General features: G+C 64.9%; 55 protein-coding genes, 1 pseudogene and 1 riboswitch (2 of these 57 running past the window's edge). Of the genes and pseudogenes, 30 read left to right on the top strand and 26 right to left on the bottom strand.

The genetic code is table 11. From position 1 onward, the window contains the following. From hflC to rpiA, 4 genes are all read right to left on the bottom strand, one after another. Positions 1-759, bottom strand: partial view of a protease modulator HflC gene (gene hflC, locus ATI53_RS04735; protein WP_111549828.1) — the 5' portion only. The gene continues 306 nt to the left of window position 1, outside the view; only the first 759 of its 1,065 coding nucleotides appear in the window; the start codon lies at positions 757-759; its stop codon lies off the left edge, out of view. A gap of 3 nt (positions 760-762) precedes the next feature. After that, entirely contained in the window at positions 763-1,905 is a 1,143-nt protein-coding gene (gene hflK / locus ATI53_RS04730) for an FtsH protease activity modulator HflK (protein ID WP_009505187.1), read from the bottom strand. Positions 1,906-1,973: 68 nt separating this feature from the next. Next, positions 1,974-3,425, bottom strand: a complete 1,452-nt coding sequence (locus tag ATI53_RS04725) for an FAD-dependent oxidoreductase (protein ID WP_009505188.1) — start codon at positions 3,423-3,425, stop codon at positions 1,974-1,976. A 90-nt stretch (positions 3,426-3,515) separates the two neighbouring features. Next, the gene (gene rpiA, locus ATI53_RS04720; RefSeq protein ID WP_009505189.1) at positions 3,516-4,298 is read right to left on the bottom strand and encodes a ribose-5-phosphate isomerase RpiA; all 783 of its coding nucleotides are present in this window, start codon (positions 4,296-4,298) and stop codon (positions 3,516-3,518) included. A gap of 153 nt (positions 4,299-4,451) precedes the next feature. On the opposite strand from rpiA, the gene ATI53_RS04715 reads away from it, so the two are divergent. Further along, the gene (locus ATI53_RS04715) at positions 4,452-5,099 is read left to right on the top strand and encodes a pseudouridine synthase (RefSeq protein ID WP_034452807.1); all 648 of its coding nucleotides are present in this window, start codon (positions 4,452-4,454) and stop codon (positions 5,097-5,099) included. A 160-nt stretch (positions 5,100-5,259) separates the two neighbouring features. Here the strand turns inward: ATI53_RS04715 and ATI53_RS04710 are convergent, their stop codons facing one another. Beyond that, positions 5,260-6,699: an aldehyde dehydrogenase family protein gene (locus ATI53_RS04710; protein ID WP_111549827.1), complete on the bottom strand. Its 1,440-nt coding sequence runs from the start codon at positions 6,697-6,699 to the stop codon at positions 5,260-5,262. A gap of 175 nt (positions 6,700-6,874) precedes the next feature. On the opposite strand from ATI53_RS04710, the gene ATI53_RS04705 reads away from it, so the two are divergent. Continuing rightward, positions 6,875-7,528, top strand: coding sequence for a redoxin domain-containing protein (locus ATI53_RS04705; protein WP_009505192.1), 654 nt, complete (start codon positions 6,875-6,877; stop codon positions 7,526-7,528). Positions 7,529-7,857: 329 nt separating this feature from the next. Here the strand turns inward: ATI53_RS04705 and ATI53_RS04700 are convergent, their stop codons facing one another. After that, on the bottom strand, positions 7,858-9,480 hold the full coding sequence (locus ATI53_RS04700) for an MFS transporter (RefSeq protein WP_111549826.1): 1,623 nt from the start codon (positions 9,478-9,480) through the stop codon (positions 7,858-7,860). Between the two features lie 312 nt (positions 9,481-9,792). Then, positions 9,793-11,088 (bottom strand): serine hydroxymethyltransferase, encoded by a 1,296-nt coding sequence (gene glyA, locus ATI53_RS04695; protein WP_009505194.1) that lies wholly within the window; start codon positions 11,086-11,088, stop codon positions 9,793-9,795. 170 nt (positions 11,089-11,258) lie between these two features. Between glyA and ATI53_RS04690 the strand changes: the two genes are divergently transcribed. The 4 genes from ATI53_RS04690 to ATI53_RS04675 all read left to right on the top strand — a co-directional run bounded on the left by ATI53_RS04690 (position 11,259) and on the right by ATI53_RS04675 (position 13,802). Further along, positions 11,259-12,020: an NAD kinase gene (locus ATI53_RS04690; RefSeq protein ID WP_009505195.1), complete on the top strand. Its 762-nt coding sequence runs from the start codon at positions 11,259-11,261 to the stop codon at positions 12,018-12,020. 88 nt (positions 12,021-12,108) lie between these two features. Beyond that, positions 12,109-12,312 carry a CsbD family protein gene (locus ATI53_RS04685; protein ID WP_009505196.1) on the top strand — a complete coding sequence of 68 codons (204 nt, stop codon included), beginning with the start codon at positions 12,109-12,111 and terminating at the stop codon, positions 12,310-12,312. A 175-nt stretch (positions 12,313-12,487) separates the two neighbouring features. After that, positions 12,488-12,871, top strand: coding sequence for an SMU1112c/YaeR family gloxylase I-like metalloprotein (gloA2, locus tag ATI53_RS04680; RefSeq protein WP_009505197.1), 384 nt, complete (start codon positions 12,488-12,490; stop codon positions 12,869-12,871). 58 nt (positions 12,872-12,929) lie between these two features. Further along, entirely contained in the window at positions 12,930-13,802 is an 873-nt protein-coding gene (locus ATI53_RS04675; protein WP_009505198.1) for a 2-keto-4-pentenoate hydratase, read from the top strand. Positions 13,803-13,888: 86 nt separating this feature from the next. Here the strand turns inward: ATI53_RS04675 and ATI53_RS04670 are convergent, their stop codons facing one another. The 3 genes from ATI53_RS04670 to ATI53_RS04660 all read right to left on the bottom strand — a co-directional run bounded on the left by ATI53_RS04670 (position 13,889) and on the right by ATI53_RS04660 (position 18,693). Further along, positions 13,889-15,790: a propionyl-CoA synthetase gene (locus ATI53_RS04670; RefSeq protein WP_009505199.1), complete on the bottom strand. Its 1,902-nt coding sequence runs from the start codon at positions 15,788-15,790 to the stop codon at positions 13,889-13,891. Between the two features lie 327 nt (positions 15,791-16,117). Next, on the bottom strand, positions 16,118-18,397 hold the full coding sequence (locus ATI53_RS04665; RefSeq protein WP_111549825.1) for an NADP-dependent malic enzyme: 2,280 nt from the start codon (positions 18,395-18,397) through the stop codon (positions 16,118-16,120). Between the two features lie 92 nt (positions 18,398-18,489). After that, complete coding sequence (locus tag ATI53_RS04660) at positions 18,490-18,693, bottom strand: DUF3072 domain-containing protein (RefSeq protein ID WP_009505201.1); 204 nt, start codon at positions 18,691-18,693, stop codon at positions 18,490-18,492. A 169-nt stretch (positions 18,694-18,862) separates the two neighbouring features. Here ATI53_RS04660 and ATI53_RS04655 point away from each other — a divergent pair, with 169 nt between their 5' ends. From ATI53_RS04655 to ATI53_RS04640, 4 genes are all read left to right on the top strand, one after another. Further along, complete coding sequence (locus ATI53_RS04655; protein WP_111549824.1) at positions 18,863-19,783, top strand: manganese-dependent inorganic pyrophosphatase; 921 nt, start codon at positions 18,863-18,865, stop codon at positions 19,781-19,783. Positions 19,784-19,972: 189 nt separating this feature from the next. Beyond that, the gene (locus tag ATI53_RS04650; protein ID WP_111549823.1) at positions 19,973-20,836 is read left to right on the top strand and encodes an aldose 1-epimerase family protein; all 864 of its coding nucleotides are present in this window, start codon (positions 19,973-19,975) and stop codon (positions 20,834-20,836) included. Between the two features lie 110 nt (positions 20,837-20,946). Further along, a complete protein-coding gene (locus tag ATI53_RS04645; RefSeq protein ID WP_009505204.1) occupies positions 20,947-21,819 on the top strand; it encodes a TIGR01459 family HAD-type hydrolase in 873 nt (290 codons plus the stop codon). A 191-nt stretch (positions 21,820-22,010) separates the two neighbouring features. Continuing rightward, positions 22,011-22,454, top strand: a complete 444-nt coding sequence (locus ATI53_RS04640) for a MaoC family dehydratase (RefSeq protein ID WP_009505205.1) — start codon at positions 22,011-22,013, stop codon at positions 22,452-22,454. Between the two features lie 104 nt (positions 22,455-22,558). Here the strand turns inward: ATI53_RS04640 and ATI53_RS04635 are convergent, their stop codons facing one another. Continuing rightward, positions 22,559-23,599, bottom strand: coding sequence for an NAD(P)/FAD-dependent oxidoreductase (locus ATI53_RS04635; protein ID WP_009505206.1), 1,041 nt, complete (start codon positions 23,597-23,599; stop codon positions 22,559-22,561). Positions 23,600-23,646: 47 nt separating this feature from the next. Between ATI53_RS04635 and mnmC2 the strand changes: the two genes are divergently transcribed. Together mnmC2 and ATI53_RS04625 are read left to right on the top strand one after the other, a co-directional pair. Further along, positions 23,647-24,321 carry a tRNA (5-methylaminomethyl-2-thiouridine)(34)-methyltransferase MnmC2 gene (gene mnmC2, locus ATI53_RS04630; RefSeq protein WP_009505207.1) on the top strand — a complete coding sequence of 225 codons (675 nt, stop codon included), beginning with the start codon at positions 23,647-23,649 and terminating at the stop codon, positions 24,319-24,321. Next, positions 24,318-25,193, top strand: a complete 876-nt coding sequence (locus tag ATI53_RS04625) for a DMT family transporter (RefSeq protein ID WP_111549822.1) — start codon at positions 24,318-24,320, stop codon at positions 25,191-25,193. Before mnmC2 ends, ATI53_RS04625 begins: the two co-directional genes overlap by 4 nt. Here ATI53_RS04625 and ATI53_RS04620 read toward each other — a convergent pair. The 4 genes from ATI53_RS04620 to ATI53_RS04605 all read right to left on the bottom strand — a co-directional run bounded on the left by ATI53_RS04620 (position 25,190) and on the right by ATI53_RS04605 (position 29,469). Continuing rightward, positions 25,190-26,638, bottom strand: a complete 1,449-nt coding sequence (locus ATI53_RS04620) for a TrkH family potassium uptake protein (protein WP_009505209.1) — start codon at positions 26,636-26,638, stop codon at positions 25,190-25,192. The genes ATI53_RS04625 and ATI53_RS04620 overlap by 4 nt on opposite strands. An 89-nt stretch (positions 26,639-26,727) precedes the next feature. After that, a complete protein-coding gene (locus ATI53_RS04615; protein WP_111549821.1) occupies positions 26,728-26,955 on the bottom strand; it encodes a hypothetical protein in 228 nt (75 codons plus the stop codon). Positions 26,956-27,099: 144 nt separating this feature from the next. Next, positions 27,100-28,191, bottom strand: coding sequence for a GTP cyclohydrolase FolE2 (folE2, locus tag ATI53_RS04610; RefSeq protein ID WP_111549820.1), 1,092 nt, complete (start codon positions 28,189-28,191; stop codon positions 27,100-27,102). Between the two features lie 99 nt (positions 28,192-28,290). Then, a complete protein-coding gene (locus ATI53_RS04605; protein WP_205912130.1) occupies positions 28,291-29,469 on the bottom strand; it encodes an aminotransferase class I/II-fold pyridoxal phosphate-dependent enzyme in 1,179 nt (392 codons plus the stop codon). A 61-nt stretch (positions 29,470-29,530) separates the two neighbouring features. Further along, positions 29,531-29,608: riboswitch (SAM riboswitch) on the bottom strand. 146 nt (positions 29,609-29,754) lie between these two features. On the opposite strand from ATI53_RS04605, the gene ATI53_RS04600 reads away from it, so the two are divergent. The 6 genes and pseudogenes from ATI53_RS04600 (at position 29,755) to ATI53_RS24330 (ending at position 33,804) form a co-directional block, all read left to right on the top strand. After that, positions 29,755-31,626, top strand: a complete 1,872-nt coding sequence (locus ATI53_RS04600) for a cation:proton antiporter domain-containing protein (protein ID WP_009505218.1) — start codon at positions 29,755-29,757, stop codon at positions 31,624-31,626. Positions 31,627-31,734: 108 nt separating this feature from the next. Beyond that, positions 31,735-32,079: a YbaB/EbfC family nucleoid-associated protein gene (locus ATI53_RS04595; RefSeq protein WP_009505219.1), complete on the top strand. Its 345-nt coding sequence runs from the start codon at positions 31,735-31,737 to the stop codon at positions 32,077-32,079. Between the two features lie 39 nt (positions 32,080-32,118). Then, the gene (gene recR / locus ATI53_RS04590; protein ID WP_009505220.1) at positions 32,119-32,712 is read left to right on the top strand and encodes a recombination mediator RecR; all 594 of its coding nucleotides are present in this window, start codon (positions 32,119-32,121) and stop codon (positions 32,710-32,712) included. Beyond that, positions 32,709-33,053, top strand: a pseudogene (locus tag ATI53_RS24335) (DUF2252 family protein); the annotation flags it as partial. The gene recR and the pseudogene ATI53_RS24335, both read left to right, overlap by 4 nt. 32 nt (positions 33,054-33,085) lie before the next feature. Next, positions 33,086-33,544: a DUF2252 family protein gene (locus ATI53_RS23800; RefSeq protein ID WP_240778545.1), complete on the top strand. Its 459-nt coding sequence runs from the start codon at positions 33,086-33,088 to the stop codon at positions 33,542-33,544. After that, positions 33,499-33,804 (top strand): DUF2252 family protein, encoded by a 306-nt coding sequence (locus tag ATI53_RS24330; protein ID WP_375342728.1) that lies wholly within the window; start codon positions 33,499-33,501, stop codon positions 33,802-33,804. Before ATI53_RS23800 ends, ATI53_RS24330 begins: the two co-directional genes overlap by 46 nt. 69 nt (positions 33,805-33,873) lie before the next feature. Here ATI53_RS24330 and ATI53_RS04580 read toward each other — a convergent pair whose 3' ends face one another. Next, positions 33,874-34,650, bottom strand: coding sequence for a DUF1013 domain-containing protein (locus ATI53_RS04580; protein WP_009505222.1), 777 nt, complete (start codon positions 34,648-34,650; stop codon positions 33,874-33,876). A 142-nt stretch (positions 34,651-34,792) separates the two neighbouring features. Here ATI53_RS04580 and ATI53_RS04575 point away from each other — a divergent pair, with 142 nt between their 5' ends. After that, on the top strand, positions 34,793-35,416 hold the full coding sequence (locus tag ATI53_RS04575; RefSeq protein WP_009505223.1) for a ribonuclease T2 family protein: 624 nt from the start codon (positions 34,793-34,795) through the stop codon (positions 35,414-35,416). A 568-nt stretch (positions 35,417-35,984) separates the two neighbouring features. Further along, positions 35,985-37,814, top strand: coding sequence for a dihydroxy-acid dehydratase (gene ilvD / locus ATI53_RS04570; protein WP_009505224.1), 1,830 nt, complete (start codon positions 35,985-35,987; stop codon positions 37,812-37,814). A 39-nt stretch (positions 37,815-37,853) separates the two neighbouring features. On the opposite strand, the gene ATI53_RS04565 is transcribed toward ilvD, so the two are convergent. From ATI53_RS04565 to ATI53_RS04555, 3 genes are all read right to left on the bottom strand, one after another. Next, positions 37,854-38,549, bottom strand: coding sequence for an SDR family NAD(P)-dependent oxidoreductase (locus ATI53_RS04565; RefSeq protein ID WP_111549818.1), 696 nt, complete (start codon positions 38,547-38,549; stop codon positions 37,854-37,856). An 80-nt stretch (positions 38,550-38,629) separates the two neighbouring features. Continuing rightward, the gene (gene rpoH, locus ATI53_RS04560) at positions 38,630-39,526 is read right to left on the bottom strand and encodes an RNA polymerase sigma factor RpoH (RefSeq protein ID WP_009505226.1); all 897 of its coding nucleotides are present in this window, start codon (positions 39,524-39,526) and stop codon (positions 38,630-38,632) included. Positions 39,527-39,781: 255 nt separating this feature from the next. Next, positions 39,782-40,807, bottom strand: coding sequence for an RluA family pseudouridine synthase (locus ATI53_RS04555; RefSeq protein ID WP_111549817.1), 1,026 nt, complete (start codon positions 40,805-40,807; stop codon positions 39,782-39,784). Between ATI53_RS04555 and ATI53_RS04550 the strand changes: the two genes are divergently transcribed. Then, positions 40,806-41,120 carry a DUF6476 family protein gene (locus tag ATI53_RS04550; protein WP_111549816.1) on the top strand — a complete coding sequence of 105 codons (315 nt, stop codon included), beginning with the start codon at positions 40,806-40,808 and terminating at the stop codon, positions 41,118-41,120. The genes ATI53_RS04555 and ATI53_RS04550 overlap by 2 nt on opposite strands. Positions 41,121-41,139: 19 nt before the next feature. On the opposite strand, the gene ATI53_RS04545 is transcribed toward ATI53_RS04550, so the two are convergent. The 4 genes from ATI53_RS04545 to ATI53_RS04530 are packed head-to-tail and all read right to left on the bottom strand — an operon-like array spanning position 41,140 to position 44,559. Further along, the gene (locus ATI53_RS04545) at positions 41,140-41,970 is read right to left on the bottom strand and encodes a metal ABC transporter permease (protein WP_009505229.1); all 831 of its coding nucleotides are present in this window, start codon (positions 41,968-41,970) and stop codon (positions 41,140-41,142) included. Then, complete coding sequence (locus ATI53_RS04540) at positions 41,970-42,824, bottom strand: metal ABC transporter permease (protein WP_009505230.1); 855 nt, start codon at positions 42,822-42,824, stop codon at positions 41,970-41,972. The genes ATI53_RS04545 and ATI53_RS04540 overlap by 1 nt, the downstream gene beginning before the upstream one ends. Beyond that, positions 42,821-43,672 carry a manganese/iron ABC transporter ATP-binding protein gene (locus ATI53_RS04535; RefSeq protein ID WP_009505231.1) on the bottom strand — a complete coding sequence of 284 codons (852 nt, stop codon included), beginning with the start codon at positions 43,670-43,672 and terminating at the stop codon, positions 42,821-42,823. The genes ATI53_RS04540 and ATI53_RS04535 overlap by 4 nt, the downstream gene beginning before the upstream one ends. Continuing rightward, positions 43,669-44,559, bottom strand: coding sequence for a metal ABC transporter substrate-binding protein (locus ATI53_RS04530; protein ID WP_111549815.1), 891 nt, complete (start codon positions 44,557-44,559; stop codon positions 43,669-43,671). Before ATI53_RS04530 ends, ATI53_RS04535 begins: the two co-directional genes overlap by 4 nt. Positions 44,560-44,680: 121 nt before the next feature. On the opposite strand from ATI53_RS04530, the gene ATI53_RS04525 reads away from it, so the two are divergent. The 8 genes from ATI53_RS04525 to ptsP all read left to right on the top strand — a co-directional run bounded on the left by ATI53_RS04525 (position 44,681) and on the right by ptsP (position 52,432). After that, positions 44,681-45,115, top strand: coding sequence for a Fur family transcriptional regulator (locus ATI53_RS04525; protein ID WP_085953230.1), 435 nt, complete (start codon positions 44,681-44,683; stop codon positions 45,113-45,115). Between the two features lie 115 nt (positions 45,116-45,230). Then, positions 45,231-45,482, top strand: coding sequence for a hypothetical protein (locus ATI53_RS04520; protein ID WP_111549814.1), 252 nt, complete (start codon positions 45,231-45,233; stop codon positions 45,480-45,482). Positions 45,483-45,700: 218 nt separating this feature from the next. Further along, complete coding sequence (locus ATI53_RS04515) at positions 45,701-46,285, top strand: HNH endonuclease (protein WP_009505235.1); 585 nt, start codon at positions 45,701-45,703, stop codon at positions 46,283-46,285. Positions 46,286-46,356: 71 nt separating this feature from the next. After that, the gene (locus tag ATI53_RS04510; RefSeq protein WP_009505236.1) at positions 46,357-47,562 is read left to right on the top strand and encodes a 3-deoxy-D-manno-octulosonic acid transferase; all 1,206 of its coding nucleotides are present in this window, start codon (positions 46,357-46,359) and stop codon (positions 47,560-47,562) included. Between the two features lie 51 nt (positions 47,563-47,613). Next, a complete protein-coding gene (locus tag ATI53_RS04505; protein ID WP_009505237.1) occupies positions 47,614-48,039 on the top strand; it encodes a DUF1178 family protein in 426 nt (141 codons plus the stop codon). Continuing rightward, positions 48,039-48,677: an SDR family oxidoreductase gene (locus ATI53_RS04500; RefSeq protein WP_009505238.1), complete on the top strand. Its 639-nt coding sequence runs from the start codon at positions 48,039-48,041 to the stop codon at positions 48,675-48,677. Before ATI53_RS04505 ends, ATI53_RS04500 begins: the two co-directional genes overlap by 1 nt. A 126-nt stretch (positions 48,678-48,803) precedes the next feature. Beyond that, positions 48,804-50,042: an aspartate kinase gene (locus ATI53_RS04495; protein WP_009505239.1), complete on the top strand. Its 1,239-nt coding sequence runs from the start codon at positions 48,804-48,806 to the stop codon at positions 50,040-50,042. Between the two features lie 155 nt (positions 50,043-50,197). After that, a complete protein-coding gene (gene ptsP, locus ATI53_RS04490; RefSeq protein ID WP_009505240.1) occupies positions 50,198-52,432 on the top strand; it encodes a phosphoenolpyruvate--protein phosphotransferase in 2,235 nt (744 codons plus the stop codon). Between the two features lie 240 nt (positions 52,433-52,672). On the opposite strand, the gene ATI53_RS04485 is transcribed toward ptsP, so the two are convergent. Then, entirely contained in the window at positions 52,673-53,425 is a 753-nt protein-coding gene (locus ATI53_RS04485; protein WP_009505241.1) for an EcsC family protein, read from the bottom strand. 48 nt (positions 53,426-53,473) lie between these two features. After that, on the bottom strand, positions 53,474-53,959 hold the full coding sequence (locus ATI53_RS04480; RefSeq protein WP_034452816.1) for a GNAT family N-acetyltransferase: 486 nt from the start codon (positions 53,957-53,959) through the stop codon (positions 53,474-53,476). A gap of 79 nt (positions 53,960-54,038) precedes the next feature. On the opposite strand from ATI53_RS04480, the gene ATI53_RS04475 reads away from it, so the two are divergent. Then, positions 54,039-54,641 (top strand): flavin reductase family protein, encoded by a 603-nt coding sequence (locus ATI53_RS04475; RefSeq protein ID WP_009505243.1) that lies wholly within the window; start codon positions 54,039-54,041, stop codon positions 54,639-54,641. Positions 54,642-54,817: 176 nt separating this feature from the next. Here ATI53_RS04475 and ATI53_RS04470 read toward each other — a convergent pair whose 3' ends face one another. Beyond that, positions 54,818-55,307: the 3' portion of a SulP family inorganic anion transporter gene (locus ATI53_RS04470; protein WP_111549813.1), read on the bottom strand. The gene runs 1,139 nt beyond the window's last position; the window shows 490 of its 1,629 coding nt (coding positions 1,140-1,629); its start codon lies beyond the right edge, outside the window; it ends in the stop codon at positions 54,818-54,820.

The raw sequence follows: 55,307 nt of genomic DNA, 5'->3' as shown, positions 1-55,307 counted from the left end.
AAAGAACTCGGGATCGGACCCAAAGGCTTCGGCAAAGATGCCGTTGCGTTCCGCATCGGCCTCGCCGCGCGTCACGTCCGCATCACGCTGCGCCGCAGAGCGGGTTTCCACCACGGTCCGGTCGGCCAGCGCCCGGACCCGTTGCGCGGCTTCGTTACCGCGCGCGATCTCGTCAGCGGCTTCGCGTTCGCGTTCGGCGCGCATCCGGGCAAACGTCGCCTCAAGGTTCTGCGACGGCAGGTTGGTCTGCTTGAGCCGCACGTCCACCACATCAAGCCCCAGCGAGCGTGCCGAAACCCGCGCCGCATCGCGGATACGGTTGGAAAACTGGCGGCGGTCGGCGGACAGGATCACATCGGACGTTACCTGATCGGCGCCCAGCACTTCGCGGATCTGCGCGTTGAGGATACCCGAAAGGCGATCTTCGGCGGTACGCAGTCCGCCCACGCCAACGGCCTGCCGGAACTGCACCACATCGGCGATCCGATAACGCGCGAAGGCATCGACCACGAGGCGGCGGTCGTCCGAGGGCGTCACCTCGATGGTGTCGGTGTCAAGCGACAGGATGCGGTCATCGTAATACACGACCTCCTGGATAAACGGAATCTTGAACGCCAGGCCGGGTTCTTCCTTGACGGCGCGGATCTGGCCGAACTGAAGCACCAGCGCCTTTTCGCGTTCGTCCACCACAAAGATCGACGACAGGAAAAGCACCAGAACAACCACCACAGCGGGCAGAATGTAAGCTGTCTTGCGCATGGATCAGTTCCCCCCTGCCGGACGACGGTTGAGTTCGTTGAGCGGCAAATAGGGCACCACGCCGCTGTCGCCGGTCACCCCCTGGTCGAGGATGGTCTTGTCGACATCGCCCAGCACCCGTTCCATCGTCTCCAGGTAAAGACGGCGGCGGGTGACTTCGGGCGCCTTGGCGTATTCCTCGCGCACCGCAAGGAAGCGCGAGGCCTCACCGACGGCCTGGTTGACCTGCTGCGCGCGATAGCCTTCGGCCTCTTCGCGAATCTGCGCCGCGTCACCGCGCGCCTCGGCGACAACGCGGTTGGCATAGGCATCCGCCTGACGTTCCAGCCGGTCGCGTTCCTGTTCGGCCGCCTGCACTTCGCGGAAGGCGTCGATCACTTCCCGCGGTGGGTCAGCGGTGTCGAGGTTCACCCGCACCACGTTGATTCCGCTTTCGTATTCGTCAAGCGTTGCCTGGATCTGTTCCATGGCGGTGTCTGCGATCAGGCCCCGGTCACGGTTGAGGATCGGCGCAAGGTTCGACGCGGCGATGATCTCGCGCATGACGGCCTCGGACACTGCCTGAACGGTCAGCTGCGGGTCACTGATGTTGAACAGCAAACGCGAGGGATCCGAAATGTTCCAGACCACCTGAAATTCGATATCGACGATATTGGCGTCGGTGGTCAGCATCAGCCCGTTGGAATCCCCCCCGCGCGCGCCACCGATGGTTTCGGTGCGTTCCGACGTCACGTTCACCACCTCGGCGGTGACGAACGGCCAAGGTGCGAAATTCAGGCCCGGCTCTCCGGTCGAGCTGTACTTGCCCAGGAACAGTTCAACCGACTGCTCTTCGGGGCGCACGGTATAAAAGCTCATGTACGCCCAGATGGCCAATGCCCCGAGCGCGGCAATCGCCACGGTTCCCTTGCCGAAGCCAGGGCCGCCCGACCCGCCCGAGGGCGCGCCGGATCCGTTGCCGCCACCGCGCCCGCCCATAAGCACGCGCAGCCGTTCCTGACCCTTTTTCATCAGCTCGTCGATCTCGGGGATCTGCGGATCATCGGGCCTGCGCCCGCCGCGATTGCCGCCGCCGCCGTTTTCCGGCGGGCGGGAACCGCCCTGATTGCCACCGCTGCCCCAAGGGCCGCCGCTGTTTCCTGCCATGAACTCCTGTCCCTCTTTCCCTCTGGATACCCTGGTCCAGCGATAACCTGTGCATTCGTTGCGCGGATTCAAGCCGTCCGGGTCGGATTGCGCATTGTCACGATTTCTTCGGACATGGTCGGATGTACGGCCACGGTCCTGTCAAAGTCTTCCTTGGTCGCGCCCATCCCGATCGCGATGCCCGCCAGCTGGATCATTTCGCCCGCACCGGGGGCCACGATGTGGCAGCCCAGAACCCGGCGCGTGTCCTTGCAGACGATCAGTTTCATCAGCACCCGGTCGGGGCGCCCGGCAAAGGCGGTCATCATCGGGCGGAACGAGGTGGCGTACACCTCGATCGGGCCACGGTCGCGGGCCTCTTCCTCGGACAGGCCCACGGTGCCGAACTCCGGCTGGGTGAACACCGCCGACGGGATCAGGTCGTGGTCGACCCTGGTGGGGTTGTTCTTGAACGCCGTTTCCACGAACGCCATGCCTTCGCGAATCGCGACCGGGGTCAGGTTGACGCGGTCGGTGGCGTCGCCGATGGCCCAGATCGACGGCACGGCGGTGCGGCTGTAGGCGTCCACGATGACCTCGCCCTTGCGCCCCAGTTCCACCCCGGCCTCTTGCAGACCGATGCCGTCGGTGTTGGGTTTGCGCCCGGTGGCAAAGAACACAAGGTCGAACACCCGTGTTTCGCTATTGGTGGCCTTGACCCAGATCGGGCCGTCCGCGCCCTGTGGCGCGTCGGGCGCCGCCTCGTGCATCGGTGTGCCCATGGACACCGCGCCCTGGCTGTCGCCGGACATATCGTCATCGGTCGCACAGCGCATTTCCACGATGTCGGTGCCCAGGTGCAGCTTGATGCCGCGCTCCTGCATGGCGTCGGCAATCAGGCCGCGCGCTTCTTCGTCGAAGCCGCGCAGGATCTGGGCGCCGCGATAAAACTGCGTCACTTCGACGCCAAGGCCATGCAGGATGCAGGCGAACTCGCAGGCGATATAGCCGCCGCCGACAATCAGGATGCTTTTGGGCAGCGTCGGCAGGGTGAAGATGTCGTCGCTGACGATGCCAAGATGCGCGTTGGGCACTTCGGGGCGAACCGGGTGACCACCGGTGGCGACAAGAATATGCTTTGCGGTAAAGCGTTCGCCGGTGGACAGGCTCACGGTATGGGCATCGACCAGGCTGGCGCGCGCATCGTAGCTGTCGACCCCGGCGTTCTTCAGCAGGGTGCGATAGACCCCTTCCAGCCGGTCAAGTTCAGCCGAAAGCCTGCCCTGAAAGCCGGACCAGTCAAAGCCGCCTTCGGCCAGATCCCAGCCGTAACCGCGCGCATCCTCGACCACCGATCCGTATTCGCTGGCGAACACCATCAGCTTCTTGGGAACGCAGCCCCGGATGACGCAGGTGCCGCCATAGCGATCCGCCTCGGCCAGCGCCACCTTGGCCCCGGCTTCACCGGCGGCGACACGCGCCGCGCGAACACCGCCAGAGCCGCCGCCGATGACAAACAGATCATAGTCGAAATCGCTCATTGGGTCACCCCATCCTTGGCCGTGTTCCTGCCCCGGCAACGGTATTCCACAGCCGCGCCCCGATGGCCATAGCAACGGGGGACGAGCACCTCAGACGTCGCGGAAAAGATTGTCGCTTTCGACAAAATCAAGCCGGTGCTCTTCGACTGTCCCGGCGTTGATGTCGCGCGTTTCCACCCGTCCGTCACCGTAGCCGATCACCACCTGGTCGCAGATGTCAATGAACAAGCCGTTTTCCACGATGCCCGGAATCTGGTTCAGGATCATCGCCATCTGACGCGGATTCCCGATGCGCATCAGGTGCAGGTCCAGAATGTAATTGCCCTCGTCGGTGAAATAGGGCTTGTCGCCGTTCATCCGCAGCGTGCTGTCGCGGCCCATCACGTCCATCGACACCAGCGCCTCTTCCAGCAGCGCCTGCGAGGCGGTCCAGCCAAAGGGAATGACCTCGACCGGCAGCGGAAAGGCCCCCAGCGTCTCGACTTCCTTGGCGGCATCCGCGATGACGATCATCTGGTCGCTTGCGGTGGCGACGATCTTTTCCTGCAACAGCGCCCCGCCACCGCCCTTTATCAGGTTCAACTCGCCGTCGAATTCATCCGCGCCGTCGATGGTCAGGTCCAGCCAGCGCGCCTCCTCCAGTGTGATGACCTCGATCCCCACCTCGCGCGCAAGGTCCGCCGTGCGGGTCGATGTCGGCACGCCCTTGAAGAACAGCCCCTCCTCGCGCACTCGTTCGCCCAGGCAGCGCACCAGCCAGGCCGCGGTCGACCCGGTGCCCAGTCCGACCCTCATGCCGTCCTCGACAAATGCCGCGGCGCGCTTGGCGGCGACGAACTTGGCCTTGTCGATGGGCGAAAGCTCTCCGGTCATGACAGTCTCCTCGATTCCTCGTGTGCTGCGGTCTTATACGGCCCGCCCCGCCCCCGCGCGATAGCGGATTCGCCGCCCGAGGGCGGAAAATCCCGGCCGCGCGGCGCCGCCACACCCTTGCGCCCCGCGCGCATCCTTGCCACACCGCCCCGCATGACCAGCCAATACGCGCCGCCCGCAGACGACATCCCCGTGCTGCATCACGACCACGAACTGCTCGTGGTGAACAAGCCCGCCGGGCTGCTGTCGGTGCCCGGCAAAGGCCCCGATCTTGCCGATTGCCTGCTGACCCGGATGGAACGTGCCTTTCCCACGGCGCGGCTGGTGCATCGGCTCGACAGGGACACGTCCGGCGTGATGGTCTTCGGCCTGACCGAGCACGCCCAACGCCATCTGGGGCGACAATTCGAGGAGCGGCGCACGAAAAAGACCTATGTCGCCCGGCTGCAAGGCCGTCTGGTCCCAAAGACCGGCACCGTCGATCTGCCGTTGATCGTGGACTGGCCCAACCGGCCCCGGCAAATGGTGTGCCACGACACCGGCAAGGTCGCGATCACCGACTGGCGCGTGATGAAGGTCTCTGACAGCGAAACCCGCGTCAAACTCTACCCATTGACCGGGCGCAGCCATCAGCTGCGGGTGCACACCTTGTCGCTGGGTCACCCGATCCTGGGCGACACGCTTTACGCCCCAGACTCCGCCGTCGGTTTCCCACGCATGATGTTGCACGCCGAAGAACTGCGCCTGCACCACCCCGATGGCGGCGCGGGCGTAAAATTCCGCGCGAAAGCCCCGTTCTGACCCCCCAGGCAGGGGCGCGGCGCCGGCCCCTTCATCTTGCCCGATAAACTCCGGGGGGCCGAAGGCGGGGGCAGCGCCCCCTCCCCGCTCTCCAGCCGCGCGAACCGCCAGTCTTGCCCGCGCAAACGGCGAGAGGCGCGCAGACGCGCCTCCCGCCACCTCACTCGGCGGCCCAGCCGCTGACAGCCTTGATTTCAAGGAAATCGTGAATGCCGGCAATACCGCCCTCGCGACCATTGCCCGACTGCTTCATACCGCCGAACGGCGCACCCGGCGCACGGCTCTTGCCGTTCATCTCGACCATGCCCGAGCGCAGCTGGCGCGCAAGCCGCCGACGGCGATCGGTATCGGTGGATTGCACATAGTTTGTCAGCCCGTAGGGGGTGTCATTGGCCAGGTCGACGGCCTCGGCTTCGGTGTCGAACTTCATGATCGACAGCACCGGGCCAAAGATTTCCTCGCGCGCGATGGTCATGTCGGGCGTGACATCCGCAAACACCGTGGGGCGCACATAGAACCCCTTGTTGAACCCCTCGGGGCGGCCGGGGCCGCCGGCCACAAGCCGCGCACCTTCCTTGATACCCGTCTCGATCAGCGCCTGGATCTTGTCGTATTGCGTCGCGTTGACCACCGGGCCGATGTGCTTGCCCTCCTCGGACGGCGCACCCACGGTCACGGACTTCGCCACGGTGGCGGCGGTGTCGACGGCACGATCATAGACGCCCGCCTCGACCATCATGCGCGACGGCGCGTTACAGCTTTGCCCCGAGTTCTGCATCATGTGCAGCACGCCGCGCTTGACCGCCGCATCTTCGGCATCGGCAAAGATCAGGTTGGCGCCCTTGCCGCCAAGCTCCAGATGCACGCGCTTCAGCGTCTCGGCCGCCGTCCTGGAAATGGCGCGCCCGGCGCGGGTCGATCCGGTAAAGCTGACCATGTCCACATCCGGGTGCCCCGACAGCTGCGTGCCGACCCCGGCGCCATCGCCGTTCACCAGGTTGAACACGCCGTTGGGAAAGCCCGCCTCGTCCATCATCTCGGCAAACAGAAGCGCCGACAGCGGCGATTCCTCGGACGGTTTCAACACCATGGTGCAGCCCGCCACAGCCGCCGCCCCGACCTTGAGCGTGATCTGGTTCATCGGCCAGTTCCACGGCGTGATCAGCGCGCAGACGCCGACCGCCTCGTGAATCATCCGGGTATCGGGGAAAGCGTCGGAGAACGGCTTTTCGAAGTCGAACCGCTTTGCCGCGTCGATGAAATTCTTCAGATGATAGCTGCCCGCCCCGACCTGGCCGCTGCGCGACAGCGCGATCGGCGCGCCCATTTCCAGCGTCATCGCCTGCGCCATTTCTTCGGCGCGCGCCGTGTAGACCTCCAGCAGTTTTTCAACCAGCGCGATACGCTGCGCCGCCGGGGTTGCCATCCAGCCGGGCAGCGCGCGCTTGGCGGCAGCCACGGCGGCATCGGTATCGGCCCGGTCCCCAAGCGAGATCACCGCGCAGGGGTCTTCGGTGGCCGGGTCGATCACCTGGTGGTCGCGCGCCGTTGCCGCATCCACCCAGGCCCCGTCGATGTAGAACTGGCGTTTCTCGATCATGTCATGTCTCCGTTCATCTGATCTGTGGGCCGAATTTGATCAAATTCTTCCGCTCAGCGACACACTGTCACTGCGTCCCGCCAACCGCAAGCCGGGGTCTTGCACTCGTGATTTTGGAATGTATCTAATCCTGCAAGACCAAAGCCGACCTATTTCCACAGGAAAGGAAGACACCATGGCTCTGCGCATCAATGACGAGATCCCGAACCTTCATGTTACCACCGACCTTGGCGAGTACGATCTGCACGACTGGATCGGCGACTCCTGGGCGATCTTCTTTTCGCACCCCAAGGATTTCACCCCCGTGTGCACCACGGAATTCGGGGCCGTGGCGCAGCTGTCAGACGACTGGGCCAAGCGCGGCACCAAAGTGATGGGCATTTCCGTTGACGGCGTGGCCGAACACAAGTCCTGGAAGGGCGACATCGAGAAAACCGCGGGGGCGTCCGCAGGCTTTCCGATCATCGCGGACGAAGACCTGACCGTGGCCAAGGCGCTCGACATGCTGCCCGCCGACGCCTATCTGCCCGACGGGCGCACCCCGGCCCACAGCGCCACCGTGCGATCCGTGTTCATCGTCGCGCCGAACAAGAAGGTGCAGTTGATGATGACCTATCCGATGTCCGTGGGCCGCAATTTCGCCGAGGTACTGCGCGCTCTGGACGCGCTGCAAAAGACCTACGACGCGCCTCTGGCGACTCCTGCCAACTGGGAAACCGGCCAGGACGTGATCGTCGCCCTGTCGCTGGACGACGCCGCCGCCGCCGAGAAATACGGCGCGCTGGACATCAAGCTGCCGTACCTGAGGTTTGCCAAAGACCCGGCCTGAGTTTTCGGGATTGGTTATGACGTCGAAGGCCCGCCGGAAACGGCGGGCTTTCCTTATGCCCGCACGATCATCTTTATCGACGCATGACATTACCCGTTCCGTCGCTCTGACTTTGGCTTGGGCGGCCTGGATGGTTCCGCAGGCTAGGGTTGCAACGACCGTATGGACGACACGCGCACCGCCGACTGCCGCTCCTCAGTATCAGACCTCATGAGGCTGTTCCGGTGGGGGGTTGCAAACAGCGATCGCCGTTGCCCGCAACTTACCGCGACATGCGGTTACGAAACGACAGACTGGCGCGATCGGCCACTCGGAATTTCATCGCGCGCTCAGACATCGAACCGATACACGCCCCCGCGTCCCCGCGCGATGGCGTGGCGTTCGATCATCCGCCGAGTGTGCGGCTTGTCCTTGCCCCGGTGCAGCGACATCAGCTGCTCATAGGTGCCGTGATCGGCCACGGTGCGGCGGGTATTGTGGCGGATGTATTCGATCCAGGTTGGCACATGATATGTCTCCTGCCAGAGTCTGGGGTCTTCGAGATCGCGCATCAGGACCCAGTTCTGGGCCCCGTCGCGGATGCGCACCCGGCGACGTTCGGCCATAACGGCAAGGAATTGCGGCACATCCGCGGGGGCGATCTCGAATTCGGTCACGGCCACCACGGGTCCGCTGCGGGGCTGCACGTCCAGCTGCAACATCGGCTCGCGGAACAGCCCCATCGGAGACAGGTCAAGGTTGCCGTATTCGGGCAGAGCCCGCCGCAGCCCCACCAGCGCCGCGACCGCCATCGTCATTGCCGCCCCGACCAGCGCGATCCGCAACGACTGCCCGTCCGACACCGCGCCCCACAGCCAGCTGCCCAGCGCCATACCGCCAAAGCTGGCCGACTGGTACAGCGCGATGGCGCGCCCCACGACCCAGCGCGGCGTCGACAGTTGCACCGTCACGTTGAACAGCGACAGCGCGATGACCCAGGCCGCCCCGCTTGCCATCAACGCCGGCAGGCAGACCCAGATCACCGGCGCAAGGGCCAGCACCAGCGTCGACGCTGCCCCGGCCCCCGCCGCAAGCCGGCAGATATGTTCATTGTCCATCACCGCGCGCAGCCGGGCATTGAAGAACGCCCCGCCAATCGCCCCCACTCCGAACGAGCCAAGCAGAATGCCATAGGTCGTGGCGTCGCCCGCCAGCCGTTCATGCGCCACCACCGGCAACAGCGACAGCACCGCCACCGCCCCCAGCCCGAACACAAAGGCCCGTCCCATCACGTTCACCAGGTTCGGAGACATCGCGACGTAGCGCAGCCCCGACTGGATCGCGAGGCGCAGCGGTTCGCGCGGCAATGCGTTGTCCGGAACCGGCGCCTTCCACAGCCAAAGCGCCGCGATCATGGCGACATAGCTCACCGCGTTCAGGGCAAAGGCCGCCGCTGCCCCCGCCGTCGCGACGATGATCCCGCCGATGGCCGGCCCGACAGAGCGCATCGCGTTGAACGCCATGGAATTCAGAGCCACCGCCGCCGGCAGGTCTTCGCGCGGGACGATGTCGCCCATCGACGCCTGCCAGGACGGGTTGAAAAACGTCGATCCGGTGCCGATCATGAATGTCAGCCCCACCAGCAGCCAAGGGGTCATCAGCCCCCACCACGCGAGGGCAGTCAGCAGCGCCGCCGAGCCCATCATGAAAAACTGCGCCCCGATCATCACCTTGCGGCGGTCGTGACTGTCGGCGAGCGTGCCCGCAAACACCGCGAACAGCATCGTCGGCACCGTCACCGCCGCCTGCACCAGCCCGACCATCGCGTCGGACGAACTGATCTGCGTCATCATCCAGCCCGCCCCGACCGACTGCACCAGCGTCCCCAGGTTCGACACAAGCGACGCCCCCCAGCGGTTGCGAAACGCAGGGATGCGCAGGACGGAAAGCGGGCTGGAGACAGGCTGGGGCATGCAGGCTCGGAGATCCGGAAAACGGCAACCGCCGAAGCGCGGGCCTTGGACAAAGACTGGCACAGCCCCCCCCGAGGTCAAGGCCCCCGTGGGCACTCATCTGTCATCGGGCCGGAAATACCCGGACCGGGGGCTGCGCGCCCCCGCGAACCGGGCAGGTGACGGGTGTGTCGCGGAACCGGCGGCGCCTCGCAGCGGTTGGCCCGGCGCGCGACCTTTGCGTTGGTCCGCGCGCGATGCAGTTGGTCCGCGCGCGATGCAAAAGGGGCCGGCGTTCTGCACACCGGCCCCTGGTCACGAATGTATGTCCGATCAGAGCGTCGGGTAGATCGGGAACCGCTTGAGGAACGCCTGCACTTCGCCGCTGACCTTGGCTTCGACCCCGGCGTTGCCGTCTTCGCCATTCGCGGCAAGCCCGTCGACCACCTCGATGATCCAGTCAGCGATCTGGCGGAAGGCGTCTTCGTCAAAACCGCGCGTGGTGCCTGCGGGCGAGCCAAGGCGGATGCCCGACGTCACCGTCGGCTTTTCTGGGTCGAAGGGCACTCCGTTCTTGTTGCAGGTGATGTGCGCCCGGCCCAGCGCCTTTTCGGTGGCGTTGCCCTTGACGCCCTTGGGGCGCAGATCGACCAGCACCACATGGGTGTCGGTGCCATGCGTCACCGTATCCAGACCGCCCTTGATCAGCTGATCCGACAGCGCCTGCGCGTTCCTGACGACCTGCGCGGCATAGGTCTTGAACGACGGCTGCAACGCCTCGCCGAATGCCACGGCCTTGCCGGCGATGACATGCATCAGCGGGCCGCCCTGAATGCCGGGAAAGATCGCCGAGTTCACTTTCTTGGCGATGGTCTCGTCATTGGTCAGGATCATGCCGCCGCGCGGGCCGCGCAGGGTCTTATGGGTTGTCGTGGTCGCCACATGCGCGTGGGGGAAGGGCGACGGATGTTCGCCACCGGCGACAAGCCCCGCGAAATGCGCCATATCGACCATCAGGTAGGCCCCGACGCTGTCGGCAATCTCGCGCATCCTGGCAAAGTCGATCTGGCGCGGAATGGCCGAGCCGCCGGCGATGATCAGCTTGGGCTTGTGCTCGGTCGCAAGCTCTTGCACCTGATCGTAATCAAGGCGGTTGTCCTGCTGGCGCACGCCGTACTGGACGGCGTTGAACCACTTGCCCGACTGGTTGGGCCTGGCGCCATGGGTCAGGTGGCCGCCCGCATCGAGGCTCATGCCAAGGATGGTGTCGCCCGGCTGGATCAGCGCCTGATACACGCCCTGGTTCGCCTGGCTGCCCGAATTGGGCTGCACATTGGCAAATTCACAGCCGAACAGCTGCCTGGCGCGGTCGATGGCAAGGTTTTCCGCCACGTCCACCCAATCGCAGCCGCCGTAATAGCGTTTGCCCGGATAGCCTTCGGCGTATTTGTTCGTCATCACCGACCCCTGCGCCTGCATCACGGCGCGGGAGACGATGTTTTCCGACGCGATCAGTTCGATCTCGTCGCGCTGGCGACCCAGTTCGCCGGTGATCGACGCGAAAAGCTCGGGGTCACGATCGGACAGGTCCTGGGTAAAGAAGCCGTCATCGCGGTGCGGGGCGTTCATGGGCGTGGTCTCCCGGTGTCAAGGATTCGTCATATGGCGCCTAGGTACTGGAAAGCGCGCCCCGCGCAAAGGGATCAAAGCGCCATTCCGGCGGTAGATGAACGACGTCACTGGCAGCTTGGGGAAACTTGTGGTTGTTTCGGAACACCGACCGCGCAAAGGGGAAACACATGCCGCTGAAGATCGCCTTTTGCGCGTCCAACGCACCCATCGCCCAGGCGGCGCTGGCGGGGCTGACGCGCCGCTACGGCGACCATGCCGAAGATGGGGCGGATGTGATCGTGGCGCTGGGCGGCGACGGGTTCATGCTGCACACACTGCACCGCACGCAGGAACTGGCGGTGCCGGTCTATGGCATGAACCGGGGCACGGTCGGGTTTCTGATGAACGCTTATTCCGATCACGCGCTTGAAGAACGGCTGTCCTCGGCCGAAGAAGCGGTCATCAATCCGCTGTCGATGCGCGCCCACAAGCTGGATGGCTCGATCCACGACGCGCTTGCGATCAACGAGGTGTCGCTGTTGCGTTGCGGGCCGCAGGCGGCGCGGCTGGCGATCCATGTGGATGGCAAGTTGCGCCTGCCCGAACTGGTCTGCGACGGGGCGCTGCTGGCCACCCCCGCCGGGTCCACCGCCTATAACTACTCGGCGCACGGGCCAATCCTGCCCATCGGCGCCGAGGTGCTGGCCCTGACCTCGGTCGCCGCCTTTCGCCCGCGCCGCTGGCGTGGCGCGCTGCTGCCCAAGGGCGCCGAGGTCACATTCGAGGTGCTTGAACACGAAAAGCGCCCCGTCATGGCCGAGGCCGACAGCCAGTCGGTGCGCGACGTTGTGCGGGTGCATATCCGGTCCGAGCCGACGGTCCGGCACAGGGTCCTGTTCGACCCCGGCCACGGTCTGGAAGAACGTCTGATCCGCGAACAATTCGTCTGAACCGCGCGGAACCTTTCCCGCCGCGGGTGGTTCTGTATCCGAACCCCGCAACGATGCGGACATGACTGCCAGAGAAAGGAGTACTCCGATGAATTGGGATGTGATCCAGGGCAAGTGGAAACAGATCAAGGGCGATGCGCAGGCCCAGTGGGGCAAGCTCACCGACGATGACCTCGACCGCGCCGAAGGCGACCGCGAAAAGCTGGTCGGCGTGATCCAGGAACGCTATGGCATTGCCAAGGACGAAGCTGAGAAAGAGGTTGATTCCTTTTATCACAAGCACGCCGCCTGACGCCCTGTCAGGATGCCGCCCGACGCACCGTCGGGCCTGTTCGTAAGCAGGCAAAGGCACGAATCGACCCCGGGTGTTCCCTCCCCGGGGTCTTTTCACGTCTGACGGGGACGGATTGCGGCGGCGCGTCAAATGCCGTCTTATGCGGCGAGTTTCCCAATTGCCCGGGGCCCCCATGCTGCAAGCGTTTCACCACGTCGCGATCATCTGTTCGGACTATCCCCGCAGCCGCGCGTTTTATGTCGACATTCTGGGCCTTCGGGTCATTGCAGAGACCCTGCGGGCCGAACGCGACAGCTGGAAGCTGGATCTGGAGATCCCCGGCGGTGGGCAGATCGAACTGTTTTCCTTTCCCACCCCCCCTGCACGCCCGTCGCGCCCCGAAGCGCGGGGCTTGCGCCACCTTGCCTTTACCGTCCATGACGTTGCGGCGATCAAGGCGCGGCTACAGTCACGGGGCGTCGCCGTGGAAGACATCCGCACCGACGCCCTGACCGGCAAGCGGTTCACCTTTTTCGCCGATCCCGACGGGCTGCCGCTGGAACTCTACGAAGCATGACCGTTGCCCGGGCGGCGTCCGTCTGGCAGGATCGTCTTGCATCGCAGGAGAACCGGGAATGTCTGCTATCATGAAAGCCGCGCTGGTCAGGGCGTCCATCGGCGCGTTTGCGCTGGGCGCGTTTGCCGACGCCGCGCAGGCGGCCTGCGCCACCCAGCCCGAGATCGCGCAATTCGTGGCGAGCTACCTGGCGCGCGAGCCCGCGGCGGCGCTTGGCGCGGGCGGCACCATGCAGGATGCGCTGTGCACCCAGGCGAGACTGGCACAGGCGCTGGCGCCCGAACTGGGTCCGGTGGTCGGCTACAAGGCCGGGCTGACCAGCAAGCCCGCTCAGGACAGGTTCGGCGTCACCGCCCCCGTGCGCGGCCTGCTGTACCGCGACATGCTGCTGCACGACGGCGCCTCCGTTCCGGCGGATTTCGGCGCGGTTCCGATGGTCGAGGCCGACCTGCTGCTGATCGTCGCCGACGACGCCATCGCCGGCGCCACGACTCCCGAACAGGTGCTTGGCCATATCTCGGCCATCCGCCCGTTCATCGAATTGCCCGATCTGGTCCTTGCGGCCGGCGAACCGATGACCGGCGTGACACTGACCGCCATGGGGGTCGGCCCCCGGCTTGGCGTGATGGGCGATGACATCGTGGTCACCGACCCCGCGCTCATGGCACAGAGGCTGGCGGACATGACCGTGACCCTGACCGCCGCCGATGGCACGGTGCTGTCCGAGGCCCCCGGCCGCGCGGCGCTGGGCCATCCGGCGAACGCGCTGCTGTGGCTGATGTCGGATGGGGTGACGCTGAAGGCGGGCGACATCGTCAGCGTCGGCGCCTTCGGCCCGTTTGTTCCGGTGGCCAGCGCCGGGAAGGGCGCGACCGTGCGCTACAGCGGCCTGCCCGGAGACCCGGCGATCTCGGTCAGCTTCACGCGGTAACGCCCCCGGGCGAGGCCGAAAGGGGCGCTGCCCGCTTTCCCGACGCATGGATGCGAACGCCGGCCCCGGCAGGGCCGGCGCAGAGGTCAGGCCGGCGCGCTGTTGGCGTAGCCAAGTTTTTTCAGCGCAACCTCGATCTCGTCCAGGATGGCCGGATCGTCGATGGTCGCGGGCATCTTGTAGGTCTCGCCATCGGCGATCTTGACCATGGTCGCGCGCAGGATCTTGCCCGAGCGCGTCTTGGGCAGCCGGTCCACCACCGCGCAGAGCTTGAAGGCGGCAACCGGGCCGATCTGGTCGCGCACCAGCTTGACACATTCGCGACAGACCTCGGCATCATCGCGATCCACGCCCGAGCTCAGACAGATCAACCCCAGCGGCGTCTGCCCTTTCATCGCATCCGACACCCCGATCACCGCGCATTCGGCCACGTCCGGATGCGACGAAAGCACATCTTCCATCGCGCCCGTCGACAGCCGGTGGCCCGCCACGTTGATGACGTCATCGGTGCGGGACATGATATACAGATAGCCGTCTTCGTCCTTTTTGCCCGCGTCCCCGGTTTCGTAATAGCCGGGGAAGTGGGTCAGATAGGATTTTCGGAACCGGTCCTCGGCCTGCCACAGCGTCTGCAACGTGCCCGGCGGCAGCGGCAGCCTGATCGCGATGGCGCCCAGCGTGCCCGGTTCCACCTCGTGCCCGCCTTCATCCAGAATGCGCACGTCATAGCCCGGCATGACGACGGACGGACTGCCCAGCTTGATCGGCAACTCCTCGATGCCGATGGGGTTGGCGGCGATGCCCCAGCCGGTTTCGGTTTGCCACCAATGGTCGATCACCGGCACGCCAAGGTGCTTTTGCGCCCATTCGATGATGCTGGGATCGGCCCGTTCGCCCGCAAGGAACAACGCCTGAAGGTCGTGCAGCTTGTAGCGGCGGATCCATTCTCCATCCGGGTCGGCGCGGCGGATGGCGCGCAAAGCGGTTGGCGCGGTGAAGAACGATTTCACCCGATGGTTCTGGATAATGCGCCAGAACACCCCGGCGTGGGGCGTGCCGATGGGCTTGCCTTCGAACACGATGGTCTGGGCGCCTGCGATCAGGGGACCGTAGCAGATATACGAATGCCCCACGACCCAGCCGACATCGGATGCGGCCCAGAACCGATCTCCGGCCTCGATGTTATAGATGTTTTTCATCGTCCATTGCAGGGCGACAAGATGACCGCCGGTGGACCGTACCACGCCCTTGGGCTGGCCGGTCGTGCCGCTGGTGTACAGGATGTAGGCCGGGTGGCTGCCTTCGACCGGGACGCATTCGGCGGGCTTTACGCCGTATTGAAAGCCGTGCCAGTTGAAATCGCGGCCCTCGACCAGCTTGGCCACTTCTTGCTCGCGCTGAAAGACGACGCAGAATTCGGGCTTGTGCGTCGCCTGTTCGATGGCGGAATCCAGCAGCGGCTTGTAATGCACCACCCGCCCCGGTTCCAGCCCGCAGCTTGCGGCGATGATCGCCTTGGGCGTGCAATCGTCGATGCGCACCGCCAGTTCATGCGCGGCGAACCCGCCGAACACCACCGAATGCACCGCGCCGATGCGCGCGCAGGCGAGCATCGCCTCAAGCGCCTCGGGGATCATCGGCATATAGATGATGACCCGGTCGCCTTTTTCCACGCCGCGCATCCGAAGCGCCCCGGCGAGGCTGGCCACCCGATCGCGCAGCTCGCGATACGTGATGCCCTTGCTGGCATGGGTGATCGGACTTTCGTGCATGATGGCGATCTCGTCGCCGCGCCCGGCTTCGACATGACGATCGACCGCGTTCCAGCAGGTGTTCACCATGCCGTCCGCGAACCACTCGTACATGTCGCCGCCCTTGTCCAGCAGCGCCTTGGTCGGCTTGCGGTCCCAGTCGATGGCTTCGGCGGCCTCCATCCAGAAGCCATCGGGATCGGCCTGCCAGGCCGCGTACACGTCCTTGTAACCCATGGATACGTCCTCTTCTCACTATTGGAGGAAGGTGTTAGGCTTCGCCCCGGCACCGGGCAAGCCTGTTACCGTAAACTGCGACCCGATTACACGATAGTTTGCGAAGTCAGCTGGAAATCGCCGTGCAAATTTTGCAAAGTCACCGGATCTTCGCAGATCGCGGTGCAACCGATGGGGGATGTGCAAACATGCTAATCCGGATATTGCAAATCTCGCGCCGGGCAGGATGACCACAACGGACCGTGCAGGTCGCCCTGACCGCGTCAGTCCTGCTGCCCCAGATCTGCTGCCCAGTCATGCTGGCCCGGCCCGCCCCGCCAGGGCGCGTCAGCCGTAGCTGGCGACGGGGGTGCCCGCGATGGCCGCCATGTTCAGCAACCCGCGCGAGGAGATCGACGGCGTCACGATATGCGCCCGGTTGCCCAGCCCCATCAGGATCGGCCCGACCTCAAGCCCGCCCGCCTTGAGCCGCAGGATGTTGCGCACGCCGCTGGCCGCATCCGCCTGGGCGAAGATCAGAACATTCGCCGCGCCTTCCAGCCGGTTGCCCGGCATCAGACGCTCGCGCAGATCGGCGTCAAGCGCGCTGTCCACGTGCATTTCGCCCTCATACATGAAATCGCGCGGGCAGCTGTCTAGGATGTCCAGCGCCGCGCGCATGCGCGGTCCGGTGCCATCCGCCTGGTTGCCGAACTGCGAGCGCGAGCACAGCGCCACCTTGGGCGTCAGACCAAACCGGCGCACATGACGCGCAGCCCCGATGGTGGTGGCCGCGATCTGTTCGGCGTTGGGTTCGGTCCAGACCTGGGTATCGGCCAGAAACAGCGGCCCGTCTTCCAGGATCATCAAGGACAGCGCGCCCTGCGGTTCGGACCCCCGCCCCCCCAGCACCTGCGTGATGTAATTGAGATGCCAGCGATATTCGCCAAACGTGCCGCAGATCATGCTGTCTGCCTCGCCCCGGTGCACCATGATCGACGCAATCGCCGTGGTGTTGGTGCGCAGGATGGCGCGCGCGAGGTCAGGCGTCACGCCCTTGCGCGCCATCAGCGTGTGATAGCTTTCCCAGTAATCGCGGTAGCGCGGGTCATCGTGAGGGTTCACAACGTGGAAATCCCGTCCGGGGCGGATTTCCAGCCCCATGCGTTCACAGCGCGATTCCAGCACCTCGGGGCGACCGATCAGAATCGGATGTTCGGTGGTTTCTTCAAGGATCGCCTGCGCGGCGCGCAGCACACGCTCGTCCTCGCCCTCGGAAAAGACGATCTTGCGGCTGGCAGTACGGGCCGCGTCGAAAACCGGCCGCATCAGCAAAGCCGATTTGAACACGCTCGCGTTCAGCTTTTCCTTGTACGCCCCAAGATCGTCGAGCGGGCGGGTCGCCACGCCCGACTCCATCGCGGCCATGGCCACGGCGGAGGACACCACCGCCGACAGGCGCGGATCGAACGGCTTGGGGATCAGGTAGTCGCGACCAAAGGTCATCTGCTCGCCATGGTAGGCGGCGGCGGCCTCGGCGCTGGTGGTGGCGCGGGCAAGGGCTGCGATGCCGGTCACGCAGGCGATGGCCATCTCGTCGTTGATTTCGGTCGCGCCCACGTCAAGCGCGCCGCGAAAGATGAACGGGAAACACAGCACGTTGTTGACCTGGTTGGGAAAATCCGACCGCCCCGTTGCCATGATGGCATCGGGGGCAACCTCGCGCACCAGATCTGGCATGATTTCGGGGTTCGGGTTGGCAAGGGCGAAGATGATCGGCCTTGCCGCCATGCGCGCCACCTGTTCGGGCTTCAGCACCCCCGCCCCCGACAGCCCCAGAAACAGATCCGCGCCATCGACCACGTCATCCAGGGTACGCTTGTCCGAGGCCTGGGCAAAAGCGGCCTTGTGCGGGTTCATATCCTCGGTGCGGCCCTCGTAGACAAGACCGTGGATGTCGCACAGCCAGACGTTTTCCCGCTTGACCCCAAGCTTGAGCAGCATGTTGAGACAGGCGAGGCCGGCCGCGCCCCCGCCGGTCGAGACGATCTTGATGTCTTCGAACGACTTTCCGGCGACGTGCAGCGCGTTGGTGGCAGCGGCGCCCACAACGATGGCCGTGCCGTGCTGATCGTCGTGAAAGACCGGGATGTTCATCCGCTCACGGCAGATCTTTTCCACGGTGAAGCAGTCAGGCGCCTTGATATCTTCGAGATTGATCGCCCCGAAGGTCGGTTCCAGCGCGCAGACGATGTCCGCCAGCTTTTCGGGGTCGGGTTGATCCAGTTCGATGTCGAAACAGTCGATATTGGCGAATTTCTTGAACAGGACCGCCTTGCCTTCCATCACCGGCTTGGACGCCAGCGGCCCGATATTGCCCAGCCCCAACACGGCGGTGCCGTTCGACACCACCGCCACCAGATTGCCCCGCGCGGTGTAGCGGGCCGCATTGGCGGGATCGGCCTTGATCTCCAGGCAGGCCTCGGCGACGCCGGGGCTGTAGGCCCGGCTGAGGTCGCGCCCGTTGGCCAGCGGCTTGGTGGCGCGGATCTCAAGCTTTCCGGGCTTGGGGTTCTCGTGATAGAACAGCGCCGCCTGGCGCAGGCTTTCCTGGCTCGTTTCGGACATCTGCGGCTTTGCTCCCGATATAGTTCATCACTGAACAACTCGATGTGCGTCGCATATCAGGAAGGCCGTGTTGCGTCCAGTAGCGCGCGGCGTCAGTAGACCACCGCCCGCAGCAACTCGATGCGATCTTCGGCCTGCTGGACCGTAAGCTCGCTGTTGAACGGTTCACCCGCGCGTTCGGACAACTCGCGCAGACGCGCTTCCTGCGATGCGGTCATTGGCTCGCGGGGATCGGGGGGGACGTCAAGCGCGGCATCAAGCTGGACGGTGTCGGCAAAATCGGTCTGCATGTTCATCTGATAAAATCCTCTGTCTGGTCTGTGAACGCCCCGGCCCGGCCCCCGGTTCCATGGCGCGGCGGCGGCCGCCCCCGCTCAGACGGCTCGCATTTCCAAGGGTGACAAGGCGCAACCGCGCCGCTACAACGCCCGCGAAATAATGTGACGCACCCCGAGAGGAGCCCTCATGACCACCCTGGTTTTCGGCCACAAGTCCCCCGACACCGACAGCACCGGCAGCCCGATCATCTGGGCCTGGTACCTCAACGAAGTGAAAGGCACCGCCGCCAAGCCCGCGCTGCTGGGCGAACCCAACACCGAAGCCGCCTTCATGCTGAAACACTGGGACCTTGAGAAACCCGAAATCATCTCGGACGTGACCGAGGGCGCGCCGGTGATCATCGTTGACACCAACAACCCTGCCGAACTGCCCGCCTCGATCAACGCGGCAGACATCCAGGGCATCATCGACCACCACAAGCTGGTCGGCGGCCTGGAAACCAGGGGCCCGATCGACATCACGATGCGCCCGCTGGCCTGCACCGCGACGATCATGGTCGACCTGATGGGCAAGGATCTGGGCAGGATGCCTGACGCGATCAAGGGCGCGGCGCTGACCTGCATCCTGTCCGACACTCTCGAATTCCGCTCGCCCACCACCACCGCACATGACCGCGCCGTGGCCGAGACCCTGGCGGCAGATCTTGGCATCGACATCCCAGAGTTCGCGGCACAGATGTTCGCCGCCAAGTCGGATGTGTCCGATTTTTCGGATGCCGAACTGATCCGCATGGATTCCAAGGAATACGCCGTCGATGGCACCAGGTTCCGCGTATCGGTTCTGGAAACCACGGCGCCGGAAATCCCGCTGGGCCGCAAGGCGTCGCTGATGGAAACCTTCAAGACGGTCGCAGCAGAAGACGGCGTGGACGAGGTGTTGTTGTTCGTGGTCGACATCCTGAACGAAGAAGCGACGCTTCTGGTGCCCAACGAACTGGTCAAGGCAGTGGCGGAAAGGAGCTTTGGCGCATCGGTCGACGGCGACACCGTGGTCCTTCCCGGCGTCATGAGCCGCAAGAAACAGATCATTCCGAATCTGAAGCTGTGATCCGATCCCGAAAACTCTTCGTACGAAGAGTTTTCCCGTACGGCGCGAGGGTGGTCTAAAACTCTTCGTACGAAGAGTTTTAGACCCGCTGACCACAGAGGCGCCCAACCCAGGGCGTCTTTTGCACAGGCGCTCTGGCGTTTTGCCTGCCCCCATGCACTTTCGCGCGGGCAATACACCGAGGCCCCGATGTCCGACCCCATCCACATTTCGAGCGAGGCGCTGTCTGTCACGGTCGCCGCCATGGGTGCCGAATTGCAAAGCCTCCGCCTGAATGACGCCGAGCTGCTCTGGCAAGGCGACCCCGCGTGGTGGAACGGTCGTGCGCCCTTGCTTTTCCCAATTGTCGGCCTGGCGCGTGACGACAAGCTCGCCTTCGCGGGTGACGTTTTCCACATGCCCAAGCATGGTTTTGCGCGTCGCACATTGTTCGATCTGGCTGCCGCCGATGATACCTCGTGCCGTCATGTCCTGCGTGACAGCACAGCAACCCGAGCCTGCTTTCCCTTTGCGTTCGAGCTGGCGGCGATCCACCGGGTCGAGGGCGCGACCCTCACCGAGGCTGTCGAGATCACGAACCGTGACCTCCGGCCCATGCCTTTCGGGTTTGGCTTTCATCCTGCGTTCAACCTGCCGCCGGCTGGGGCAAGCGGATCTGCTGCGGTCACGCTGAGCAACGGCGGCGCGCCCGCGCTCGCGCGACTCCGGGATGGCCTTCTCGGTGCCGACCGGCTGCCATCGCCCTTCACCATGGGGCACCTCGACATCACCCCCGATCTGTTCGAAGATGACGCTCTGATCTTTCCCGACGGCGCAGGCGATGCGTTGACCCTGACCTTCGAAACCGGGCCTCGCCTGCATTTCACATTTGAAAACCTGCCCAACCTCGCCATCTGGCAGAAGGTCGGCGCGCCGTTCCTGTGCATCGAACCCTGGCACGGAACCGCCGGCGCGCATGGCGGCTCGGCGCAGATGGCCGACCGGCCCTGGACCGTCATCCTGGATCCGGGCGACACCGCGCGATTTGCGTGGTCGGTGACCGCGCAAGGTTGAAAGACCTGCTCGAAAGGCCGGGCTGACCGACCGGGCCGAAAGGCTGGTCAAAAGCGCGACCGCCCCCTAGGTAGGGGCAGACACCTGACGCCAGAAAAGGCCCGTACCGCATGAGCCAGATCATCGACGCCCTTTCCGAGATTTCCGACCGCTACGACGCCATGTTCGTAGACCTCTGGGGCTGCGTGCATAACGGCATGACCGCCTATCCCGAGGCGGTCGAAGCTTTGCGAGCCTATCGCAAGCGCGGCGGCATTGTCGTGCTTGTCACCAATTCGCCACGTCCCCGTGTCGAGGTGATGAAGCAGCTGGAACAGTTCGACGTCCCGCAGGATTGCTGGGACAACATCGCCACGTCCGGCGACAGCGCCCGGTCAGCCATGTTCTGCGGCGCTGTCGGCTCGAAGATCTGGTTCATCGGGACCGAAATCGACCTGCCGTTTTTCGAACCGCTCAAACTGATCGAGACCCCGGTGCCGATCACCCGCGTGCCGCTGGAAGATGCCGAAGGCATTGTCTGCACCGGCCCCTACGATTCCAGACAAGCCCCGACGGTGCTGCGCCCCCAGTTGCTGTATGCCAAACAAAAGGGACTGAAGCTGCTTTGCGCCAATCCCGATGTCATCGTGGACCGGGGCGAGGTGCGTGAATGGTGCGCCGGTGCCGTGGCCGATCTTTATTCCGAAATGGGCGGCGAGAGCCTGTATTTCGGCAAGCCCTTTCCGCCCATCTACGATCTTGCACGGCGCCGCCTGGCCGAAATCGCGCCCGAGATTTCCGACAGTGGCATTCTTGCGATCGGAGACGGGGTCAAGACCGATATTCTGGGTGCGCAGGGCGAAGAGCTCGATTCGCTGTTCATTTCGGGCGGAATCGCCGCCGAAGAAACCGGAACCGACCGACAGCCCGATCCCGTCAAGCTTGACGCCTATCTCGCCACCCATTCGGTGAACCCGGCCTACAGCATCGGGTTCCTGCGCTAGACCGCGCCCCCGACCGTTGATTTTACGTCGCCCGCCATCGCGGGTGGCGTTTTGTCTTGGACACGCGCCCCGGTTCTGGAGCCGGCCCTTCATGACAGGGCTTGATTTTCTGCGCGTGCAAAGTAATAAAGTTTCCCAAACCGGATCAGTCTGGGACTATTGTTACCGAATGAATCATGACGGAGGCAAAGATGCTGGACAACTTTCCGCGCGGAACGATCTGCATCGAGGACATCGAGATCGGGATGTCCCGACACATCCGAAAGATCGTGACGGACCGCGATATCGAGATGTTCGCCGAGGTGTCGACCGACCGCAATCCGGTGCACCTTGATGACTCCTATGCCCAGGACACGATCTTTCAGGGGCGCATTGCGCATGGGATGCTGACCGCCGGTCTGATCTCGGCCGTCATCGGAGAGCAGTTACCGGGGCATGGCACCGTCTATCTGGGCCAATCGCTCAAGTTCATCGGCCCGGTGCGGCCCGGTGACATGGTGACGGCAAGGGTCACGGTGACGGGCATCGACCATTCCAGGCGGCGCGTGACGCTGGATTGCGCATGCACCGTGGACGACAAGCCGGTTCTGACTGGCGAAGCCAAGGTGCTGGCCCCATCGCGCAAGTTCGACTGATACGGTCGCGCTCTGAGGCGCCCGGGCCAGTGGCGCGGGAGGCGGTCTCGGGCGGGAATGGTCCGGGGTCCGGCGAACCGCGCGCAGGCTTCTGACGGGGTGGTTCACAACGAGTCGCTGACGCGAAAGCCATCCGGAATGATGTCGCGGCGCTCAAGCAACAGCGTGGCCATGATCCGCGCCACGCGGGGCGCCATGCCAAACCCGATCTTGAAGCCGCCGTTGGCAATGTAGTGACCGGGGCGGTCCGGCCAGGGACCAAGCATCGGCGCACGGCTTTTGGCGCGGGGACGCACGCCCGCCCAGCGTTCGACGACCTCGGCGCCGCGCAGCACCGGCAGGACGGCAAGCGCGCGCGCGTGCAGATCATCGCATTGCGCGTCACACCCGGCAGGATCGTCGAAGTCACGTTCCGAAGTCGACCCGATCGCGACAGTGCCGTCGTGATGCGGCACAATGTGCAAGCCGCCCGCAAAGATCTGCGGCGCATCGCCCGCGTCATGGCGCAGCAGGAGCGACTGACCTTTCACCCCAGCGCCGACAGCCTTGCCCAGATCCTGTGACAGCGCGCGCAGGCCATGCCAGCCGGTGGCGTGCAGCACCTGGCCTTCGTCCGGCGCGTCGGACGTTATGTCGACGCCGCGCGCGTTCAACGCCGCGACCAGCGCCGCCGCCGCACGGCGCGGCGACAGGCGCGCCGACAGCGTGTCGCGGATCAACCAGCCCGACGGGGTAACGGGGGCCCAGGGCCCTGCTATCTCGGCGCGGATCAGATCCCATGTGGCGTGATGCTGCCAAAGCGCGCGGGCGGTTTCCGACCGGGTGCGCGCCAGATCCAGCGCGCGGTCGTCCTGGACCGGTTGCAGCCTGCCCGAGCGGGCGTAATCCGGCGACACCCCGCCCGCGGCTTCGATGCCCGCCCAAAAGGACCGCGCCATCAAAAGGCTTTCCAGCTGGATCTGTTTTTTCGCGTTCCAGTTTTCCGGAACATGCGGGGCAAGCGCACCGACCAGCCCCCCCGACGACCCCATACCGGGGCCGAACGGGTCGACCACGCGCACCCTTGCGCCCGCCTGCACACAGGTCCAGGCGATCGACAGACCGAATATCCCCGCCCCCCGCACGGTCACGTCGATGCTTGTCATTGCCCGCCCCCTTCTGCATGGTCGCGCCAGTTCTAGGACAGACCATCATGACGAACCAGCCCGAGGCGCCGATCTGGCGCGACGGAGAGGTGCCGGTGTCGGCCCGCTTCGATGATCCTTACTTTTCGCTCGACGACGGGCTGGCCGAAACGCGCCACACCTTTCTGGCGGGCAACGGCCTGCCAAAGCGGTTCCGAGACGGGTTCCATGTGGCCGAGCTGGGTTTTGGCACGGGGCTGAACCTGCTGGCCACGCTGGCGCTGTGGCGCGACAGCGGCGCGAATGGCGTGCTGCGGTTCACCACGTTCGAGGCCTTTCCCATGGCCGCCGCAGATATGATCCGCGCGCAGGCGGCCTTTGCCGACCTGGCCGGAATAGCGGCTGAACTGGCGCCCTTCTGGCGCGCGGATGCGCGCATCGTCCGCCTGCCCGACCTGCATTTCGAACGGATCGACGGCGACGCGCGCACCACCCTGCCCGACTGGACCGGCATGGCGGACGCATGGTTTCTGGATGGATTTTCGCCCGCGAAAAACCCCGAGCTTTGGGGCGCGGCGCTGATGTCGCAGGTTGCCCGACACATGGCTCCGGGAGGCACGGCGGCGACCTACACGGCGGCGGGACATGTCCGGCGCGCGTTGCAGGCGGCAAAGCTTGAAGTGACGCGCCTGCCCGGATACGGGCGCAAGCGGCACATGACCCGAGCGGAGCGCCCCCTATGACGGAACAGAACACCAGGCTTGGAATCTGGCTTATGATACTGACGACATTTGTGTTCGCGATCCAGGACGGGATCTCGCGGCATGTGTCGGGCGAATACAACGTCTATATGGTGGTGATGATCCGCTACTGGTTCTTTGCCGCCTTCGTGATGGCGGTGGCGGCGCGCAAGGCGGGCGGTCTGCGCGGTGCGGTCAGGACCACACAGCCGGTGTTGCAGATCTTTCGCGGCGTGCTGCTGGTGGCCGAGATCTGGGTGATGATCAGCGCGTTCGTGCTGCTGGGCCTTACCGAAAGCCATGCGGTGTTCACCGTCTATCCGCTGCTGATCGCCGCGCTCTCGGGGCCGATCCTGGGGGAAAGGGTCGGCTGGAAACGCTGGTCGGCCATTGGTGTCGGCTTTGTCGGGGTGGTCATCATCCTGCAACCCACGGGGGGGGTGTTTTCGCCCCTGGCGGCGGTGCCGTTGCTGGCGGCGCTGATGTTCGCGCTCTACGGACTGCTGACGCGCTATGTGGCGCGGCGTGACAGCGCGGCGACCTCGTTCTTCTGGACCGGCGTGTCCGGCGCCATCACCGCCACTGCGGTGGGCGCGTTCTTTTGGGAACCGATGTCCGGCCCTGACTGGGGCTGGATGATCGTGCTGTGCTTTACCGGCACGGCGGGGCATTTCACCCTGATCAAGGTCTACGAGGTCGCCGAGGCGTCTGCGGTGCAGCCCTTTGCCTACCTTCAGCTGGTGTTCGCCGCAACCATCGGCATGACACTGTTCGACGAGACGCTGCGGCCCAATGTGGTGATCGGTGCGGCCATCATCGTCGCTGCCGGGCTGTTTACGCTCTGGCGCGAACAGTTGGCACAGAAAAAGACCTAACCCTGCCAGAAGCGCGGAGTGAACAGCGCGAACACCGCCATCACCTCCAGCCGGCCGGTCAGCATCGCAAAGGCCAGCATCCATTTCGCGGCGTCGTTGATACCCGCGAAATTGCCCGCCGGGCCGATTTCGCTGCCAAGGCCGGGGCCGACATTGGCCAGCGCCGTCGCCGCCCCGCTGATCGAGGTGATGAAATCCAGACCGGTCATGCCCAGACCCACCGACAGCACGCCCAGCGACACCACGAAGAACGCAAAGAACGCCAGCACCGATGACAGCGTCTCGTCATCCACCTGGCGCCCCTGAAAGCGCGGGATGAACACGCCATGGGGCGCGCGGATGCGTTTCAGCTGAACGCGGACCGACGCGAACAAAATCTGGTAGCGAAAGATCTTGACCGAACAGGTGGTCGAGCCCGCGCAGCCTCCGATCAGGCCGATAAAGAAAAACATCGTGATGATGAACGGCCCCCAGCTCATGTAATCGACCGACGCATAGCCCGTGCCCGAGATGATCGAGGTGATGTTGAACAGAGATTCGCGGATCGCCTGTTCGGGATGATGCGGAAACAGCATCAGCAACGTGCCCGCCATCACCGCAACCAGCGCAAGGATGGTCAGCAGGAAGACGATGATCTGGCTGTCGCGCCAGAACGGGCTGTAGTGACCGTTCAGCATCTGCACATAGCGCACGAATGGCAGCGCGGCGGCCACCATGAAGCACGACGCCACATATTCCGCCGGCCCCTGGAATGTGCCGAAGCTGGCATCGTAGTTGGAAAAGCCCCCCGTCGACAGGGTCGTCAGCGCATGCACCGTCGCGTCGAACGCGTTCATGCCGCACAGCAGATACGCCACCGCGCACGCCAGCGTCAGCGCCACATAGATGGTCGAGATCGACGAGGCGATTTCCGTGGCGCGGGGCAGGATCTTGCCCATGGTCTCGAACGCCTCCGAGCGGAACACCTGCATGCCCCCCACGCGCAATTCGGGCAGGAACACCATGGCCACCACGATGATGCCGATGCCCCCCAGCCATTGCAGGATGCCGCGCCACAGCAGCAAGCCCATCGGCAGGTCGTCCAGCCCGGTGAATACCGTCGATCCGGTGGTCGTCAGGCCTGACATCGCCTCGAAATAGGCGTCGGTAAAGCTGGCCTCGGTCGCACCGAAGATGAACGGCAGCCCGCCGAACAGCGGCAGCGCCGCCCAGACACCGACGGTCAGCAAGAACGTCTGCTGAAGCGTCAGCCCCTCCTTCACCGCATTGGCGCAGGCAAGCGACGTCAGCCCGCCCGCAAGCACGGTGAACACCCCGCATTCCAGAAAGACATGCCATTCGCCGCGCCCTTCGGCGATGTCGACCAACATGGGCAGGAACATGGTCGCGCCCAACGTCGCGACAAGCAGGCCGATGACATAGGCGACGGGGCGAAGATCGAACATGAGGCAGAGCGTTGAACCGTGCGCGCGCGCCTGTCAAGCAGCGGCGTGACCGGCGCGTCGGGTTGTTTGCGCGGCGTGGCTGCGGGGGCCTAACCGGTCGGCAGGCCTTTGAAGACGCGCGGCGGAATATCGTCGCGCGTCAGCCCCATGCGCGCCGGTTGCGCGGCGCTTTTCATAGCAGGGCCGATGATCTGCGCCATGCGCGCCCGGCGCCGTCCACGGGGGTTCACGTCAAAGCCCATCATGGCGAAACAGGTGTCGATCCGGGCGCCAAGCGACATGCGCCCCATGCCGATCGCGACATTGCCCATGCTCATACGGAACCCTCTGCGCGGCCGGGTGTCCCCGGGCCGGCAGGGTCAGGGCATCTTGCAGGGATTTCCCAACGCCGGCGCCCCCAATTGCTGCAACGCAGCAACGCGCGCAACACGGCGCCGCGTCGCGCCGAACGGCCCGGCAGATCAGCCGGCGTGGTGCAGACTTGCGAACAGAGCCGGGTCCAGGCTTTGGGAGGCGAATGTCGCGCCTTCGGTCAACACGGATACCGCATCATGGGAATGCAGACTTTCCTGATGGCTGGCAAGCACGCGGAAATCGCCGATACGGGGGTCTGCGTGCAATTGTTCGGCAAACAGCCGCGCCGCGTCTTCGACAAAGATCGGATTGGCGGCGTTGAGCTCGGCAAACGCCTGCTCGTCTTCGCGTTTCACCATCACCTGGGTTTCGGTCGGCACGGCGGCGCGGCACAGGTCGATCACGTCCTCGAACCACAGGCTACGCCCCGGCTTCATCTGCACCGACAACCGGGCGACCGACCGCTGCGAATGCGGCGTCGCAAGCTGCCCGCGCGTGCGCCGGGCGTGTTCCGCCAGTTCCAGCGAACACGGGCAGGTCGAGCTGTACACGTAATCCAGGTGCAGCAACCGCTGGCGCAGCCCCTGCACTTCGATCAATTCCAGCGCGATGTCGTAATACTGATACCCCGACAGGCCCGACCGCAGGCTGTCCATTTTCACCGGAAACGACAGGCGCATCATGATCCGGGCATCGAAACTGCCAAGGTCCGTCTTGTAATCGTCCAGCGCCGCTTCGATCACGTCAAAGGAGAACGACTTTTCCGCATGAACATAAAAGCTGCGCATGATGCGCGACATGTTGATGCCCTTCTTGCCCGCCTCAAGGCTGACCGTGCCGGTGACCGAGGTTTCCAGCATCAAGTCCCCGACGCCACGGGAGCGATAGCGCAGCGGCAGACGGAAATTGGAAATCCCCACATGCTGGATCGCCCGGTTTTCGCCCCGGATCAGCGAGGCGGGGCCGTTCTGAAGGTCGGGAAGCGTGGCGCGATAGGCAGCGTCGGCGACGAACCCGTCGGGATAATCGCGCGCAAGATCCGGATAGGGCAGCCCGTCGCGCAACGCCACAAGGTCCGGATCGACGGCGGCAAGGTCTCCGTCGCCGGCCCCGGCGATATAGCGGCGCAGCAGCGCAAGCGCCTGGGCCGCGTCGTCGCGGCTGGGCTCAAGGTTCAGGTCGGGCGTATGGATGTTCATCTCTGGCATCCCTGGGGGCTGTGCGGGTCACGGGACAGATAAGCCCTGCCCCGCGATATTTCCAATGGTTTCTATCCCCGAAGATTTCCGCCGCCTTGCTCAGGCAGCTTCAAGCGCCTGCATCAGGTCGGCGATGATGTCCGCCGGATCTTCCAGCCCGATCGACAGACGCACCAGTCCCGGCGTGATGCCCAGCGTGTCTTTCTGCTCTTGCGGAAGGCGCTGGTGGGTGGTCGTCGCCGGGTGGGTCACGATGGATTTCGCATCGGCGAAATTATTCGAGATCAGGATCGTGTTCAGCGCGTTCAGCACGCGGAAACAGGCGGCTTTTCCGCCCTTGATCTCGAACGCCAGCACCGTGCCGCCCGACGGCGCCTGGCGCAACGCCAGTTCCTGCTGGGGGTGGTCCCTGTGCGTCGGATAATGCACGAAGGACACCTTGTCGTGACCCGACAGCGCGTCGGCGACCTGCACCGCGCCCGCCGCCTGCGCCCGCACGCGCAATTCCAGCGTCTCCAGCGCCTTGAGATGCGACCACGCGGCGAACGGGTTCATCGCGCCGCCGGTGTGTTTCATGTAGGCTTCGATGGGGCCACGGATCAGCTCCTTGCTGCCGCAGATCATACCGCCCAGCATCCGCCCCTGGCCGTCCACATGCTTGGTGGTCGAAATCACCACCAGATCCGCGTCGCAGTCGCGGGCGTAGGAAAACACCGGCGTTGCCATCGCATCGTCTACGATGACAAGCGCGCCGACCCTGTGCGCCGCCCTGCAGACATGGCCGAGGTCGATCACCTCAAGCGTCGGGTTCGAGATCGATTCCAGGAACACCGCCCGCGTGCCCGGCGTCAACGCCGCGTCCCAGGCGGCGGTGTCGCGCCCGTCGACCAGCACGATGTCAACCCCGTAACGCCCGAGAACCTCTTCGAGCACATACAGGCAGGACCCGAACAGCGCCCGCGACGCAACCACCCGATCACCCGCCTTGCACAGCGCCATCAGCGCGCCCGACACCGCCGCCATGCCCGACGTGCAGGCAAAACCATCCTCGTAGCCAAGGTAGCCCGCCAGCCGGTCCTCGAACATGCGCATGGTGGGGTTGCCGTAACGGGCATAGATGAATTCATCGTCGCCCGCCTTGAGAAACCGCTGCTCGGCCGCCTCGGCGCTGTCATAGACAAAGCCCTGGGTCAGGAATATCGCCTCGGACACTTCGTTCCACTGGCTGCGTTTGGTGCCACCGTGAACCAGCGCGGTGCGGGTCTTGCTGTCGCTCATCATCTCGTCCTTCCGGGCCGCTGCCGCCCAAATGAAAAAAGCCCCGACGCGGTCAAGCGAAAGGGGCTTTCGTCTGACCTCTTTAGCGGGTTGTTTAACGTGGCCCGCAATCCGGTTACAAAGCGCCACGAAGGTCCCGATACACCCACGCGCCACCCTGCGTCAACCGGCGCGCGCATGCGCAGGCCGGGCGATCACGCGGGGATGATGCCGCTGCGGACCCACGCGCTGTTGCCCCCGCCCGCGCGCTGCCCCAAGATACCCCCGAGCAGCACAGGACCCATCATGGACGGATTTCTTTTCCAGGCGTCGATCTATCTTCTGGCGGCGGTGATCGCCGTGCCCATCGCCGCGCGACTCGGGCTGGGGTCGGTGCTGGGATACCTTTTGGCCGGGATCATCATCGGTCCGGTGCTGCACCTGGTGTCCGCCACCCAGGATCTGCTGCATTTCGCCGAATTTGGCGTGGTCATGATGCTGTTCATCATCGGGCTGGAACTGGAACCGCGCGCGCTGTGGGACATGCGGCACCGCCTTGTCGGGCTGGGCGGGTCGCAGATCGTGCTGACCACGCTGGCCATCATGGCGGCGGCGATGGTGATGGGGCTGGCCTGGGGGCCGGCGCTGGCCTGCGGAATGATCTTTGCGCTGTCTTCGACCGCGATCGTTCTGCAAACGCTGAGCGAAAAGGGGCTGATGCAGTCGGGAGGCGGGCGGTCGGCGTTTTCCGTGCTGCTCACCCAGGACATCGCGGTGATCCCGATGCTGATCGTGCTGCCCCTGCTTGCGGTGCCGGTCACCGCCTCGCTTGCGCCCGACGGGTCGATCCAGCGGCCGCTCAGGGACGCCGACGCCCACCACGCCATGAGCCTTGTCGACGGGCTGCCCGGCTGGGGCGTGGCGCTTGTGACGCTGTCCGCCGTGGCCGCGATCATCATCGCCGGGGTGTTCGGCGCGCGCCCCCTGTTTCGCCATATCCACTCGGCCCGCCTGCCCGAGATGTTCACCGCGGTGGCGCTGCTGATCGTCGCGGGCATCGCCTTTCTGATGGAACTGGTGGGCCTTTCACCGGCCCTTGGCACCTTTCTGGCGGGTGTCGTGCTGGCGAACTCGGAATTTCGCCACCAGCTCGAATCCGACATCGAGCCGTTCAAGGGCCTGCTGCTGGGGCTGTTCTTCATCACCGTCGGCGCGGGCGTGAGCCTTCAGGCGTTCATGCAGGAACCCCTTGTGATTCTCGGGCTCGCGCTCGGGATGATCTTCGTCAAGGGCGCGATCCTGCATGTGCTCAGCCACATCTTTCGGCTGCGCGTTCGCGGGCGCTGGCTGTTTACCCTGGCGCTGGCGCAGGCGGGGGAATTCGGGTTCGTGCTGATCTCGTTCGCGCTGCAACTGAACATCTTTACCCAGAACCTGGGGCAAAGGCTGTTGCTGGTGGTGGCGCTGTCGATGCTGATCACGCCGTTGCTGTTCATTCTGTTCGACCTGCTCGCCAAGCGCCTGACCGACACGCGCGAAACCCGGCCCGACGACCCGATCGAGGCGGACGGACCGATCATCATCGCGGGCATCGGGCGGTTCGGTCAGATCGTCAACCGGCTGGTGCAAAGCTCGGGGTTCAAGACGGTGGTGATCGACCACGACATGCAGACCATCGAACTGATGCGCAGATTCGGTTTTCGCGGCTTTTTCGGCGATCCCACCCGCCCCGAACTGCTGCACGCCGCCGGGATCAAGGATGCCAAGGTTCTGGTGGCGGGGCTGGACGATCCCAAGGCCACGACCAAGCTGGTGCGCTTTGCGCGGCGCACCCGCGAGGACCTGTTCATCGTGGCGCGCGCCCATGACCGGACCCATGTGTACGAGCTGTATCAGGCCGGGGCGAACAAGATCGTGCGCGAGATGTTCGACAGCTCGCTGCGGGCCGGACGCTATGTGCTGGAAGAGGTCGGCATGAGCGAATACGAGGCCGCCATCGCGCAAGAGACCTTTTACCACCACGATCGCGAAACCGTGGCCGAGCTTGCGATGCTGTGGGATCCGACCGTCCCGTCAGCCGAGAACGAAGCCTATGTCAAACGCGCGCGCGAGCTGGAAAAGGAACTGGAAACGGCGCTCTACACCGCGCTCGCGGAAAAACGCAACGACGCGGCATAGGGGCACCGCGACGACACACCCTGCCCCTTGTTCCGCGCGCCCGGCGCTGCGATATAGCGTCCAACGGGGACGGGTCGCCGCGCGGCCACCACACACAGGAGAAACGAGATGCTGAAAGGTTTGGGCGGGCTTGGCGACATGGCCAAGATGATGAAGACCGCGCAGGAAATGCAGGGCAAGATGGCCCAGCTGCAAGAAGACCTCGCCACGCTTGAGGTGGTGGGCGAATCCGGTGCCGGGCTGGTCAAGGCCACCGCCACCGCCAAGGGCGAGCTCAAGGCCCTGGACATCGACCCGTCGATCTTCAACGGCGACGACAAGGAGGTGGTCGAGGACCTGATCCTTGCCGCCGTCAAGGACGCCCAGGCCCGCGCGCAGGAGCGGGCGCAATCCGAGATGCAGAAGCTGACATCGGAAATGGGCCTGCCCGCCGACATGAAGCTGCCGTTCTGAATTCAGAACGGCTCGCCCCCTTTAGACAGGTTTCCCCATTTGCGTGACCGCACCGAGATCGACACCCTGATCGACCTGATGGCCCGGCTGCCCGGCCTTGGCCCGCGCTCGGCGCGCCGGGCGGTGCTGCACCTGATCCGCAAGCGGGCGCTGTTGCTGACGCCACTGGCGGATGCGATGACGGCGGTCGCCGCCTCCGCCCGCGAATGTGTGAACTGCGGCAATGTCGGCACCGCCGATGTCTGCGCGATCTGCGCTGACGAGACCCGGTCGAACGGTCTGCTTTGCGTGGTCGAAGATGTGGCCGACCTGTGGGCAATGGAACGCTCGAACGTGTTCAAGGGGCGCTACCATGTGCTTGGGGGCACCCTGTCCGCGCTGGATTCGATCGGCCCGGACGAATTGCGCATCCCGCAGCTTGTGCGCCGCGTCGAGGACGAGGCGATTTCCGAGGTCATCCTGGCCCTGAACGCCACCGTCGACGGGCAGACGACGGCGCATTACATCGCCGACCAGCTGGAAACGCGCGTGGCGTTGACCTCGCTCGCCCAAGGGGTCCCCATTGGCGGAGAGCTTGATTATCTGGATGACGGCACCATCACCGCCGCCCTGAACGCGCGGCGCCGGATCTGACGCGGATCGCTGGGGGCGGTCCGACGCATGATGTCCACCAGCCGCCGATCCGAGCTCGCTTTCGGCGCCCGCCGAACGCGCGGGCCCCGGCGCGCCGGCCTGGGGGGCATCGCGCGACCCGGATCGAAACCCGCGCCAGCGGCACCGAGGACGGGTTCGAGACGCTGGCTGGCGATCTTTTCAAGTTCTTTCGTGGCTCCGCACTGCTGTTTTACCGCGACATGGTGGGCAGCGACCGGCACATGCCGTCGGTCATGGTGCTGGGCGATGTGCATCCGGGAAATTTCGAGGGGATGCCGGATGAAAACGGCGCGCCGACCTTTGGCGTCAGCGATTTCGATGAATCGACCTATGCCCTTTCACCTGGGACATCATGCGCGGCGCCACCGGGTTCCGGGTGGCGGCCAGGACCGATGACGAACTTCAGCCGATCTCGTCCCGCGACGCGACCTTTCAGCAAGCCGTCGACGATCTTGCCGCCGCCAAGCCGGACCGTTCCGCAGAGCTGCGGGACAAGGACGTGTGCATCCGTCACGGCCAGGGCACCGCGTCGCTGGGACTGCCGCGCTATTATGTGCTCATCGAAGGCCCGTCGCGTGATGCCACCGACGACCTTATCATCGAATTCAAAAGCGCCCGGCGGTCGACCCTGGACGGGCTGACGCCGCCAGGCAGCTTCGATGCGGGCAACAAGGCCGGCCGCATCGTTCATGGCCGACAGGTGCGGCTGCCCCATGGCGACATTTTCTACGGCGCGGTCGAGATCGACGGCGAAAGCTTCATGAGCTGCGAGCGCGTGCGTTTCGCGACAACATCGACCCGGATGGCCTGAGCTACGCCACCTGGAAGGATTACGCCGAAGTCTGCGGCGCCGCGCTGGCCCAAAGCCATGCGCTGTCGGACGATCTGGGGCGGATCGACTACGATGTCGCCCCCTCTATCGTCGAGGCCGCCACCCCGCGCCGCCTTTTCATTGCCGACATCTGCCGCTTTGCGCTGGAAGCGGCGGACCGACTGCAAGCCGACCACGCCGTGTTCCGCGACGATTTTGCCCATGGCGCGTTCGACAGGATCGACAAATCCTATCGCTGAAACGCCAAAGGCCCGCGCCATCCGGCACGGGCCTTTTCGAACGTGTGGAGGACCCTGCCGGTCCGGGCGTCAGCCGCGCGGATCGTCGCTGTCGTCGTCATCCTCGTCGTCGTCATCGCTTGGGGCGGGCAGGTTGAAAAAGCTCTCGGCATCGGAATAGTCGCTCGGGGCCTTGTCGTCCTCGTCATCGTCGCTGCGCGTGTTCGACAGGGTAAAGGTCTCAAGTCCTTCGATGGCGGTGGGCAGCCGCGCCTCGGTGTCCATCCCAAGGCTCTGCTCGGTCGACACCAGCTTGCGGCGTTCGTCATCGGACATGACGGTTTCGCGGCCCTTGGCCGCCTTGGCCACAGCGGCGTCCAGTTCGGTCTGGCGGCACAGGCCCAGCGCCACCGGGTCGATGGGCTGCATGTTCTGGATGTTCCAGTGGGTGCGTTCGCGGATCGACTGGATGGTCGGCTTGGTCGTGCCCACCAGCTTTGAAATCTGCCCGTCCGTCAGTTCGGGGTGGAACTTGACCAGCCAGAGGATCGCGTTCGGGCGATCCTGACGCTTGGACAGCGGCGTGTAGCGCGGACCGCGACGCTTGTCTTCGTCGACAGCGGCGGCGTTGTACTTCAGCTTGAGCTTGGCCATCGGGTTCTTTTCGGCCTGGTCGATCTGCGCCTGTTCGATCTGGTTGTTGCCGACCGGGTCGAACCCCTTGACACCTGCCGCAACGTCACCATCGGCGATGCCCTGCACTTCCAGCTCGTGCATGCCGGTGAAATCGGCGATCTGTTTGAATGTCAGGGTGGTGTTGTCGACCAGCCAGACGGCGGTCGCCTTGGGGTGCAGCAGTTTGGCCATCGTTCAAGTCTCCTTGCAAAACTTCTTCCCCGCCCCCGGACCTCTGGGGGCCGGGATGTCCTGGATGGCTGTCCGGGACGGTTACCGTTGTCGGGGAACTTGGGCGCTATATAGTGAAATCAGGCTGAAGAGGGAAGAGAAAATGCGATGGTTGCTGCCGCTGATCCTGTGCGCGGGACTTGCCCGCGCCGACGGAGAGCCCTCGGGTGACTTCGACTATTACGTCCTGTCGCTCGGCTGGTCGCCGACCTGGTGCGCGCTTGAAGGCGATGCGCGTCAGTCGCCCCAGTGCGACCGCCCGCTGGGCTGGGTCCTGCACGGCCTCTGGCCCCAGTACCACCGCGGCTATCCGGCCCATTGCCCGACGACCCAGCGCCCGCCCAGCCGCGCCATGACCAGCGACATGGCCGACATCATGGGCACGGCCGGGTTGGCCTGGCATGAATGGCACAAGCACGGCGTCTGCACCGGCCTGTCCGCGCGGGATTATTTCGCGTTGTCGCGCAAGGCTTACGATCAGGTGATGCGCCCGGCGGTTCTTCGCGCGCTGGACAAGCCGGTCACGCTGCCCGCCTCGGTGATCGAAGAGGCGTTTTTGAAGGCGAATGATGGCTGGGAGCCGGATATGGTGACCATCACCTGTCGCGACGGACGTATCCAGGAAGCCCGGCTGTGCCTGTCCAAGGACCTTGTCCCTGTGCCATGCGGGCAGGATGTGGTGCGCGACTGCACGCTGAACAGCGCCCTGGTCGATCCTGTGCGCTGAGCGCCATGCCGACAAAAGGCGCGGCCCGTCATGCGCGCCAGGGCGTTTTCGACCTGACGTGTCAAACGTATCGCGGCGGCCTGGGTCGCGTTGGAACGCATCACCGGCGGGCGAACTGGCGCGGCGCGCTGACCTGACATGACCGACATACCTGTGCGGGCGCTCTACGACGCAGATCCACGCTGCGATCAGATATGACGCCCTGCAGTGCCAGCATTGAGCGGTCTGGTCAAAGGCACCGATACCGACCGCACCGATCTTCGTCAGCGCCGAGATCAGGCAGCCGTGCGTTGACGGGGGGGCCCGTGCTTCGCCACGGGGAGGCTGTAAACAGGGGGCGGGCGTTCGCCAAGCGGATCTGCGCCTGGGTTGCGCCACCGCTTTCGCTGCCAGCGCCGGGCGATGGTTCCGGCGCCATTGTCTTGCCGTGGTCTTCGCCACGCGCGCCGCATCGCGCTGGCGCGCGACAATCCACGCGACGCAGACGTTCAGCCCCCCGGAACCACCGCTTGCCGCAACGGCCTGCGGGCGTTACACAGCGCCGACACCGCTAATAAGGGGGAAACCCATGCCCGCCTATCGCTCTCGCACCACCACCCATGGCCGCAACATGGCCGGCGCCCGCGGTCTGTGGCGCGCCACCGGCATGACCGACGGCGACTGGAACAAGCCGATCATCGCGATCGTGAACAGCTTTACCCAGTTCGTGCCAGGTCACGTCCATCTCAAGGATCTGGGGCAGATGGTCGCGCGCGAAGTTGAAAAAGCGGGCGGCGTGGCCAAGGAATTCAACACCATCGCGGTCGACGACGGCATCGCCATGGGCCATGACGGAATGCTCTATTCTCTGCCCTCGCGCGAAATCATCGCCGACAGCGTGGAATACATGGTGAACGCCCATTGCGCCGATGCCATGGTGTGCATTTCCAACTGCGACAAGATCACCCCCGGCATGCTGATGGCGTCGATGCGGCTGAACATCCCCGTGGTGTTCGTATCCGGCGGCCCGATGGAGGCCGGCAAGGTCGAATGGGAGGACGGGGAAAAGGCGCTGGATCTCGTCGATGCCATGGTTGCCGCGGCGGATGACACATACACCGACGCCCAGGTGCAGGCCATCGAAGAGGCCGCCTGCCCAACCTGCGGGTCCTGTTCGGGCATGTTCACCGCCAATTCGATGAACTGCCTGACCGAGGCGCTCGGCCTGTCGCTGCCGGGCAACGGCTCGACCCTTGCCACCCATGCCGACCGCAAGCGCCTGTTCGTCGAGGCGGGGCACCTGATCGTCGATCTGGCCAAGCGGTATTACGAGCAGAACGACGCATCGGTCCTGCCCCGGTCCATTGCAACCTTCGAGGCATTTCAGAACGCCATGACGCTGGACATCGCCATGGGCGGATCGACCAACACCGTGCTGCACCTGCTCGCCGCCGCGTCCGAAGGCGAGGTCGCCTTTGACATGGCCGAGATCGACAGGCTGTCGCGCCAGGTTCCCGTACTGTGCAAGGTGGCCCCCGCCAAGGACGATGTGCACATGGAAGACGTTCACCGCGCGGGCGGCATCATGTCGATCCTGGGTCAGCTTGACCGCGCCGGCCTGATCGACACCAGCGTGCCGACCATTCACGCGGAAACCATGGCCCACGCGCTGGACCGCTGGGACGTGTCGCGCACCAATTCCGAATCGGTGCATGATTTCTTTCGGGCCGCGCCCGGCGGCGTGCGCACCACACAGGCGTTTTCGACGGATCGCCGCTATGACACGCTGGACCTTGACCGCCAGACCGGCGTGATCCGGGACGCCGAACATGCGTTTTCCAAGGATGGCGGTCTTGCGGTTTTGTATGGCAACCTCGCCGAGGATGGCTGCATCGTGAAAACCGCCGGGGTCGATGACTCGATCCTGGTGTTTTCCGGCCCCGCACGCATTTTCGAATCGCAGGACACGGCTGTCAGCGCGATCCTGACCGGCAAGATCGTGCCCGGCGACATTGTTCTGATCCGCTACGAAGGGCCGCGCGGCGGGCCGGGGATGCAGGAAATGCTGTACCCGACCAGCTATCTGAAATCCAAAGGGCTGGGCAAGGATTGCGCGCTGATCACCGACGGGCGCTTTTCGGGGGGGTCTTCGGGCCTGTCGATCGGGCATGTGTCGCCCGAAGCGGCCGAGGGCGGCGCCATCGGCCTTGTGGAAAACGGCGACCTGATCGAGATCGACATCCCCGCGCGCAAGATCCACCTGGCGGTCGATGACGCCGTGCTGGCCGACCGCCGGCTCAAACGGGACGAGGCCGGTTGGCAGCCCGAGGAAAAGCGCAAGCGCAAGATATCGAAGGCGCTCAAGGCCTATGCCGCCCTGACCACCAGTGCCTCGAAAGGCGCCGTGCGTCAGATCTGAATGCGCCGTCGTGGTCCCCGGTCGCGGGGGCCACGGCTGTTACAGGCGGTAGCCGCCGGACACTGTCAGCACCTCTCCGGTGATGAACCCGGCGGCGTCGCTTGCCAGAAACCGCACTGCCCGCGCGATGTCGTCGGGCCGTCCGATCCGCCCAAGGGCGGTGTCCTTCACAATCAGGTCTGTCAGATCATCGGGGCGCGGGGATTCGGGGATGTTGATCGCGCCCGGCGCCACGGCGTTGACGCGGATCTGGCGGGGGCCAAGTTCCTTGGCCATCGCACGGGTCCACAGATTCAGCGCGGCTTTGCTGGCGCCGTAGATCGACGCATCGCGCGGTGGCAACACCGCATTCATCGACGAGATATTCACGATTGCCGCCCCCGGTCCCAGATGGGGCAACGCGGCCGCCAGCAGCGCACCGGGTGCCAGAAGGTTGACGTCCAGCATCTGGTGCAGCGCCGCCGCATCGACGCTGTCCTTGGCGGATGGCCGGATCAGCCCCGCGTTGTTGACCATCACATCAATCCGGCCAAAGCGTTCCAACACCGCCTGAACCACCATATCCGCCGAGCCGGCGCCGGTCAGGTCCACCTGGATTTTGAGGATTTCATCCAGAATACCCGACGGTTGCGTGGTATTCCACGTCAGCGCGACGGCATGGTCGCGCGAAAAATCCTCGGCGATGGCGCGCCCGATGCCGCGCGCGCCTCCGGTTACCAGAACGACCCGTGTCATATCGGCCCTTTCGTCATTGCTATCGCGCCAATTTCAAAAAAGGCCCGCCCTCCGGATCCGAAGGGCGGGCTTTGCCGGGATCAGGCCGTCGCCATCATCCCCTGTTCCTGCGCCAGCTCGCGCATGCGCTTTTGCAGCTTTTCAAAGGCGCGCACCTCGATCTGGCGGATGCGTTCGCGGCTGACGTCATAGACGCTGGACAGGTCTTCCAGCGTGACAGGCTTTTCGGACAGACGGCGTTGGGTCAGGATGTCCTTTTCACGATCATTCAACACATCCATGGCCTGCGCGAGCAGGGCGCGGCGCGCGTCCAGCTCGTCGCGTTCGGCGTAGTCGGTGGCCTGATCGGCGCTTTCGTCTTCCAGCCAGTCCTGCCACTGCATCGACCCATCGTCATCGCTGCCCACCGTGGCGTTCAGCGACGCGTCCCCCCCCGACATGCGCCGGTTCATCGAGATGACCTCGGTTTCGGTGACCCCGAGATCGGTGGCGATCCTGGTGACATGTTCGGGGCGCAGGTCGCCCTCTTCCAGCGCGCCGATGCGGGATTTCGCCTTGCGCAGGTTGAAGAACAGCTTTTTCTGCGCCGAGGTGGTGCCCAGCTTCACCAGCGACCACGACCGCAGAATGTATTCCTGGATCGACGCGCGGATCCACCACATCGCGTAGGTGGCAAGGCGAAAGCCCTTTTCCGGGTCAAAGCGTTTGACCGCCTGCATCAGGCCGACGTTCGCCTCCGAGATCACCTCGGCCTGGGGCAGGCCATAGCCGCGATAGCCCATGGCGATCTTGGCCGCGAGACGCAGGTGCGACGTGACCATGCGATGGGCCGAGGCGGAATCGCCATCCTCGACCCAGCGTTTTGCAAGCATGTATTCTTCTTCAGGTTCCAGAAGCGGAAACTTCCGGATCTCGGACAGGTAACGGCTCAGCCCCGCTTCCGGCGACGGTGCCGGAAGGTTGGCGTATCTGGTCATATTGCTCACTTGCCCATTTCCCTCCAATGTTATGAGGCTTAACATCCCATTTGGGATAGCCCGTGTGGTGTTTCAAGTCCCGGCCCGGCTGGCCGGTCCATGCTAACGGTTCCTGGTTGTTACGAAGCTAACGCGGATTTCCGTCGAAAAGGTCCGCCATCTGCCGTGGTTCACCGGATCGGGAAGACTATGACAGATGTGCGTTCGAGCAGGTATTCACAAAATATGTAACCAATGTGTGCGCACACGATCAGATCAACCGCGTAACACGGCCAGAAGCCGGGTCATGTCGGTTGGCAGGGGCGCCTCGAAATCCAGCCGCTCGCCAGTGACGGGGTGATCAAAGCCCAGCTTTGCGGCGTGCAACGCCTGCCGGGGAAACGCGATGATCGCGGCGGCAGCGGCTTCGCCCAGCGCCCTGGCGGCGGGTTTGCGCCGCCCGCCATAGGTCTGATCGCCGACAAGCCCGTGCCCGGCATGGGCCATGTGAACGCGAATCTGGTGGGTGCGTCCGGTTTCCAGCCGGCATTCCACCAGCGCCAGCGCGGCAGGCGTGCCGAAGTGTTCCAGCACACGGGCGCGGGTGATGGCATGGCGCCCCTGCCCGTCGAAATAGACCGCCTGGCGCTGCCGGTCGGTGCGGTGCCGCGCCAGCCCCGACTGTATCAGGATCACGCTGCCCGGTTCCATCGACACGCCGCGCGTGCCCAGCAGGCGCGGGTCGCCCGCATCCGGCACCCCGTGGCAGATCGCCAGATAGGCGCGGTCGGCGCTGTGGGCTTCGAACTGCGCGGCAAGCCCGTGATGGGCGCGGTCGGATTTCGCCACCACAAGCAGGCCGCTGGTGTCCTTGTCGATTCGGTGCACGATGCCGGGGCGCGCCACGCCGCCCACGCCGGACAGCTCTCCGCCGAAATGGTGCAGCAGCGCGTTCACCAGCGTGCCAGTCGGGGTGCCGGGCGCGGGATGCACCACCATGCCGACAGGTTTGTTGACCACCACCAGGTCGGGGTCTTCCCAGACGATATCCAGCGGGATGTCTTCGGGACCGATATGGCTGGCTTCGGGTTCGGGCAGGATGATGTCGATCTCATCGCCCTCGGAGACCCTGGCCTTGGGGTCGCTCAGCACCTCGCCCGCGCGGGTCACGGCGCCTTCGGCGATCAGCCTTGTCAGACGGGTGCGCGACAGCGCCGCCTGCTCTGGCACATCGCGCGCGAGCGCCTTATCAAGGCGCAAAGGCGGGGCTTCCCCGATGGTGATGCGCAAAGGATTTTCCATGTCCCGGACTCCGGATGCCGACGAGAAACTGCCCGAACCGGCCAACCTGCGCTTTTTGCGGCTGTTGGTGACCGTGCTGACGGGGGTGATGATCGCGGGGCTTCTAACGCTGTTGGGGCTGGTTGTCATCCGTTACACGAACGCGCGCGCGCCGTTGCCGGACGCGATCACCCTGCCCGATGGCGCCAGGGCCACCGCCTATACCCAGGGGTCAGACTGGTATGCGGTGGTGACCCAAGGCGACGAAATCCTGATTTTCGACCGTGCGACCGGATCTCTGCGCCAGACCATAGGCATTGAACCCGCGCCGTGAGCCGCCCTGAGCGCCACGTTCACGCCGCTTGCTGGTGCCTTGCGATCAGAAGCTGACGCCAGCCGAGGGCCGCCAGAAACATCCCCGTCAGGACCAGCACGATGGTCGGCGCGGGCGAACTGTCCAGCCAGAATGCCGCGTAGGTGCCGACGATCCCCGCCACCAGCGCCGCGCCCGTCGCCACCCACAGCATGACGCCGAAACTGCGCACCAGCAGAAAGGCAATCGCCCCCGGCGCGATCAGATAGGCCACCGCAAGGATGATCCCGACCGATGACAGCATCGCCACGATCGTGGCAGACAACGCCACCAGAAGCCCGTAATGTATGACGCCCACGCGCAGGCCGATCATCCTGGCCTGCACCGGGTCGAACGCATGGGCGAGGATGTCGCGCCACTTGACCAGCAGGCCCAGCGTTACAACGCCCGAGATCACGCCCGCCGTCCACAGGTCGCCCGATTGCACGCCCATCATGTCGCCGAACAGGATATGATCCAGATGCAGCGCGCTTTCGATACTGGTGTAAAGCACGATCCCCGCGCCAAACATGCCCGAGAACACGACCCCCATGACCGTATCCTGCTTGACCCTTGAATTGGCCCCGATGAACCCGGTGGACAGCGCGCAGAACAGTGCCGCAAGGAATGCCCCGATCAACAGCGGAATGCCCGCCATATAGGCCAGCACCACACCCGGCAGCACCGCATGGCTGGTGGCATCGCCCAGCAGCGCCCAGCCCTTGAGCACCAGAAAACAGCTCAGCAACGCCCCTGCGGGCGCGATCAGCGCAACGATCAGAAACCCGTTCTGCATGAACGGAAACTGGAATGGCAAAAGCAGGCTGTCCATCAGTTCACCTCTGTCAGCGCGGCAAGCGCCTTGCGCCGGGCCGCCAGCGTGCCGTGGGTCGGCGCAAAGACAAAGGCCAGCAGAAACAGCGCGGTTTGCAGGCACACGATGATGCCCCCGGTCGCCCCGTCCAGAAAATAGCTGGCATAGGCCCCCACGGCGGAACTGATTGTGCCGATGGCAACCGACAGCGCCAGCATGCGTCCGAACCGGTCGGTCAGCAGATAGGCCGTCGCGCCCGGCGTCACCACCAGCGCAATTACCAGAAACGCGCCCACCGTCTGCATCGCCGCCACGGTCGAGGCCGACAGCAGCGTAAAGAACACCAGCCGCAGCGTCGTGACCGGAAGGCCGATGGTGCGGGCGTGAGCTTCGTCAAAGAACACCGCCAGCAGGTCGCGCCATTTGGCCAGCAGCACCGCCAGCGAGATGCCTCCGATCAGCACCAGTTGCAGCGTGTCCTGCGGCGAAATTGCAAGAATGTTGCCCATGGTGATGGTCTGGATCGACACGGCCATGGGGTTCAGCGACACCATGAACAGCCCCATCCCGAAGAACGCGGTAAAGATCAGGCCGATCACCACGTCTTCTTTCAGACCGGACCGGCTGCGCAGGAACAACATCGCCAACGCAGCCAACCCGCCAGACAGGAACGCCCCCAGAGCGAACGGCAGCCCGAGCATGTATGCCCCCGCCACCCCCGGCACCACGGAATGCGACAGCGCGTCGCCGATCAGCGACCAGCCCTTGAGCACGAGGTAGGCCGACAGGAACGCACAGACCCCGCCGACAAGGGCCGAAACCCAGATCGCGTTCGTCATGTACCCGTATGTGAAAGGTTCAAGCCAGGTCATGCGCGCGGTTTCACTGTTCTGACCCGTTCGTCGTACACCACCAGCGGGCGTTCATCATCCGTAAAGATGCCCAGTTCGCGGGGATCTTCGTCATCGTGCAAGCGGTCACCGCCCAGCATGAAATGGCGCAACACGCCGCCAAAGGCTTCGCGCAGGCGGTCGGCGGTGAACACCTCTGCGGTCGGCCCGTAAGCCAGCACCGTGCCCTTGACCAGCACCACCCGATCGCAGAATTCCGGCACGGACCCAAGGTTATGCGTCGCCACCAGCATCACCCGCCCCTCGTCGCGCAGTTCGCGCAACAGGGCGATGATCTGCTCTTCGGTCTGCACATCGACCCCGGTAAAGGGTTCGTCCAGCAGGATCACCTGCGCATCCTGCGCCAGCGCGCGTGCCAGAAAGACGCGCTTTTTCTGCCCGCCCGACAATTCCCCGATCTGGCGGTGGCGAAACTCAGTCATGTTCAGGCGGGCAAGCGCGGCGGACACGGCCTCGTGGTCTGCGGCGCGGGGGCGGCGCAGAAAGCCCATGTGCCCATAGCGGCCCATCATCACCACGTCTTCGACCAGCACCGGAAAGCTCCAGTCGACCTCTTCGACCTGGGGCACATAGGCCAGCGCCTGGCTCTTCATCATCTCGCCCGCCGGGCGGCCAAGAATTTCGACCCTGCCCCGCGTCACGGGCACAAAGCCCATGAGCGCCTTGAACAGGGTCGACTTGCCCGCGCCGTTCACCCCCACGAGGGCGGTGATGGTGCCCGTGGGCAATGCGAAACTCGCGTCCCGAAGGGCGGTATGCCCGTTGCGATACGTCACGGTCACGTTGTCGGCGCGGATGCCCTCTGTCATTGCTGCAACCCTTTCAGAATGGTTTCCGAGGTGACGCGCAGCAGATCCAGATAGGTCGGCACCGGCCCGCCTGCTTCGGACAGCGAATCTACATACAGGACGCCGCCGTAGCTTGCCCCGGTTTCCCGCGCCACCTGTTTCGCCGGCTTGTCCGACACGGTGGATTCCGAGAACACCGCCGGGATGTCGTGCTCGCGCACCCCGTCGATCACCGCCCGCACCTGGCTGGGTGTGCCCTGGGCATCGGCGTTGATCGGCCACAGGTACAGTTCCTGCAAGCCGAAGTCGCGGGCAAGATAGGAAAACGCGCCCTCGGATGTCACCAGCCAGCGCCGGGAGCCGGGCAATGCCAGCGCCGCTTCGCGCAGCGGACCGATGGTGGCAGCGATACTGGCCTTGTAGCTTTCGGCGTTCGCGGCATAGGTTTCGGCGTTATCCGGATCGACGCCGCTCAGCGCGTCACGGATGTTGTCCACATAAATCAGCGCCGAACTCAGCGCCATCCAGCCGTGCGGGTTGGGCTTGCCGTCATATTCCCCGCCCGAGATCGAGATCGGCTCGATCCCCTCGGATACGACAGCAGCAGGCACATCGCGAAGATTGCCGAAGAACTGTTCGAACCAGGTTTCCAGATTCAGACCGTTCCACAGGATAAGGTCCACGTCATGCGCCGCCACAAGGTCGCGGGGCGTGGGCTGATAGCCGTGGATCTCGGCCCCCGGTTTGGTGATCGACACCACCTCGGCGGCGTCCCCCGCCACGTTCTGCGCCATGTCGGCGATCACGGTAAATGTGGTGGCGACCCGGATCCTTTCGGCAGCGATGGCGGGCAGCGGGGCCAGCGCCAGCACCCCGATGAATCCCAGTACCGTGCGTCGTAAAAACATGAGCATTCTCCTGCGCTGCGTCCCAGATGCATGTAGGAATGATTTGCAATTTTCAATCCAGTTGCGAATGATTTGCAGGAAACGCTTGCGCCACACGCCGCGATGGCGCAAATTCGGGCGCATGATTTCAATCGAGACACGAACGCAGGAACTGACCGGGGCGCTGCGCCGCGCCGGGGTCCGCATCACCCGCCAGCGCGCCGCGCTGCTCGCGGTCGTGGCGGCGGCAAAAGACCACCCCGATGCGGTTGAACTCCACCGCCGCGCCCATGAAAAGGTGCCCGGCATTTCGCTGTCGACCGTCTATCGCACCCTGACCGAACTGGAATCGCAGGGCGTCATCCACCGGCACCAGTTCGAAGGCGAGGCCGCGCGTTTCGAACATGCAAAAACCGCCCATCACGACCACATGATCGACGTCGACACCGGCGCAGTCGTCGAATTTCATTCCGAACGCATCGAGAAGCTGCAGGCCGAGATCGCCGCCGCCCTGGGCTATGACATCGTGCATCATCGGCTGGAGCTTTATGTGCGCCGCAAGCGGGCGGCCGACTGAGACGCCACAGCCGTCGCCGGCCGCAGTCCGGTCGGGAAAACCGCAGCTTGCAAGGGTTCCGGGCCGAGGGCATCGTGTGACGCATGGATTTTTCCGAAACTGATGGGGTTTCCCCATGCGACTGCCCGGCATTCCTGCTTTTGCCGCGCTTTGCGCCACGCCGATCGCCAGTGAGGGCGCCGTGGGGATGAAAACCGACCCGATCGGCCGCCAGAAATTCGCGGTTCAAGACAGCTGGACCATGGGCCCGATCGCCAACCGTATCCTCGTGCAGGTCGATGGCCCGGACGAGACGGCCGAAGGACCACGCCAAAAGGCCGCGCTGGCGACGATGGATTTCGCCGGTGTGGCGAATTTCGGCAACTGACTGTCCGCCCCTGTCGCCTGGCCTTGTGGCGCTTGGCGCCATGCCGGGGGGTGCGCCTGTCACATGAGATTTACCCAACCGCGGTACCAACAATAGCGCCACCACAAGTTGCGGGGCTTGCCAGAGGGCCGACGCAGGATATAGTGGCTTGACGCTGGGGCGGGTCGTCCCGCTCTGGTGCTTGGTACGGGCAGACAGGGCAGGGAAAGAGTCACTTCATGGACGGCGACTTCAGAACGCATTTTGTCAGGGAACCATCAGCGCTGCGGCACCATCCGGCGCTGGTTCTGAACGCGGATTTCAGGCCGCTTTCCTACTATCCCCTTTCGCTATGGCCTTGGCAAGAAGCGGTCAAGGCGGCTTTTCTCGAACGGGTGGACATCGTCGCCGAATACGACGAGACCGTGCGAAGCCCGTCGATGACGCTGAAAATTCCCAGCGTTGTGGTGCTGAAAGATTATGTGAAACCCCGAAAACGCGTGGCCTTCACGCGTTTTAATCTTTTTCTGAGGGATGAATTTCGCTGTCAGTATTGCGGCTCAAAGGGCGAACTGACGTTCGATCATGTTGTGCCGCGCGCCAGCGGGGGCATCACCAGCTGGGAAAACGTCGTGGCCGCCTGCGCGCCTTGCAACCTGCGCAAGGGGTCCAAGTCGCTGCGCCGCGCGGGCATGAATCTGCGCAAGACCCCCCGCCAGCCCGGCGCGTCCGAACTGATGAACACCGGGCGCAAGTTTCCGCCCGGCCACCTGCATGAAAGCTGGATGGACTACCTGTACTGGGACGCCGAGCTGGACGCCTGACGGGCGCGCCAAGGCTTGCCCGCGCGCGCCTGCCGTCCTAAGCCCGTGGCATCATCGCAACGGGACATCTTATGCTGCTTTACCGCCTGCTCACGACACTGTTTGCCGCTGTTGTGCTGGGGCGCCTTGTTCTGGGGCGCAGCTTCGGGGATTTGCGCGCGCGCCTTGCGCTTGGGCCCGCCGAACCGGGGCACCACCTGTGGCTGCACGCGGCCTCGAACGGCGAACTGGCCTCTGCCCGCCCCCTGATCGAGGCGCTGCGCATCGCCCGGCCCGATCTGGCGCTTGTCGTCACCTGCAATTCCGTCACCGGGGTCGCGCTGGCCCAAAGCTGGGGCCTGCCCGCGCGACTTGCGCCGCTGGACCTGGGGTGGGTGACGCGGCGGTTCCTGCGCAACTGGTCCGTGCGGGCGCATCTGGCGATGGAATCCGAACTGTGGCCGCATCGGGTGCTGGGCTGTCCCGGTCCGGTGCTGATCATGGGGGGGCGACTGAGCGAGCGCACCGCGCGCGCATGGCGGCTGTTCGGCGGGCTGCAACGTCGGCTTCTGGCCCGTATCCACTGGCTGTCGGCGCAGGACGAAGGGTCGCTGGCGCGCTACCTTGCGGCGGGGTTGCCGGCGGACGCCGCCGGGCCGGTGGTCGACCTCAAGGCGCTGTACGACCCGCCTGATCTGCACGACGCGACGTTGTCCGGGCTGAACAGGGACCACACCTGGCTTGCCGCCTCGACCCATGAAGGCGAGGAAGCGACGGCGCTGACCGCCCATCTTGTCGCCCGCGCGCAGGAACCCGAGCTGCGGCTGATCCTTGCCCCCCGCCACCCGCGCCGCGCCGATGACATCGTCCGGCTGGCCAACGCCAAGGGCCTGACCGTCGCCCGCCGCAGCCTGGGCGAAGCTCCGGATGCGGATGTCTACCTGGCCGACACGCTGGGAGAAATGGCACTGTTTTATGCGGCGGCGGGGCGGGTGTTCATCGGCGGCACCCTGGCCGATCGCGGCGGTCATACCCCCTACGAACCCGCCGCCTGTGGCGCCGCGCTGATCCACGGGCCAGACGTCAGGAATTTCCGCGCGCCCTTTGCCCGGCTCGACGCCGCCGGCGCCGCCTGCGCCATCGACAGCGCCGAAACGCTGGCCGCCGCGTTGCTGGCGCTGCACCCCCGTCAGCGCGCGATGGGACAGGCCGCGCGCGCGCTGCTGCGCCCCCGGATGGATGCGCAGGCGCTTGTCGCGGGCATCAGCGCACGGCTCGACACGCTGACCCCCGCTTGATTATTCCTGTCCGACCCCTTACCTGACGACCCACACTATTGGGCTGCGAGTATGATCCAGTACACCCTCAGATGCGCGCAGGATCACCGCTTTGACAGTTGGTTCCAATCCGCAAGCGCCTTTGACAAGCTGCACGCCGCCGGGCTTGTGGCCTGTTCGGTCTGCGGATCGTCCGACGTGGCCAAGGACCTCATGGCGCCACGCGTGAACGCAGGGGCCGAGCGCCCCGTCAAGGCCCCGCTGTCCACCCCCGAATCGTCCGCCGAACAGGCCCTGCGCGCGCTGCGCGACGAGGTCGAAAGATCCTCGGATTATGTGGGCCGCGATTTTGCCCGCGAAGCCCGCGCCATGCACGAAGGCGAGGCGCCGAAACGTGCGATCTGGGGCGAGGCCCGCGGCGGCGAGGCGATCAGACTCATCAATGACGGAATCCCCGTCGTCCCCCTTCCCTTCCGACCAACACGAAAGATCAACTGATGCGAATCCTTGTGACCGGAGCAAACCGCGGCATCGGCGCCGCCCTTTGCACCGAACTGTCCACACGCGGCAACACCGTGACAGGCACCGCGCGCAACGCGCCCGGCCTGGCCCCGCTTGACGTGACCGACCCGGCCTCAATCTCCGCGCTGGCCCGGGGCATCGACGCGCCGCTGGATGCACTGATCTGCAACGCGGGCGTGTTTCTGGACATGGCGCAGGACATCGACGGCTATCCCCAACAGATGTGGGCCGACAGCTTTGCCGTCAACGTCACCGGCGTGTTTCTGACGGTGCAGGCCATGCTGCCCCACCTGCGCCGGTCGGGGACGGCGAAAATCATGATCATCTCGTCGCAGATGGCCAGCGACGAACAGGCGCCCGGCGGCTGCTACATTTACCGCGCCTCCAAGGCGGCGGCGCTTAATCTGGGGCGCAACCTGTCCTCCGATCTCAAGTCGCAGGGCATCAGCGTGGGCATCTATCACCCGGGCTGGGTGCAGACCGACATGGGCGGCGCCTCTGCCGAGATCACGGCCGCGCAATCCGCAACCGGACTTGCCGACCGGCTTGAAGCGCTCAGCCTGCAAAACACCGGCTGTTTCGAAACCTGGGACGGGCAGGCGCTCCCGACCTGAGGCACCGCTGACACCCCGCGTTCAACGCCCTTGATTCGGGCACCGCGGGGTGTCTTGCCTGCCTCTTGCGCAATCCACGCCCCCCGCGTAAACCGCGCGTTATCAAGGTCCACCGGGGGGTGCTGCATGCCCGTTCTCGTGATGAAATTCGGCGGCACGTCCGTCGCCACGCTTGACCGCATCCGGCGGGCGGCGAAACGTGTCGGCGTCGAGGTGGCCAAGGGCTATGACGTCATCGTCATCGTCTCGGCCATGTCGGGCGAGACCAACAAGCTTGTCGGCCTTGTCGAGGAAACCTCGCCGCTGTTCGACGCGCGCGAATACGATGCCGTCGTGTCGTCTGGCGAAAACGTCACCGCCGGGCTGATGGCGCTGACGCTTCAGGAAATGGATGTGCCCGCGCGGTCCTGGCAGGGCTGGCAGGTGCCGCTGATGACCACCAGCCAGCACAGCTCGGCGCGCATCGTCGACATTCCGACCGGCAACATCACACGCAAATTCGGCGAAGGCATGCGCGTCGCCGTGGTCGCGGGCTTTCAGGGGCTTTCCCCCGAGGGCCGCATCACCACGCTGGGCCGGGGCGGATCGGACACCACCGCCGTCGCCTTTGCCGCCGCGTTCGATGCCGAACGCTGCGACATCTACACCGATGTTGATGGCGTCTACACCACCGACCCGCGCATCTGCGACAAGGCCCGCAAACTGGACAGGATCGCGTTCGAGGAAATGCTGGAACTGGCCTCGCTTGGCGCCAAGGTCCTGCAAACACGGTCGGTCGAACTGGCCATGCGCTACAAGGTCAAGCTGCGGGTGCTCAGCAGCTTCGAGGAACAATCGGACGAGGCCGGAACCCTGGTCTGCGACGAGGAGGAAATCATGGAACTGAACGTCGTTTCCGGGGTCGCCCATTCGCGCGACGAGGCAAAGATGACCCTGGTCGCGGTCGAGGACCGTCCGGGCATCGCCGCCAGCATCTTCACCCCCCTGTCCGAGGCGGGCATCAACGTCGACATGATCGTGCAGAATATCGCCGATGACGGCCACACGGACATGACCTTTTCCTGCCCCACCAATCAGGTGGCGCGCGCGGAAAAGGCGCTGAAGGCCGCCATGGAAGCGGGCAGCATCGCGTTCAGCGAACTGGTCGCGGATACCGAGGTGTGCAAGATTTCGGTGGTGGGCATCGGCATGCGGTCGCACACCGGCGTTGCCGCGCAGATGTTCAAGGTGCTGTCGGATGAGGGCGTCAACATCAAGGTCATCACCACATCCGAGATCAAGATCTCGGTGCTGGTCGATCGCAAATACATGGAACTGGCGGTACAGGCGCTGCACGACGCCTTTCAGCTCGACAAGACGGCCTGATCCCCGGTGTGCCAGCCCGGCGGGGCGGGGCCGCGTCATCCCGCCGGTTGCAGAAAATCCGACGTTCCCCCATAGGTTGACAGGACTTTCTCCTTTCCCTTTGCCCCGCCCCTCGCCTATAGCTGTTCTGCCCAACGACAGGGAACAGGCGCCTCATGATCGACCGCTCCGAAAGCGAAAGCCGAAAGCTGCTTGGCCGTCTTCGGGACACCATGGCCGAACAGGCAGCAGGGCAGGAACGACTGGACAAGATCGTTCACCTGACGGCCGATTCCATCGGCTCCGAGGTGTGTTCGATCTATCTGTTCCGCGACCCCGAAACGCTTGAACTGTGCGCCACCGAGGGGCTCAAGAAAGAAGCCGTTCACCAGACCCGGATGAAGCTGGGCGAGGGTCTTGTGGGCCGCGTCGCGCGCACCGGCAAGATGATGAACACCGCCGACGCCCCGTCCGAGCGCGGCTTTCGCTATATGGCAGAGACCGGCGAAGAAGTGTTTTCCAGCTTTCTCGGCCTGCCGATCCAGCGGCATGGCGAAAAGCTGGGCGTGCTGGTGTTGCAGACCAAGGCCAAGCGCGAATTCACCTCGGATGAGATCTATGCGCTGGAAGTCGTGGCGATGGTGCTGGCCGAAATGGCCGAGCTGGGCGCCTTTATCGGCGATGGTGCCGCGCTCAGGGCGCGCCACACCGAACCGCGCATGCTGCGCGGCCTCAGCGGACAGGAAGGCACCGCCGAAGGCCACGCCTGGCTGCACGAGCCGCGCGTGGTGGTCACCAACCTGGTGTCCGACGACCCCGAGCGCGAGCGCGCGCGGCTGAAAAAGGCCATCGAGCATCTGCGCGTCGGCGTCGACGAAATGCTGAGCGGCGCCAGCGGTGAACAGCTTGAGGTGCTCGAAGCTTACCGGATGTTCGCCAATTCCAAGGGCTGGCGCAAACGCATGGAAGAAGACATCGACCTGGGCCTGTCCGCCGAGGCCGCCGTCGAAAAGGAACAATCCGCCGCCCGCGCCCGCATGGGCCAGGTCACCGATCAATACCTGCGCGAACGGCTGCACGACCTGGACGACCTGTCGAACCGGCTGCTGCGCATCCTGACCGGGCAGGGCAAGGAAACCGGCGCGGAAATGCCCGCGGACCCGATCCTGATCGCGCGCAACATCGGCCCCGCCGAGCTGCTGGACTACGGGCGCAGCCTGCGCGGCATCGTGCTTGAGGAAGGCTCGGTCGGCAGCCACGCGACCGTGGTCGCCCGCGCGCTGGCGATCCCGCTGATCATCCACGCCGAACGCATCACCACCGAGGCGCTGAACGGCGATCACATGATGCTTGATGGCGACCAGGGCGTGGTTCACCTGCGCCCCGACGACAGCGTCTCGTCGGCGTTCCGCGACAAGATCGCCATGCAGGCGCAAGCGCAGGAACGCTATTCGTCGATCCGTGACAAGGCGGCGGTTTCGGCCTGCGGCAAGCGCGTTCACCTTTACATGAACGCGGGGCTGCTGGCGGATCTACCGTCGCTGCCCTCTTCGGGGGCCGAGGGCGTGGGGCTGTTTCGCACCGAACTGCAATTCCTGATCCGCAACAAGATGCCCCGGCGCACCGAACTGGTCGAAGTCTACAAGCGCGTGATGGACAGCGCCGGTGACAAGCCGGTGATCTTTCGCACCCTCGATATCGGGTCCGACAAGGTGCTGCCGTACATGAAACCGACGGACGAGCCGAATCCGGCGCTGGGTTGGCGGGCGATCCGCGTCGGCCTGGACAAGCCGGGCGTGATGCGGATGCAGATCCAGGCGCTGCTGCGTGCCTCCGAAGGGCGGCCCTTGTCGGTGATGTTTCCCTTCGTGGCGCAGTACGAAGAATTTACCGCCGCCAGCGCCGAAGTAGACAAGGCGCTTGCCATCGAACGCAAACTGGGCCACGCGGTCCCCGAGACCGTCACCATCGGCACCATGCTGGAAACCCCCAGCCTGGCCTATGCCCCGTCGAAATTTTTCGACGACGTAGCGTTCATTTCCATCGGGGGCAATGACCTCAAGCAGTTCTTTTTTGCCGCGGACCGCGAAAACGAACGGGTGCGGCGCCGCTACGATACGCTGAACGTCAGTTTCCTCAGCTTTCTGGAAAACATCGTGATGCGCTGTTCCGACAGTGCCACGCCGCTGAGTTTCTGCGGAGAGGATGCGGGCCGGCCGATCGAGGCGGTCTGCCTCGCCGCCATCGGCCTGCAACGGCTGTCGATGCGGCCCGCGTCGATCGGGCCGGTCAAAAGCCTTGTCATGCGCACGGATCTGGACGGGCTGTACGACGTGATCTGCGAAGCGCGCGCGCGCGGCGACCAGTCGGTGCGCGAAGACGTGATGAAATTCCTGCGTACGCAGGGTTAGAAACACCTCCGATGCTGAGCGCCGGCACAGCGGGTGCCCACCGTGCCGGACGCCTTTGATCTTGTCGCATCGCGCGCCATTCTGGCAACCGACACTGCCCGCGCATTTTGCGCGGGATCGGGCCCCGTTTCAGTTACGGCGTCAGGATTTCAGCCCCGAGTATCGCCGGATCAAGCCCCTGCGGATCGGCTTTTGCCACATCCGCCTTTGTTCCTTATCCGGTGAATCGCCAAAGAACGGTTAACGCTGCCTTTGAATCTCACCTAAAAGCGCGGAAATCAGCGCCTCGCGATCCATCCCGCTGTCGCGCGCCAGTTTCATCAGGCCAAAATGCACGCGCGCCATTTCCTGATAATAGCTGGTGTAGGCATAGTTGGTCGCCGCGCCGGCGGCGGCCCCAAGGATCGGCACCGCCTGTGCAGCCAGCTTCTGGCCCAGCACGGTGGCAAAACGCGGCGCCACCTTCGCGATCACGCCGTGCAGCGTGGCCCCGGTCAACGTCACCCGCGCCGACAGGAACGCCATGTCGGCGCCATCGTCCCTGGCCATCGGACCGGCGCTGCCAAAGACCGCCAGGCATTCGCGCCGGATCTCGGGGGCGTCAGGGTCGAATCCGTGCTCTGCCGCAATGCCCTGGATCGAGCGCAGCAAGACGGTCGTGGTCACGGGAATTTCGGCCAGTGCCGACGGTAGCCCGCCCGCGCCCCCCGCCGCCCCCATCGCCGTGGTCAGCGCGGTGTTGAACCAGGATTTCTGATCCCGAACCACCCCGCGCGACCCCGCCGCCACGGACATCGAGGTCTCAAGCGCACGCTCCGTCACGCCTTCAAGCCGTTCCTTGACCCGGTCAGGCAGGCGTTCCAGCAGGTTTTCCGCCTGCCCGCCAAACGCGTTCAGCACCGCCATGCCCATGCCTCCGGCAGAACGGTAGCGTCGGGCAAGCGCGCCGATTTCGGTTTCAACGGCTTGCGGCACAAGAGCGGTTCCGGTCATCGGGTTCTCCTTCTGTCGCTCTAAAAGATCGGCCCTGCGCGGCGAAATTCAAGAATGGCGCGTCACCTCACCCGCCGCGACGCCCCACGCCCCCGGAACAAGTTCATGACCCAGCACCCGCTCGGGATTGGTCGGCGGCGGCATCACCACATGCTCAAGCCTGAAAAACCCGAAGCGGCGGTAATAGGGCTCGTCCCCGACAAGGATCACCCGCGCCCATTCCAGCGCCCGCGCCCGTTCCAGAGTGTCGCGGATCAACGCCGCGCCCAACCCCTCGCCCTGCGCGGTGGGATGGACCGCCACAGGACCCAGCAACAGCGCTTGCCAGCGCCCGACCCGCACCGGCCAATACCGGATCGCCCCGCCCAGGTTGCCCGTCTCGTCGCGCGCCACCCGGCACAGCTCGGCCACCGGGGGCACCGCGTCACGCAACCGGTACGACGACAACAGCATCCGCCCCGGCGCGAAACACAGATCGTACAGCGTCTCGATTTCCCACCAGTCGTCGGGTCTTTCCTGTGACAGCCTGAACAGCGCGCCTTCCCCCCGTGCATTCGGTTCGCATTCGTCCTAACAGGGACAGATATAAGCGCAACCATCCGGGATGACAGCCATGTTTTACCGCCCCGAGGACGGGCACGGCCTGCCCCACAACCCGTTCAACGCCATCGTGACGCCCCGCCCCATCGGCTGGATCTCGACGCGCGGAAGGATGGGCGACAATCTCGCCCCCTACAGCTTTTTCAACGCCGTCGCCTATGTGCCGCCGCAGGTCATGTTCTCGTCGACCTGGTCGAAAGAAGATCGCGGCGACACCAAGGACACCGTCGCCCAACTGCGCGAACACGGCGAATTCTGCGTCAACATCGTGGAATTTGCGATGCGCGACAAGATGAACACCACGGCGGGCCTGTGGGAGGCCGGCACCGATGAATTCGCGCTTGCCGGCATTGACAAGGCCGAATGCGAAACCATCGACTGCCCGCGCGTGGCCAATGCGCCCGCCTCGCTGGAATGCAAGGTCGTGCAAACCCTGCAGCTACCGGGGGAATCCAACTTCGCCACCTTCGGTGAGGTCACCGGCATCCACATGCGCGACGACTGTCTGGTCGATGGCCGGTTCGACATCACACGGTTTCATCCGCTTACCCGATTGGGGTATCGGGATTATTCGGCCATTCGCGAGGTGTTCTCGCTCAAGCGTCCGGGCGAATGACACGGGGGCGCGGCGCGCCCTTTCGCTTCATCTTGCCAGTTAAACTCCGGGGGGAGACGCCGCAAGGCGGCGGGGGGCAGCGCCCCCCTCTGCCCTTGCCGCCCGCTCCCGCCCCCAAATGAAAAGCGCCGCGAGGGGGCCCCCGCGGCGCGTCGTCGGTCGCGATGCCCGCCCGGTCAGTGGCCGCCAAGGATGCCCGTGCGCACCGGGTAATCCACCGCCAGCGCATAATCGGGATCGTCCGCGCTATCGACCACAAGATGCCCGGCCTTGCGCAGCAGCCGGTGACAGTCGCGCGACAGATGTCGCAGCGAAATTGACTTGCCCGCAGCTTCGTATTTCGACGCGACCGCCTCGATCGCCTGCAATGCCGACTGGTCGACCACGCGGCTGTCGGCGAAATCGACAATCACCCGCGACGGATCGCCCACGGTGTCGAACAATTCGACAAACCCGTCGGACGACCCGAAGAACAGCGGCCCCTGCACCTGATAGACCTTGGCGCCCTCCGGCGTCGTATAGGTTTTGGCATGTATACGCCGCGCGTTGTTCCACGCATAGGCCAGCGCCGACACGATCACACCGACGACAACGGCAACCGCAAGATCTTCGTACACTGTCACCACGGTCACCAGCACGATGACAAAGGCATCCGTCAGCGGCACC

It is taken from the genome of Salipiger aestuarii (genome assembly GCF_003259905.1).
GTDB lineage: Bacteria > Pseudomonadota > Alphaproteobacteria > Rhodobacterales > Rhodobacteraceae > Salipiger > Salipiger aestuarii.
Note: the sequence above shows the minus strand (reverse complement) of the source record. Positions and strands in the feature narration are given on the sequence as shown.

Excerpts from the sequence above, each read along its gene's own strand:
- hflK (WP_009505187.1), bottom strand. The coding sequence starts at position 1,905 with ATGGCAGGAAACAGCGGCGGCCCTTGGGGCAGCGGTGGCAATCAGGGC.
- ATI53_RS04725 (WP_009505188.1), bottom strand. The coding sequence starts at position 3,425 with ATGAGCGATTTCGACTATGATCTGTTTGTCATCGGCGGCGGCTCTGGC.
- rpiA (WP_009505189.1), bottom strand. The coding sequence starts at position 4,298 with ATGACCGGAGAGCTTTCGCCCATCGACAAGGCCAAGTTCGTCGCCGCC.
- ATI53_RS04715 (WP_034452807.1), top strand. The coding sequence starts at position 4,452 with ATGACCAGCCAATACGCGCCGCCCGCAGACGACATCCCCGTGCTGCAT.
- ATI53_RS04710 (WP_111549827.1), bottom strand. The coding sequence starts at position 6,699 with ATGATCGAGAAACGCCAGTTCTACATCGACGGGGCCTGGGTGGATGCG.
- ATI53_RS04705 (WP_009505192.1), top strand. The coding sequence starts at position 6,875 with ATGGCTCTGCGCATCAATGACGAGATCCCGAACCTTCATGTTACCACC.
- ATI53_RS04700 (WP_111549826.1), bottom strand. The coding sequence starts at position 9,480 with ATGCCCCAGCCTGTCTCCAGCCCGCTTTCCGTCCTGCGCATCCCTGCG.
- glyA (WP_009505194.1), bottom strand. The coding sequence starts at position 11,088 with ATGAACGCCCCGCACCGCGATGACGGCTTCTTTACCCAGGACCTGTCC.
- ATI53_RS04690 (WP_009505195.1), top strand. The coding sequence starts at position 11,259 with ATGCCGCTGAAGATCGCCTTTTGCGCGTCCAACGCACCCATCGCCCAG.
- ATI53_RS04685 (WP_009505196.1), top strand. The coding sequence starts at position 12,109 with ATGAATTGGGATGTGATCCAGGGCAAGTGGAAACAGATCAAGGGCGAT.
- gloA2 (WP_009505197.1), top strand. The coding sequence starts at position 12,488 with ATGCTGCAAGCGTTTCACCACGTCGCGATCATCTGTTCGGACTATCCC.
- ATI53_RS04675 (WP_009505198.1), top strand. The coding sequence starts at position 12,930 with ATGTCTGCTATCATGAAAGCCGCGCTGGTCAGGGCGTCCATCGGCGCG.
- ATI53_RS04670 (WP_009505199.1), bottom strand. The coding sequence starts at position 15,790 with ATGGGTTACAAGGACGTGTACGCGGCCTGGCAGGCCGATCCCGATGGC.
- ATI53_RS04665 (WP_111549825.1), bottom strand. The coding sequence starts at position 18,397 with ATGTCCGAAACGAGCCAGGAAAGCCTGCGCCAGGCGGCGCTGTTCTAT.
- ATI53_RS04660 (WP_009505201.1), bottom strand. The coding sequence starts at position 18,693 with ATGAACATGCAGACCGATTTTGCCGACACCGTCCAGCTTGATGCCGCG.
- ATI53_RS04655 (WP_111549824.1), top strand. The coding sequence starts at position 18,863 with ATGACCACCCTGGTTTTCGGCCACAAGTCCCCCGACACCGACAGCACC.
- ATI53_RS04650 (WP_111549823.1), top strand. The coding sequence starts at position 19,973 with ATGTCCGACCCCATCCACATTTCGAGCGAGGCGCTGTCTGTCACGGTC.
- ATI53_RS04645 (WP_009505204.1), top strand. The coding sequence starts at position 20,947 with ATGAGCCAGATCATCGACGCCCTTTCCGAGATTTCCGACCGCTACGAC.
- ATI53_RS04640 (WP_009505205.1), top strand. The coding sequence starts at position 22,011 with ATGCTGGACAACTTTCCGCGCGGAACGATCTGCATCGAGGACATCGAG.
- ATI53_RS04635 (WP_009505206.1), bottom strand. The coding sequence starts at position 23,599 with ATGACAAGCATCGACGTGACCGTGCGGGGGGCGGGGATATTCGGTCTG.
- mnmC2 (WP_009505207.1), top strand. The coding sequence starts at position 23,647 with ATGACGAACCAGCCCGAGGCGCCGATCTGGCGCGACGGAGAGGTGCCG.
- ATI53_RS04625 (WP_111549822.1), top strand. The coding sequence starts at position 24,318 with ATGACGGAACAGAACACCAGGCTTGGAATCTGGCTTATGATACTGACG.
- ATI53_RS04620 (WP_009505209.1), bottom strand. The coding sequence starts at position 26,638 with ATGTTCGATCTTCGCCCCGTCGCCTATGTCATCGGCCTGCTTGTCGCG.
- ATI53_RS04615 (WP_111549821.1), bottom strand. The coding sequence starts at position 26,955 with ATGAGCATGGGCAATGTCGCGATCGGCATGGGGCGCATGTCGCTTGGC.
- folE2 (WP_111549820.1), bottom strand. The coding sequence starts at position 28,191 with ATGAACATCCATACGCCCGACCTGAACCTTGAGCCCAGCCGCGACGAC.
- ATI53_RS04605 (WP_205912130.1), bottom strand. The coding sequence starts at position 29,469 with ATGAGCGACAGCAAGACCCGCACCGCGCTGGTTCACGGTGGCACCAAA.
- ATI53_RS04600 (WP_009505218.1), top strand. The coding sequence starts at position 29,755 with ATGGACGGATTTCTTTTCCAGGCGTCGATCTATCTTCTGGCGGCGGTG.
- ATI53_RS04595 (WP_009505219.1), top strand. The coding sequence starts at position 31,735 with ATGCTGAAAGGTTTGGGCGGGCTTGGCGACATGGCCAAGATGATGAAG.
- ATI53_RS23800 (WP_240778545.1), top strand. The coding sequence starts at position 33,086 with ATGCGCGGCGCCACCGGGTTCCGGGTGGCGGCCAGGACCGATGACGAA.
- ATI53_RS04580 (WP_009505222.1), bottom strand. The coding sequence starts at position 34,650 with ATGGCCAAACTGCTGCACCCCAAGGCGACCGCCGTCTGGCTGGTCGAC.
- ATI53_RS04575 (WP_009505223.1), top strand. The coding sequence starts at position 34,793 with ATGCGATGGTTGCTGCCGCTGATCCTGTGCGCGGGACTTGCCCGCGCC.
- ilvD (WP_009505224.1), top strand. The coding sequence starts at position 35,985 with ATGCCCGCCTATCGCTCTCGCACCACCACCCATGGCCGCAACATGGCC.
- ATI53_RS04565 (WP_111549818.1), bottom strand. The coding sequence starts at position 38,549 with ATGACACGGGTCGTTCTGGTAACCGGAGGCGCGCGCGGCATCGGGCGC.
- rpoH (WP_009505226.1), bottom strand. The coding sequence starts at position 39,526 with ATGACCAGATACGCCAACCTTCCGGCACCGTCGCCGGAAGCGGGGCTG.
- ATI53_RS04550 (WP_111549816.1), top strand. The coding sequence starts at position 40,806 with ATGTCCCGGACTCCGGATGCCGACGAGAAACTGCCCGAACCGGCCAAC.
- ATI53_RS04555 (WP_111549817.1), bottom strand. The coding sequence starts at position 40,807 with ATGGAAAATCCTTTGCGCATCACCATCGGGGAAGCCCCGCCTTTGCGC.
- ATI53_RS04545 (WP_009505229.1), bottom strand. The coding sequence starts at position 41,970 with ATGGACAGCCTGCTTTTGCCATTCCAGTTTCCGTTCATGCAGAACGGG.
- ATI53_RS04540 (WP_009505230.1), bottom strand. The coding sequence starts at position 42,824 with ATGACCTGGCTTGAACCTTTCACATACGGGTACATGACGAACGCGATC.
- ATI53_RS04535 (WP_009505231.1), bottom strand. The coding sequence starts at position 43,672 with ATGACAGAGGGCATCCGCGCCGACAACGTGACCGTGACGTATCGCAAC.
- ATI53_RS04530 (WP_111549815.1), bottom strand. The coding sequence starts at position 44,559 with ATGTTTTTACGACGCACGGTACTGGGATTCATCGGGGTGCTGGCGCTG.
- ATI53_RS04525 (WP_085953230.1), top strand. The coding sequence starts at position 44,681 with ATGATTTCAATCGAGACACGAACGCAGGAACTGACCGGGGCGCTGCGC.
- ATI53_RS04520 (WP_111549814.1), top strand. The coding sequence starts at position 45,231 with ATGCGACTGCCCGGCATTCCTGCTTTTGCCGCGCTTTGCGCCACGCCG.
- ATI53_RS04515 (WP_009505235.1), top strand. The coding sequence starts at position 45,701 with ATGGACGGCGACTTCAGAACGCATTTTGTCAGGGAACCATCAGCGCTG.
- ATI53_RS04510 (WP_009505236.1), top strand. The coding sequence starts at position 46,357 with ATGCTGCTTTACCGCCTGCTCACGACACTGTTTGCCGCTGTTGTGCTG.
- ATI53_RS04505 (WP_009505237.1), top strand. The coding sequence starts at position 47,614 with ATGATCCAGTACACCCTCAGATGCGCGCAGGATCACCGCTTTGACAGT.
- ATI53_RS04500 (WP_009505238.1), top strand. The coding sequence starts at position 48,039 with ATGCGAATCCTTGTGACCGGAGCAAACCGCGGCATCGGCGCCGCCCTT.
- ATI53_RS04495 (WP_009505239.1), top strand. The coding sequence starts at position 48,804 with ATGCCCGTTCTCGTGATGAAATTCGGCGGCACGTCCGTCGCCACGCTT.
- ptsP (WP_009505240.1), top strand. The coding sequence starts at position 50,198 with ATGATCGACCGCTCCGAAAGCGAAAGCCGAAAGCTGCTTGGCCGTCTT.
- ATI53_RS04485 (WP_009505241.1), bottom strand. The coding sequence starts at position 53,425 with ATGACCGGAACCGCTCTTGTGCCGCAAGCCGTTGAAACCGAAATCGGC.
- ATI53_RS04475 (WP_009505243.1), top strand. The coding sequence starts at position 54,039 with ATGTTTTACCGCCCCGAGGACGGGCACGGCCTGCCCCACAACCCGTTC.